This is a genomic window from Ruegeria sp. BB6, from assembly GCF_056539385.1.
This window is the reverse complement of the sequence record NZ_JBQFUW010000011.1, coordinates 54,084-107,071: the sequence shown is the minus strand read 5'-3', so window position 1 is coordinate 107,071 and position 52,988 is coordinate 54,084. Positions and strand designations below refer to the sequence as shown.

The 52,988-nt window shown below is 58.5% G+C and carries 66 protein-coding genes and 1 tRNA gene (2 of these 67 cut by a window edge); 29 read left to right on the top strand and 38 right to left on the bottom strand.

From position 1 onward, the window contains the following. The 4 genes from ACR0B7_RS20250 to ACR0B7_RS20235 all read right to left on the bottom strand — a co-directional run. Positions 1-264, bottom strand: partial view of a hypothetical protein gene (locus ACR0B7_RS20250; protein WP_170486021.1) — the 5' portion only. The gene continues 252 nt to the left of window position 1, outside the view; only the first 264 of its 516 coding nucleotides appear in the window; the start codon lies at positions 262-264; the stop codon falls past the left edge of the window. Further along, on the bottom strand, positions 261-1,478 hold the full coding sequence (locus ACR0B7_RS20245; RefSeq protein ID WP_170554781.1) for an integrase arm-type DNA-binding domain-containing protein: 1,218 nt from the start codon (positions 1,476-1,478) through the stop codon (positions 261-263). The genes ACR0B7_RS20250 and ACR0B7_RS20245 overlap by 4 nt, the downstream gene beginning before the upstream one ends. Positions 1,479-1,630: 152 nt before the next feature. Continuing rightward, positions 1,631-1,706, bottom strand: a tRNA-Ala gene (locus ACR0B7_RS20240). Between the two features lie 142 nt (positions 1,707-1,848). Then, complete coding sequence (locus ACR0B7_RS20235; protein ID WP_170418257.1) at positions 1,849-2,175, bottom strand: TIGR02300 family protein; 327 nt, start codon at positions 2,173-2,175, stop codon at positions 1,849-1,851. Between the two features lie 100 nt (positions 2,176-2,275). Here ACR0B7_RS20235 and ACR0B7_RS20230 point away from each other — a divergent pair, with 100 nt between their 5' ends. The 3 genes from ACR0B7_RS20230 (at position 2,276) to ACR0B7_RS20220 (ending at position 4,888) form a co-directional block, all read left to right on the top strand. After that, the gene (locus ACR0B7_RS20230; RefSeq protein ID WP_170486019.1) at positions 2,276-2,971 is read left to right on the top strand and encodes a YgjP family zinc-dependent metalloprotease; all 696 of its coding nucleotides are present in this window, start codon (positions 2,276-2,278) and stop codon (positions 2,969-2,971) included. Between the two features lie 30 nt (positions 2,972-3,001). Continuing rightward, positions 3,002-3,649, top strand: a complete 648-nt coding sequence (locus ACR0B7_RS20225; protein ID WP_170486018.1) for a GntR family transcriptional regulator — start codon at positions 3,002-3,004, stop codon at positions 3,647-3,649. Positions 3,650-3,760: 111 nt separating this feature from the next. Beyond that, positions 3,761-4,888: a lytic murein transglycosylase gene (locus ACR0B7_RS20220; RefSeq protein ID WP_170486017.1), complete on the top strand. Its 1,128-nt coding sequence runs from the start codon at positions 3,761-3,763 to the stop codon at positions 4,886-4,888. Between the two features lie 5 nt (positions 4,889-4,893). On the opposite strand, the gene ACR0B7_RS20215 is transcribed toward ACR0B7_RS20220, so the two are convergent. Together ACR0B7_RS20215 and ACR0B7_RS20210 are read right to left on the bottom strand one after the other, a co-directional pair. Further along, positions 4,894-5,856, bottom strand: a complete 963-nt coding sequence (locus tag ACR0B7_RS20215) for an acetyl-CoA carboxylase carboxyltransferase subunit alpha (protein ID WP_170486016.1) — start codon at positions 5,854-5,856, stop codon at positions 4,894-4,896. A 112-nt stretch (positions 5,857-5,968) separates the two neighbouring features. Next, positions 5,969-6,565 (bottom strand): LysE family translocator, encoded by a 597-nt coding sequence (locus tag ACR0B7_RS20210; RefSeq protein WP_170486015.1) that lies wholly within the window; start codon positions 6,563-6,565, stop codon positions 5,969-5,971. A 73-nt stretch (positions 6,566-6,638) separates the two neighbouring features. On the opposite strand from ACR0B7_RS20210, the gene ACR0B7_RS20205 reads away from it, so the two are divergent. Together ACR0B7_RS20205 and ACR0B7_RS20200 are read left to right on the top strand one after the other, a co-directional pair. Beyond that, positions 6,639-7,091: an Lrp/AsnC family transcriptional regulator gene (locus ACR0B7_RS20205; protein ID WP_170570443.1), complete on the top strand. Its 453-nt coding sequence runs from the start codon at positions 6,639-6,641 to the stop codon at positions 7,089-7,091. 117 nt (positions 7,092-7,208) lie between these two features. Next, the gene (locus ACR0B7_RS20200) at positions 7,209-7,787 is read left to right on the top strand and encodes a PA14 domain-containing protein (protein ID WP_170486013.1); all 579 of its coding nucleotides are present in this window, start codon (positions 7,209-7,211) and stop codon (positions 7,785-7,787) included. Between the two features lie 33 nt (positions 7,788-7,820). Here the strand turns inward: ACR0B7_RS20200 and ACR0B7_RS20195 are convergent, their stop codons facing one another. Beyond that, positions 7,821-8,783, bottom strand: coding sequence for an L-malyl-CoA/beta-methylmalyl-CoA lyase (locus ACR0B7_RS20195; RefSeq protein ID WP_170418235.1), 963 nt, complete (start codon positions 8,781-8,783; stop codon positions 7,821-7,823). Positions 8,784-9,078: 295 nt separating this feature from the next. Here ACR0B7_RS20195 and dgcN point away from each other — a divergent pair, with 295 nt between their 5' ends. From dgcN to ACR0B7_RS20180, 3 genes are all read left to right on the top strand, one after another. Next, a complete protein-coding gene (dgcN, locus tag ACR0B7_RS20190) occupies positions 9,079-10,080 on the top strand; it encodes an N-acetyltransferase DgcN (RefSeq protein WP_170486012.1) in 1,002 nt (333 codons plus the stop codon). Positions 10,081-10,145: 65 nt separating this feature from the next. After that, positions 10,146-11,111 carry an N-acetyl-D-Glu racemase DgcA gene (gene dgcA / locus ACR0B7_RS20185; RefSeq protein WP_170577024.1) on the top strand — a complete coding sequence of 322 codons (966 nt, stop codon included), beginning with the start codon at positions 10,146-10,148 and terminating at the stop codon, positions 11,109-11,111. A 10-nt stretch (positions 11,112-11,121) separates the two neighbouring features. Continuing rightward, positions 11,122-11,982: a D-amino-acid transaminase gene (locus ACR0B7_RS20180; RefSeq protein ID WP_170486010.1), complete on the top strand. Its 861-nt coding sequence runs from the start codon at positions 11,122-11,124 to the stop codon at positions 11,980-11,982. A gap of 42 nt (positions 11,983-12,024) precedes the next feature. On the opposite strand, the gene ACR0B7_RS20175 is transcribed toward ACR0B7_RS20180, so the two are convergent. The 3 genes from ACR0B7_RS20175 to ACR0B7_RS20165 all read right to left on the bottom strand — a co-directional run bounded on the left by ACR0B7_RS20175 (position 12,025) and on the right by ACR0B7_RS20165 (position 13,449). Then, complete coding sequence (locus tag ACR0B7_RS20175; protein WP_170486009.1) at positions 12,025-12,339, bottom strand: DUF1244 domain-containing protein; 315 nt, start codon at positions 12,337-12,339, stop codon at positions 12,025-12,027. Between the two features lie 73 nt (positions 12,340-12,412). Further along, positions 12,413-12,652 (bottom strand): DUF6868 family protein, encoded by a 240-nt coding sequence (locus ACR0B7_RS20170; RefSeq protein ID WP_170388107.1) that lies wholly within the window; start codon positions 12,650-12,652, stop codon positions 12,413-12,415. A 59-nt stretch (positions 12,653-12,711) separates the two neighbouring features. After that, positions 12,712-13,449 (bottom strand): N-formylglutamate amidohydrolase, encoded by a 738-nt coding sequence (locus tag ACR0B7_RS20165; RefSeq protein WP_170486008.1) that lies wholly within the window; start codon positions 13,447-13,449, stop codon positions 12,712-12,714. A gap of 131 nt (positions 13,450-13,580) precedes the next feature. Between ACR0B7_RS20165 and pyk the strand changes: the two genes are divergently transcribed. The 5 genes from pyk (at position 13,581) to rplT (ending at position 18,025) form a co-directional block, all read left to right on the top strand. Next, complete coding sequence (pyk, locus tag ACR0B7_RS20160; RefSeq protein WP_170418219.1) at positions 13,581-15,026, top strand: pyruvate kinase; 1,446 nt, start codon at positions 13,581-13,583, stop codon at positions 15,024-15,026. 234 nt (positions 15,027-15,260) lie between these two features. Further along, positions 15,261-15,698 (top strand): universal stress protein, encoded by a 438-nt coding sequence (locus ACR0B7_RS20155; RefSeq protein ID WP_170486007.1) that lies wholly within the window; start codon positions 15,261-15,263, stop codon positions 15,696-15,698. A 14-nt stretch (positions 15,699-15,712) separates the two neighbouring features. Beyond that, positions 15,713-17,263, top strand: a complete 1,551-nt coding sequence (locus ACR0B7_RS20150) for an alanine/glycine:cation symporter family protein (RefSeq protein WP_170486006.1) — start codon at positions 15,713-15,715, stop codon at positions 17,261-17,263. A gap of 181 nt (positions 17,264-17,444) precedes the next feature. Then, on the top strand, positions 17,445-17,645 hold the full coding sequence (gene rpmI, locus ACR0B7_RS20145) for a 50S ribosomal protein L35 (RefSeq protein WP_010443552.1): 201 nt from the start codon (positions 17,445-17,447) through the stop codon (positions 17,643-17,645). A gap of 14 nt (positions 17,646-17,659) precedes the next feature. Then, positions 17,660-18,025: a 50S ribosomal protein L20 gene (rplT, locus tag ACR0B7_RS20140; protein ID WP_152457001.1), complete on the top strand. Its 366-nt coding sequence runs from the start codon at positions 17,660-17,662 to the stop codon at positions 18,023-18,025. 86 nt (positions 18,026-18,111) lie between these two features. On the opposite strand, the gene gntH is transcribed toward rplT, so the two are convergent. Both gntH and ACR0B7_RS20130 read right to left on the bottom strand, forming a co-directional pair. Next, complete coding sequence (gene gntH / locus ACR0B7_RS20135) at positions 18,112-19,455, bottom strand: guanitoxin biosynthesis MBL fold metallo-hydrolase GntH (RefSeq protein ID WP_170486005.1); 1,344 nt, start codon at positions 19,453-19,455, stop codon at positions 18,112-18,114. Between the two features lie 251 nt (positions 19,456-19,706). Then, on the bottom strand, positions 19,707-21,098 hold the full coding sequence (locus ACR0B7_RS20130) for an aminotransferase class III-fold pyridoxal phosphate-dependent enzyme (protein WP_170486004.1): 1,392 nt from the start codon (positions 21,096-21,098) through the stop codon (positions 19,707-19,709). 220 nt (positions 21,099-21,318) lie between these two features. Between ACR0B7_RS20130 and ACR0B7_RS20125 the strand changes: the two genes are divergently transcribed. After that, positions 21,319-22,947, top strand: a complete 1,629-nt coding sequence (locus ACR0B7_RS20125; RefSeq protein ID WP_170486003.1) for an acyl-CoA synthetase — start codon at positions 21,319-21,321, stop codon at positions 22,945-22,947. On the opposite strand, the gene ACR0B7_RS20120 is transcribed toward ACR0B7_RS20125, so the two are convergent. The 9 genes from ACR0B7_RS20120 to hmgA form a co-directional block, all read right to left on the bottom strand. Next, on the bottom strand, positions 22,944-23,285 hold the full coding sequence (locus tag ACR0B7_RS20120; protein WP_170486002.1) for a DOPA 4,5-dioxygenase family protein: 342 nt from the start codon (positions 23,283-23,285) through the stop codon (positions 22,944-22,946). The two genes, ACR0B7_RS20125 and ACR0B7_RS20120, sit on opposite strands and share 4 nt — an antisense overlap. 87 nt (positions 23,286-23,372) lie before the next feature. Then, positions 23,373-24,011, bottom strand: coding sequence for a maleylacetoacetate isomerase (gene maiA / locus ACR0B7_RS20115; RefSeq protein ID WP_170570437.1), 639 nt, complete (start codon positions 24,009-24,011; stop codon positions 23,373-23,375). A gap of 18 nt (positions 24,012-24,029) precedes the next feature. Further along, positions 24,030-24,227 carry a DUF2783 domain-containing protein gene (locus tag ACR0B7_RS20110; protein ID WP_170388127.1) on the bottom strand — a complete coding sequence of 66 codons (198 nt, stop codon included), beginning with the start codon at positions 24,225-24,227 and terminating at the stop codon, positions 24,030-24,032. Between the two features lie 5 nt (positions 24,228-24,232). Beyond that, positions 24,233-25,843, bottom strand: a complete 1,611-nt coding sequence (locus tag ACR0B7_RS20105; RefSeq protein ID WP_170577023.1) for an FAD-dependent oxidoreductase — start codon at positions 25,841-25,843, stop codon at positions 24,233-24,235. Positions 25,844-25,980: 137 nt separating this feature from the next. After that, on the bottom strand, positions 25,981-26,931 hold the full coding sequence (locus ACR0B7_RS20100) for an MBL fold metallo-hydrolase (protein WP_170485999.1): 951 nt from the start codon (positions 26,929-26,931) through the stop codon (positions 25,981-25,983). A gap of 3 nt (positions 26,932-26,934) precedes the next feature. After that, positions 26,935-27,471 (bottom strand): dihydrofolate reductase family protein, encoded by a 537-nt coding sequence (locus tag ACR0B7_RS20095; RefSeq protein WP_170485998.1) that lies wholly within the window; start codon positions 27,469-27,471, stop codon positions 26,935-26,937. Positions 27,472-27,474: 3 nt separating this feature from the next. After that, positions 27,475-28,731: a fumarylacetoacetase gene (gene fahA / locus ACR0B7_RS20090; RefSeq protein ID WP_170577022.1), complete on the bottom strand. Its 1,257-nt coding sequence runs from the start codon at positions 28,729-28,731 to the stop codon at positions 27,475-27,477. Positions 28,732-28,811: 80 nt separating this feature from the next. Next, a complete protein-coding gene (locus ACR0B7_RS20085; protein ID WP_170485996.1) occupies positions 28,812-28,979 on the bottom strand; it encodes a hypothetical protein in 168 nt (55 codons plus the stop codon). Further along, positions 28,979-30,334, bottom strand: a complete 1,356-nt coding sequence (gene hmgA / locus ACR0B7_RS20080; RefSeq protein ID WP_170485995.1) for a homogentisate 1,2-dioxygenase — start codon at positions 30,332-30,334, stop codon at positions 28,979-28,981. Before hmgA ends, ACR0B7_RS20085 begins: the two co-directional genes overlap by 1 nt. A 57-nt stretch (positions 30,335-30,391) precedes the next feature. On the opposite strand from hmgA, the gene ACR0B7_RS20075 reads away from it, so the two are divergent. Then, positions 30,392-30,844: a MarR family winged helix-turn-helix transcriptional regulator gene (locus ACR0B7_RS20075; RefSeq protein ID WP_170577021.1), complete on the top strand. Its 453-nt coding sequence runs from the start codon at positions 30,392-30,394 to the stop codon at positions 30,842-30,844. Between the two features lie 61 nt (positions 30,845-30,905). Continuing rightward, on the top strand, positions 30,906-32,135 hold the full coding sequence (locus ACR0B7_RS20070) for an adenylate/guanylate cyclase domain-containing protein (RefSeq protein WP_170577020.1): 1,230 nt from the start codon (positions 30,906-30,908) through the stop codon (positions 32,133-32,135). Here ACR0B7_RS20070 and ACR0B7_RS20065 read toward each other — a convergent pair. Beyond that, the gene (locus ACR0B7_RS20065) at positions 32,132-32,941 is read right to left on the bottom strand and encodes a division plane positioning ATPase MipZ (RefSeq protein WP_170388145.1); all 810 of its coding nucleotides are present in this window, start codon (positions 32,939-32,941) and stop codon (positions 32,132-32,134) included. The genes ACR0B7_RS20070 and ACR0B7_RS20065 overlap by 4 nt on opposite strands. Positions 32,942-33,152: 211 nt before the next feature. On the opposite strand from ACR0B7_RS20065, the gene ACR0B7_RS20060 reads away from it, so the two are divergent. From ACR0B7_RS20060 to ACR0B7_RS20050, 3 genes are all read left to right on the top strand, one after another. Beyond that, a complete protein-coding gene (locus ACR0B7_RS20060; RefSeq protein WP_170570431.1) occupies positions 33,153-34,040 on the top strand; it encodes an AEC family transporter in 888 nt (295 codons plus the stop codon). Between the two features lie 35 nt (positions 34,041-34,075). Continuing rightward, on the top strand, positions 34,076-35,698 hold the full coding sequence (locus ACR0B7_RS20055; protein WP_170485992.1) for an MFS transporter: 1,623 nt from the start codon (positions 34,076-34,078) through the stop codon (positions 35,696-35,698). A gap of 107 nt (positions 35,699-35,805) precedes the next feature. After that, a complete protein-coding gene (locus ACR0B7_RS20050; protein ID WP_170485991.1) occupies positions 35,806-36,234 on the top strand; it encodes a CBS domain-containing protein in 429 nt (142 codons plus the stop codon). Positions 36,235-36,299: 65 nt separating this feature from the next. On the opposite strand, the gene rpmE is transcribed toward ACR0B7_RS20050, so the two are convergent. After that, positions 36,300-36,521 carry a 50S ribosomal protein L31 gene (gene rpmE / locus ACR0B7_RS20045; protein ID WP_170388151.1) on the bottom strand — a complete coding sequence of 74 codons (222 nt, stop codon included), beginning with the start codon at positions 36,519-36,521 and terminating at the stop codon, positions 36,300-36,302. A gap of 11 nt (positions 36,522-36,532) precedes the next feature. Further along, positions 36,533-36,916, bottom strand: a complete 384-nt coding sequence (gene rplS / locus ACR0B7_RS20040) for a 50S ribosomal protein L19 (RefSeq protein WP_039541573.1) — start codon at positions 36,914-36,916, stop codon at positions 36,533-36,535. Between the two features lie 381 nt (positions 36,917-37,297). Between rplS and ACR0B7_RS20035 the strand changes: the two genes are divergently transcribed. Beyond that, complete coding sequence (locus ACR0B7_RS20035; RefSeq protein WP_170485990.1) at positions 37,298-38,095, top strand: glycoside hydrolase family 25 protein; 798 nt, start codon at positions 37,298-37,300, stop codon at positions 38,093-38,095. Here the strand turns inward: ACR0B7_RS20035 and trmD are convergent. The 9 genes from trmD to ffh form a co-directional block, all read right to left on the bottom strand. Further along, the gene (gene trmD, locus ACR0B7_RS20030; RefSeq protein WP_170570428.1) at positions 38,092-38,889 is read right to left on the bottom strand and encodes a tRNA (guanosine(37)-N1)-methyltransferase TrmD; all 798 of its coding nucleotides are present in this window, start codon (positions 38,887-38,889) and stop codon (positions 38,092-38,094) included. The two genes, ACR0B7_RS20035 and trmD, sit on opposite strands and share 4 nt — an antisense overlap. Then, complete coding sequence (locus ACR0B7_RS20025; RefSeq protein ID WP_170485988.1) at positions 38,886-39,701, bottom strand: hypothetical protein; 816 nt, start codon at positions 39,699-39,701, stop codon at positions 38,886-38,888. The genes trmD and ACR0B7_RS20025 overlap by 4 nt, the downstream gene beginning before the upstream one ends. Beyond that, positions 39,701-40,204 (bottom strand): ribosome maturation factor RimM, encoded by a 504-nt coding sequence (gene rimM, locus ACR0B7_RS20020; protein ID WP_170485987.1) that lies wholly within the window; start codon positions 40,202-40,204, stop codon positions 39,701-39,703. The genes ACR0B7_RS20025 and rimM overlap by 1 nt, the downstream gene beginning before the upstream one ends. After that, on the bottom strand, positions 40,197-40,334 hold the full coding sequence (locus ACR0B7_RS20015; protein ID WP_170485934.1) for a hypothetical protein: 138 nt from the start codon (positions 40,332-40,334) through the stop codon (positions 40,197-40,199). The genes rimM and ACR0B7_RS20015 overlap by 8 nt, the downstream gene beginning before the upstream one ends. Positions 40,335-40,347: 13 nt before the next feature. Beyond that, positions 40,348-40,983 carry a 5,6-dimethylbenzimidazole synthase gene (gene bluB, locus ACR0B7_RS20010; protein WP_170418156.1) on the bottom strand — a complete coding sequence of 212 codons (636 nt, stop codon included), beginning with the start codon at positions 40,981-40,983 and terminating at the stop codon, positions 40,348-40,350. A 12-nt stretch (positions 40,984-40,995) separates the two neighbouring features. Beyond that, a complete protein-coding gene (gene rpsP / locus ACR0B7_RS20005) occupies positions 40,996-41,385 on the bottom strand; it encodes a 30S ribosomal protein S16 (protein WP_170388164.1) in 390 nt (129 codons plus the stop codon). A 96-nt stretch (positions 41,386-41,481) separates the two neighbouring features. Beyond that, positions 41,482-41,778, bottom strand: coding sequence for a chorismate mutase (locus tag ACR0B7_RS20000; RefSeq protein ID WP_170388166.1), 297 nt, complete (start codon positions 41,776-41,778; stop codon positions 41,482-41,484). Then, entirely contained in the window at positions 41,775-42,329 is a 555-nt protein-coding gene (locus ACR0B7_RS19995) for a GNAT family N-acetyltransferase (RefSeq protein WP_170485986.1), read from the bottom strand. Before ACR0B7_RS19995 ends, ACR0B7_RS20000 begins: the two co-directional genes overlap by 4 nt. Continuing rightward, complete coding sequence (ffh, locus tag ACR0B7_RS19990; RefSeq protein ID WP_170577019.1) at positions 42,326-43,831, bottom strand: signal recognition particle protein; 1,506 nt, start codon at positions 43,829-43,831, stop codon at positions 42,326-42,328. The genes ACR0B7_RS19995 and ffh overlap by 4 nt, the downstream gene beginning before the upstream one ends. Before the next feature lie 475 nt (positions 43,832-44,306). On the opposite strand from ffh, the gene ACR0B7_RS19985 reads away from it, so the two are divergent. Next, positions 44,307-44,837 (top strand): prolyl-tRNA synthetase associated domain-containing protein, encoded by a 531-nt coding sequence (locus ACR0B7_RS19985; RefSeq protein WP_170577018.1) that lies wholly within the window; start codon positions 44,307-44,309, stop codon positions 44,835-44,837. Here ACR0B7_RS19985 and ACR0B7_RS19980 read toward each other — a convergent pair whose 3' ends face one another. Both ACR0B7_RS19980 and ACR0B7_RS19975 read right to left on the bottom strand, forming a co-directional pair. Beyond that, positions 44,838-45,578 carry an aspartate/glutamate racemase family protein gene (locus ACR0B7_RS19980; protein WP_170485984.1) on the bottom strand — a complete coding sequence of 247 codons (741 nt, stop codon included), beginning with the start codon at positions 45,576-45,578 and terminating at the stop codon, positions 44,838-44,840. It lies immediately after the preceding gene. 73 nt (positions 45,579-45,651) lie between these two features. After that, on the bottom strand, positions 45,652-46,233 hold the full coding sequence (locus tag ACR0B7_RS19975; RefSeq protein WP_170485983.1) for an NAD(P)H-dependent oxidoreductase: 582 nt from the start codon (positions 46,231-46,233) through the stop codon (positions 45,652-45,654). A 121-nt stretch (positions 46,234-46,354) separates the two neighbouring features. Here ACR0B7_RS19975 and ACR0B7_RS19970 point away from each other — a divergent pair, with 121 nt between their 5' ends. From ACR0B7_RS19970 to ACR0B7_RS19960, 3 genes are read left to right on the top strand one after another with little or no spacing between them, the layout of a single operon-like run. Beyond that, positions 46,355-47,233: a LysR family transcriptional regulator gene (locus tag ACR0B7_RS19970; protein WP_170388181.1), complete on the top strand. Its 879-nt coding sequence runs from the start codon at positions 46,355-46,357 to the stop codon at positions 47,231-47,233. After that, positions 47,230-48,150: a DMT family transporter gene (locus ACR0B7_RS19965; RefSeq protein WP_480682300.1), complete on the top strand. Its 921-nt coding sequence runs from the start codon at positions 47,230-47,232 to the stop codon at positions 48,148-48,150. Before ACR0B7_RS19970 ends, ACR0B7_RS19965 begins: the two co-directional genes overlap by 4 nt. A 43-nt stretch (positions 48,151-48,193) precedes the next feature. Continuing rightward, positions 48,194-48,607, top strand: a complete 414-nt coding sequence (locus tag ACR0B7_RS19960) for a universal stress protein (protein ID WP_170388183.1) — start codon at positions 48,194-48,196, stop codon at positions 48,605-48,607. Between the two features lie 5 nt (positions 48,608-48,612). Here the strand turns inward: ACR0B7_RS19960 and ACR0B7_RS19955 are convergent, their stop codons facing one another. Then, on the bottom strand, positions 48,613-48,945 hold the full coding sequence (locus ACR0B7_RS19955) for a metalloregulator ArsR/SmtB family transcription factor (RefSeq protein WP_170577017.1): 333 nt from the start codon (positions 48,943-48,945) through the stop codon (positions 48,613-48,615). Positions 48,946-49,176: 231 nt separating this feature from the next. Here ACR0B7_RS19955 and ACR0B7_RS19950 point away from each other — a divergent pair, with 231 nt between their 5' ends. The 5 genes from ACR0B7_RS19950 to ACR0B7_RS19930 all read left to right on the top strand — a co-directional run bounded on the left by ACR0B7_RS19950 (position 49,177) and on the right by ACR0B7_RS19930 (position 51,747). Further along, the gene (locus ACR0B7_RS19950; protein WP_170388185.1) at positions 49,177-49,509 is read left to right on the top strand and encodes an AtpZ/AtpI family protein; all 333 of its coding nucleotides are present in this window, start codon (positions 49,177-49,179) and stop codon (positions 49,507-49,509) included. A gap of 2 nt (positions 49,510-49,511) precedes the next feature. Further along, the gene (locus ACR0B7_RS19945) at positions 49,512-50,270 is read left to right on the top strand and encodes a F0F1 ATP synthase subunit A (RefSeq protein ID WP_170418137.1); all 759 of its coding nucleotides are present in this window, start codon (positions 49,512-49,514) and stop codon (positions 50,268-50,270) included. A 48-nt stretch (positions 50,271-50,318) separates the two neighbouring features. Continuing rightward, positions 50,319-50,543 (top strand): F0F1 ATP synthase subunit C, encoded by a 225-nt coding sequence (locus ACR0B7_RS19940; RefSeq protein WP_005981269.1) that lies wholly within the window; start codon positions 50,319-50,321, stop codon positions 50,541-50,543. An 86-nt stretch (positions 50,544-50,629) separates the two neighbouring features. Continuing rightward, positions 50,630-51,181: a F0F1 ATP synthase subunit B' gene (locus ACR0B7_RS19935; protein ID WP_170485981.1), complete on the top strand. Its 552-nt coding sequence runs from the start codon at positions 50,630-50,632 to the stop codon at positions 51,179-51,181. A gap of 5 nt (positions 51,182-51,186) precedes the next feature. Continuing rightward, positions 51,187-51,747, top strand: a complete 561-nt coding sequence (locus ACR0B7_RS19930; RefSeq protein WP_170485980.1) for a F0F1 ATP synthase subunit B — start codon at positions 51,187-51,189, stop codon at positions 51,745-51,747. 59 nt (positions 51,748-51,806) lie between these two features. Here the strand turns inward: ACR0B7_RS19930 and ACR0B7_RS19925 are convergent, their stop codons facing one another. Both ACR0B7_RS19925 and ACR0B7_RS19920 read right to left on the bottom strand, forming a co-directional pair. After that, a complete protein-coding gene (locus ACR0B7_RS19925; protein ID WP_170485979.1) occupies positions 51,807-52,499 on the bottom strand; it encodes a hypothetical protein in 693 nt (230 codons plus the stop codon). 166 nt (positions 52,500-52,665) lie between these two features. Further along, positions 52,666-52,988: the 3' portion of an FCD domain-containing protein gene (locus tag ACR0B7_RS19920; protein WP_170388195.1), read on the bottom strand. The gene runs 448 nt beyond the window's last position; 323 of the gene's 771 nt are visible here — the last part of the coding sequence; its start codon lies beyond the right edge, outside the window; the stop codon is at positions 52,666-52,668.

The window sequence follows — 52,988 nt, the reverse complement described above, 5'->3', positions numbered from 1 at the left end:
CAGGTACATGACGCCACCCGCAGCGCCGCCTTGAAAAAGGATTTCCCTCGGGTCTTTCGCGGCATTGCCAGCATTCGCTTTGTGCATTGCAGTTGTGAGATCTGTCAGGTGCTTGTCCAGCGCTGATGACACTATTCCTTCCTGCTCGCGCAAAACATCCAGAATGTCATGCAAGTCAAGAACGTGGGACCATTCGCCAGATTTCACGCGCTCGTTTAAACGTCCACGCAACCAGTCGAAATCTTTTGTTACCGTGTCACTCACACCTTTGCCCCCGCAATCAACGGCACCACGATAGCACCGCCCTCCTGAAGCTGAACCAGAAACTGCGAATAAGCTTCCATCATAACGCGGCGCTGGGCGAGAAACGATGTGCGGTCATATGCGCGGCCATGCTGTTCCTTCGATGCGTGGGATAACTGTGCCTCTGCCAGTTTCTCGTCGAACCCGAGATGCTCGGTCACCAATGTGCGCAGCGTAGCCCGCAGGCCATGTGCGTCGGTCTCTCCATCAAACCCGATCCTGCGGATCATGTTCATTGTGGCCGGTTCAGAAACAGGTCCGTTCTCGCTGGCGAATACATACTCGCGGTGGCCATTGAGCTTGTACATCTCGTTGAGGATTTTGATCACCGGATCCGTCAGGGGTATGGCAAGCGTGATACCTGTCTTGGTGATAGGGTTGTTCCAGACCCGCTCGCCCATGTTGATGTCCGCCCATCGCATTTTGCGCACCTCACCGGCCCTCTGACCTGTATGTGCGATAATCTGCACCAGAGGTTTACCCAAAGTTTGATGCGGCCAAGCGTCCAGCGCCTGCAGAAACAGCGCCAGACGTTCTGGCTCAACGATGGCTGGGTGGTGCTTCTTCGGCTGGGGCTTGAACCTGTCGATCACGTTTGCTCCCGGCACGACAGAGATCAAGCCTTCGGCCTCAGCATAGCCTAGAACCTGCCGCAGGATGCGAATGACCCGGCGTGCAGTCTCATGCGATCCACGATCCGCGATCTTGAGGGCAACGGCCTTGATATCGACTGCCGTGATATCCGCGACCACTACAGTCCCCAACAGAGGGATGGCATCCTTTTCGATCCGGTTGCGGGCGCGGACATAAGTCTTCTCTGCCCAGTGTGGACGCTCCTCTGCCAGCCATGCGCGTGCGACACCGGCGAATGTGGTGTCCGTCAGACCTGACCGAGCCTGTACCCCTGCGCGCATCTCCGCCACGTCGGGGGTGATATTGGTGTCTAGCAGGTTTCTCTGCACCTCGACGCGCTGTCGCGCGTCCTTGAGGCCGACAGAGGGATAGGAGCCCAAGGTCATCTCACGCTGCTTGCCATCGACTCTGTAACGCCAGACCCACGTCTTGCTGCCTTTCGGGTGAACGATTAGAGCGAGGCCACCGCCATCTGCCAGCTTGATCTTCTTATCGCCCGGCTTCGCAGCTTTGATTTGTCTGTCCGTTAGTTTGGTCATCATGCATACTTTCTCACTGGCGAACCCCACACAGACCCCCACAATGGGACTTCTGGCAGAGCCCAAGTTTCCTTGGGGGTGAGAAAGACTGGCACGTCAAAGGCCTTACTTTCAAAGTCGTATGACTGCGAGTGAATTCGAAGTGAGGATAAAGATGGTGGAGCCTAGGGGAGTCGAACCCCTGACCTCTTGCATGCCATGCAAGCGCTCTCCCAACTGAGCTAAGGCCCCATGCAGGTACTGCCGAAGCAGTGGACGGACGTTTATGAGACAGAGGCGGTTAGCGCAAGTCAAAAACAGGCAAATCCGTCAAAAACTTTCCGGCCTAAGACCGGGGTGGTTCGAGGCGGCGCGGGGCCGCCTCTGACCAATATTAGTTTTCGTCCTCGGACGACATGTCAGTGATGTCGTCCAAAGAGACGTTATCATTGCCGTCATCGTCATCGTCCAGCAGATCGTCATCCAGTTCGACGTCGACATTGTCGTCATCATCCAGAACCAGATCTTCACTTGACGCGTTCTCACGCGCTTTGGCCGATGCTGCATCTTCTGCATCCGCGGCGATCATCCGGCTTTTGCCGGTTTCAAGCTCCACGATCTCGCCGGTGTAGGGGCTAACGATCGGGTCCTTGTTCAGGTCATAAAACCGCTTGCCGGTTGTCGGGCAAACGCGCTTTACGCCCCATTCTTCCTTGGGCATGTCAAATCCCCTTGATATCAGGTGAGTCGTATCAACGATTCAGGTCACGTGCCACATGCAGCGGGCACTGTCAAAGCCTTTGAGCAGGAGAAACAGGCATATGGGAGATCACGCACTGCCCGGGACGCCTTCGGTGCCGCTGACGTTGCGCAAATCAGCGCGGGCGCGACGGATCAGCCTGCGAATTTCCCAGTTGGACGGGCGCGTTACACTGACATACCCGCAAGGCGTGCCAGAGGCCGAGGCGCTGAACTTTGCGCGTATGAAAGAAGATTGGATCCGGCAGCACCTAGAAGACCGGCCCGACCCGGCGGTTGTTCAGTTCGGCCAGAGCATCCCGGTTGAGGGCATCGCTCGGCGAATCGTTCCTGCCAGTGGGCGTCGTGTGCAGTTGGCCGATGATGAGATCGCCGTCCCAAAGGGCGCTGAGGCACGACGGCTGGCCAGATTTCTCAAGGAACTGGCGCGGGACCGCCTTACCGGGGCTTGCGATGACTACGCGGCCATTCTGGGGCGCCCTTATTCCAGCCTGACGATCCGGGATACGCGGTCTCGCTGGGGGTCGTGCAGTTCGACCGGTGGCTTGATGTTTTCATGGCGGTTGATTTTGGCCCCGTCCGACATCCTGCATTACGTGGCTGCACATGAGGTGGCGCATCTGGCGGAAATGAACCACTCACCCGCGTTCTGGGCGCAGGTCGAACGTATTTTCGGAGATTACAAAGACCAAAGGCGATGGCTGCGCGACAACGGGGCACAGCTTCATCAGTACAGATTCGACGCCGCCATGAGTTGACCACAGGTCATTTTGTGATCACATGGGGGCATGTTAAGCGCTCGTCCTTCTGAATCGCAGACGGCCACGCATGACCGGGTCTACCGGGCTTTGCGGGCTCGTATCATGCATGGCGAAATTTCCCCGGGGCAGGCACTGACCCTGCGCGGTATCGGCAAAGAATTTGGTGTTTCGATGACTCCGGCGCGCGAGGCTGTGCGACGTCTGGCGGCTGAAGGGGCATTGTTCTTATCCACGTCCGGCCGCGTCTCGACGCCCGAGCTGACAAACGACCGGATCGAGGAACTGGCAGCCCTGCGCGCCTTGCTTGAGGTTGAGCTGGCAAGCCGTGCTTTGCCCCGGGCACATATGGCTTTGATCGACCGGCTTCAAAGCATCAACATGAACGTGGCTGAAATGGTCACCAAGCGCGACGCCGTCGGCTATATCCGAACCAATCTTGAGTTTCACCGAACCCTTTACCTGAGGGCGCAGGCACCTGCGATGCTGGCCATTGCCGAAACCGTATGGCTGCAATTGGGGCCGACCATGCGTGCGTTGTATGGCCGTCTGCGCCGGACCGAGCCGCCGCATTATCACAAGCTGATCATTGCTGCACTCAAGGCCGGGGACGAACCCGGTTTGCGTCTGGCAGTGCGCTCGGATGTTACGCAGGGGCTGAGGATGCTGGTCAGCTAGGCGACTTGTTGCCGAACGTCTTGAGTCTGCTCAGACTGGATTCGTCGTTCTGGTTTGAGGCGACGCTCTGTTGTACTCTGGACCAAATCACAACAAGAGCAGATTTCAGCCATGATCAATCGTCGAGTATTTTCTGTCGGCCTCGGGTCCGCCCTTTTGACTGCGTGTTCCGCCGGGACGCAGACCACCGCGCCTGCGTCGCGTATGCGCGCCGTTCCTAACTCGGGCTGGAATGCCTGGGTTGCCGGTTTCAAAGGTCGCGCTGCCGCGCAGGGCATTTCGCAGTCAACGATCAATCGTGCCTTTCAAGGGGCGGGTTATTTGCCGGACGTGATCGAGCGGGATCGCAATCAGGTTGAATTCAAACGCTCGCTTGAAGACTATTTGGCCATCGCTGCCTCGGACGAGCGGATCGAGACGGGCCAGCAGATGATGGTGCGCCATGCCGGCACCTTGTCAAAGATCGAGGCGCAATACGGTGTCGACAAAGAGGTCATCGTTGCGGTCTGGGGGCTTGAAAGCCGCTATGGTGCTCGCCGCGGTGATGTGCCCGTGGTTTCGGCGGTCTCGACGCTGGCATATGACGGGCGGCGGGGGGCATTTTTTGAAAAGCAACTGATCGCGGCCCTGAAGATCATTCAAGAGGGCGACACGACCCCCGACAAGATGACCGGAAGTTGGGCGGGGGCAATGGGCCACACACAGTTCATTCCGACGTCGTACCTTGCCTATGCGGTGGATTTCACCGGCGATGGTCGCCGCGATATCTGGTCCGACGATCCAACGGATTCGCTGGCTTCAACCGCGGCATATCTGGCCCGCGCAGGTTGGGTGCGCGGACAGCCTTGGGGTGGTGAAGTCGGAACGGTCTCGGGCGCGCCGGTCGCGGTTCTGCAGCCGCAAACGCCGGGACCGCGTATTGCCGTGTTCCGGAATTTTCAGGTGATCAAACGGTACAACAACTCGGACAGCTATGCGATTGGCGTCGGACATTTGTCCGACCGGATCGCGGGTGGCGCACCGTTCCAGGCCTCATTCGGACCGGATGCCACCGGCCTGACGCTGGAGGATCGCAAGGAATTGCAACGCCGACTGACTGCGGCCGGGTATGATACGCAGGGCGCAGACGGCGTGATCGGCAACAACACGAAATCCGCCATCAGCGCCTATCAGGGTGCCAAGGGTTTGCCGGTGACGGGCGAACCCTCGGTGGCGTTGTTGCGGCAGTTGGGGGGCTAGGCGCGTTACGCGGCCAGCCCTTTTGAACCGATATCCAGGAATTTCTGACGGCGGTCGCGGATCAGGGCCGCCGCGTCTTTGCCTTCAAGCTCGTTCAGCATAGCGGCAATCGCTGCGCGAACCGAGTCAACCGCAGCCGCGCGATCGCGGTGTGCGCCACCTTTGGGCTCGGTAATGATACGGTCGCAGACGCCCAATTTGTAGAGGTCTTGCGCGGTCAGGCGCAGGGCTTCGGCCGCTTCGCGCATCTTTTCCGAATCTTTCCACAGAATCGACGCGCAGCCCTCGGGCGAGATCACCGAGTACACAGAATGCTCCAGCATCGCCACGCGGTTTGCCGTGGCAAATGCCACCGCGCCGCCCGAGCCGCCTTCGCCAATGATGACCGAAACCAAGGGCACGCCGATTTTCAGGCACATCTCGGTTGACCGGGCGATCGCCTCGGACTGGCCACGTTCTTCAGCCCCCTTGCCGGGATAGGCACCGGCAGTGTCGATGAGCGTGATGACCGGCAGCCCAAATCGCCCCGCCATTTCCATCAGACGGACGGCTTTGCGGTATCCTTCCGGCCGGGCCATGCCGAAGTTCCGTTCGATCCGCGACTTGGTGTCCGAGCCTTTTTCGTGCCCGATCACCATGACGGGCTGGTCATTGAAACGCGCAAGCCCGCCGATCACGGCCAGGTCGTCGGCAAAGTTTCTGTCCCCCGCCAGCGGCGTGAATTCGGTGAACAGTTCCTTGACGTAGTCCTGACAATGCGGGCGTTCAGGGTGCCGGGCCACCTGACATTTGCGCCACGGAGTCAGGTCCGCGTAAAGCTCGTCCAGCAGCTTGGCGGCCTTGGCGTCAAGTGCGGCGGCTTCCTCGGCCACGTCCATCTCTTCGTTGGCGCGGGCCAAAGCACGCAGTTCCTCGGCCTTGCCTTCAATCTCGGCCAGGGGTTTTTCAAAATCCAGATACTGGGTCATGACGCCTCTCAACGCAGAATTTCCCTGCTATATGACCTGACGTCGCGCCGGATGCAACTCGGGCAATGCGATCGGCGTTTAGTGCAGTCAGATTTCTTCGCCAAGAAACCAGTTATGCTGGCCAGAGAACGGGGTACAGCGAGGTCACCAGCAATATCGCCATGGACCAGTTGAACGCGGACAAGCGTTTGGGATTGGTCAACACGCGCGCCATCTGTTGCCCCAGAACCGTCCACGTACTGACCGAGGGCAGGTTCACGGCACCAAACACAAGCGCAACGATGGCGATGGCGTTCAGAGTCTGCTCGGGCGTGTAGGCAGTTGTGGCTGTCAGGGCCATGACCCATGCTTTGGGATTGACCCATTGAAACGCTGCAGCCTGAAGAAAGGTCATCGGCGTGCCCGAGGTCGCCCCTGCCTTTGCCGGCGCTGCATGTGCGATTTTCCAGGCAAGAAACAGCAGATAAAGGACCGAGGCCGTTTTCAGGATCGTATAGCTGATAGGAAACCGATCAAAGACCTGCACCAAACCGGCCCCGACCAGCAGAACCATCACCGTAAAGCCCAGTCCGATCCCCAACATGTGCGGGACCGTCCGGCGAAAGCCAAAATTCGCGCCCGACGCCATCAGCATCAGGTTGTTTGGTCCGGGTGTAATGGACGAAACAAAGGCAAATGTGATCAGGGCTAGAAGAATCTCGTATGTCATGAACGGCATAATTGCTGTGCACAGGACAAATGAAATTGCGTTTTTGTGCGCGGCTGTCATACTTCTGCAATAAATGACCAAGATTGATCGAATAAATCAGCAAATATTGCACGAGCTTTCGCGCGACGGGCGGATCAGCAATCTGGATCTGGCCGAACGTGTCGGGCTTTCCCCATCCGCCTGCCTGCGCCGTGTGCAAGAGATGGAGCGTTCAGGCGTGATCGCCGGATACCGCGCGGTCTTGAACCCGGCGGCGGTTGGCGTGGGATTCGTGGCCTATATCGGCGTGGGTCTGGGCGAACACACCAAGGCCGCACAGGAAGGGTTTGAGCGTGCCCTTCAGCGTGCCCCTGAAGTGGTCGAGTGTCACAACATCACCGGCACCATAGAATACCTGCTGCGCGTCGAATGCGCAGACCTTCCGGCCTATAAGACCTTCCATACAGACGTGCTGGGAACACTGCCGCATGTCACTTCGATTACGTCTTATGTTGTCATGGATTCTCCCAAAGATATGCGTGCCTAGCGCCGCGATTGTGATGTTTAACCGTCTTGCGGGAGCAAAATTCACACCCTAGTGTCAGTTAATGACCTAATCATATGGGGATCGAGCCCCCGCAGGATGACTCTCAGGGAGGAGATTATGAAACTCTTCAGAACAGGGGCGCTTGTCGCAGTCTTCGCGATGATTGCAGGTGCGGCCATGTCAGCGCCGCTCAAGCTGCAACCTGCCAGCCCTCAGCCCAGCCCAAAAGCTGGTCTGAATGTGAAATACGCATGGGAGGGTAACCCTCCGCGCAAGATCCAGAACCTGTCCAAGGTTGATTTTCTGCTGAAAAAGGCCAAACCGGGTCAGCCGCTGCGTGGATTGGACTACCGCGATACGACCGAAGGCGATCCGGTGATGACATTCAACGAAGCGTACAACGTCGCGGCTGAGATCACCGGTTACATCAAGTTCAACTCACCCGGTGTCTACGAGCTTGAGACTTGGTCCAATGATGGGATCGACGCTTGGGTCGGTGGGCAGCAGATCGGATACTTCAACGGTCGTCAGGGGTGCGATGCGAACCAGAGGACCGAGGTCGAAGTCCCGCAGGCGGGATGGTACCCCCTGAAGATCAAGTATTTTCAGAAATACGGAACGTCTTGCCTGATGATGAAATGGGGCAAGAAGGGCGAACGGTTTACCTGGACGCCAAACGACGTATTTGGCCGTTAAGAAAAAGGCGCCCCGAAGGGCGCCTTTTCAGTCTCAACCGTTTGCGGCGATCAATTCAGCCTGTGCCACGATCACCTCGGCCTGTTTGATCGACGCGATGTCCACCAGACGCCCTTTGTAAACCGTTGCGCCTTCGCCATTGGCCTTTGCCTGTTCCATCGCGGCAAGGATTTCGCGCGCCTCGGATACGGCTTCGTCCGACGGGGTGAAGACCTGGTTGGCCAGTGCGATCTGCTTGGGATGGATCGCCCATTTGCCGACCATGCCCAGCGTGGCCGAGCGTTTGGCCTGCGCGATATATCCTTCGTCATCCGAGAAGTCGCCGAACGGCCCGTCAACCGGCAGCACCCCATGAGTGCGGCAGGCAGCGACGATGGCGGCCTGCGCCCAGTGCCACGGATCGGACCAGTGCTTTTCGCCTTCACGCAGCATGTAGTAGTTCTCCTGCGTGCCGCCGATGCCGGTGGTCTGCATCCCCATCGAGGCCGCAAAGTCCGCAGCACCAAGGCTCATGGCCTGCATGCGGGGCGAGGAGGCCGCAATTTCCTCGACATGGGCGATACCTGCGGCGGATTCGATGATGACCTCAAAGCTGATCGGCTTGGTGCGGCCCTTGGCGCGCTCGATCGCCGTGACCAGCGCGTCGACGGCGTAGACATCTGCCGCACAACCGACTTTCGGGATCATGATTTGGTCCAGACGGTCGCCTGCCTGTTCCAGCAGATCAACCACGTCGCGATACCAATAAGGCGTGTCCAGCCCGTTGATGCGGACGGACATGTACTTGCCGCCCCAGTCGATGGTGTTCAGCGCCTCGATCACATTCGCGCGGGCCACGTCCTTGTCGGTGGGTGCGACCGAGTCCTCAAGGTCCAGATTGATCACATCCGCTGCAGAGGCGGCCATTTTCGGGAACAGTTTGGTATTTGATCCCGGCCCGAACAGTTGGCAACGGTTCGGGCGCGCGGGGGCGGCGGGTTGGATGCGAAAGCTCATCTGGACCTCGTGCGAGAAAGGAAATTACGATTTTCTTGCCTCTTGGGGTATTAAATTGCGCGTTGCTTCGCAAGCGTCTTTGTGCAGATGCGGCAATGCAATCGCAGCATTCACCGCAATACGCTGCGTCGCTGGCGGTTAAAGTTTAATCGCTTTGAAAACTTGGGATGTTTTTGCGCCTTTGATCAAAACTGCGCAAGATTCTCCCTCTCGACCCTGCGTCGCTGCAGGAAAACGCGAAACACTCGTTTGAGTGGTTCAATAATCTGCGTCGGAATCAAAGGAGTGCACCGCAATGATCGAGACACCGTATCTATTGTTTTTGGGCGATGCGCCCGACCAGTTGGCGGCCAAAGTTGCCATCGGAATCCGCGACTGGCGGCCGGAAAACGCCGTGGGTCAGTACCGCATGGATGGCTGCAAGGCCGATTTGGGCATGACGGACATGACCCTTGCCGAAGCCAAAGCCGCTGGAGCAAAGACCTTGGTTATCGGTGTTGCCAACCGGGGCGGTGTGATCAGCGCGGCGTGGAAAAAGGTGCTGATCGAAGCGTTGGAGATGGGCTACGATCTGGCGTCCGGCCTGCACAACCTGCTGCGCGATGAAGGTGATCTGGTTGCCGCAGCTCAGACCCATGGCTGCACGTTGCATGATGTGCGGGTGCCGACTGTTGGGTATCCGATCGCCAATGGCCGAAACCGCGCGGGCAAGCGGTGTCTGGCCGTGGGCACCGACTGTTCGGCGGGCAAGATGTATACTGCCATGTCGATGGACGCTGAGATGCGCAAGCGCGGGTTGAAGTCCACCTTCCGCGCCACCGGCCAGACGGGTATTCTGATCACCGGGCAGGGCGTTCCATTGGACGCGGTCGTCGCCGACTTCATGGCGGGTGCGGTTGAATACCTGACGCCCGAGAATGACGCCGATCACTGGGATCACATCGAAGGGCAGGGCTCGCTTTATCATGTGTCCTATTCCGGCGTGACCATGGCGCTGATCCATGGCGGCCAGCCGGATGCGCTGATCCTGTGTCACGAACCCACCCGGACTCACATGCGTGGCCTGCCGGAATATTCTCTGCCCACGCTGCAAGAATTGCGCGACGCCGCGCTTCCGATGGCACGGATTGCGAACCCGGCCTGTCAGGTTGTCGGGGTGTCGATCAACACTCAGAACCTGAGCGAAGAGGACGCCTTGGCCTATATCGCCGAGGTTGAGGCCGAGATGGGTCTGCCTGCCACCGATCCGTACCGGTTTGGTGCGGGTAAACTGGTGGATGCGCTGGCCGCGCTGTGATCTAAGCGCTGGGCCGGTGGCGTTCGTTGCCGGCCTTTTCGACACTAAACTGAAAGGGTAGGCGCGTGCAGGTAGAAGTCTCTCGTGATGTGTTTCGGCTGGCGCAGGTGTTCACCATTTCGCGCGGGTCGCGGACCGAGGCGAAGGTTCTGACGGTCCGGATTTCGGATGGGGCGCATCAAGGGTGGGGGGAATGCGTTCCTTACGCGCGCTATGACGAGACCCTCGAGTCGGTCGAGGCTGAGATCGCGGACCTGCCGGCCGAATTCACACGTCAGTCGCTGATGGACCTGCTGCCCGCGGGGGCTGCGCGTAATGCGGTGGATTGCGCGCTGTGGGATCTGGAGTGCAAACGCGCAGGTAAACGGGCCTGGGACTTGGCTGGTCTGCCGGTTCCGGGGCCGGAGATCACGGCATATACCCTTTCGCTGGATACGCCCGAGGCAATGCAGGCACAGGCGGCGCAGAACGCGCATCGCCCGCTGCTGAAGATCAAGCTGGGCACACCGGACGACATGCCTCGGCTTGAGGCCGTCCGCGCAGGTGCGCCGAATGCCAAGATCATCGTCGACGCGAATGAGGGCTGGTCAGCCGCCGTTTACGCCGACCTTGCGCCGCATCTGGTGCGTTTGGGGGTGGCTCTGGTCGAACAGCCTCTGCCCGCCGGAGACGACGAGGCATTGATCGGGATGGAGCGTCCGGTGCCAGTCTGCGCCGACGAATCCTGTCATGACCGCGCCAGCCTTCCTGCGCTGAAGGGTAAATATGACGTGGTGAACATCAAGCTCGACAAAACCGGCGGCCTGACCGAGGCGCTGGAACTGCGCAAACAGGCGCTGGCCGAGGGGTATCAAGTGATGGTCGGTTGCATGGTCGGCAGTTCGCTTGCGATGGCTCCTGCGACCTTATTGGCGCAGGGTGCGATGGTAACGGACCTTGACGGCCCGCTTCTTCTGGCCGAAGACCGCAGCAACCCGCTGATTTTTGATGACTCCGGAGTGCATCCGCCTTCAAGCGCGCTCTGGGGCTGAGGAGAACAACATGACCCGCACCGTTTACGTGAACGGAGAGTACCTGCCCGAGACCGAGGCCAAAGTCTCGATCTTTGACCGTGGATTCCTGATGGCCGACGCTGTTTACGAAGTGACCAGCGTTCTGGACGGCAAGCTGATCGACTTTGAAGGTCACGCGGTGCGCCTGAAACGCTCGCTGGACGAGCTGCAGATGGCCGAGCCCTGCAGCAAGGATGAGCTGCTGGAGATTCACCGCAAGCTGGTCGAACTGAACGGGATCGTTGAGGGCTTGATCTATTTGCAGGTCACACGCGGCAGCGATGGTGACCGGGATTTCGTGTTCCCTGCGGCTGACACCAAGCCGACGCTCGTTTTATTCACCCAGAACAAGCCGGGTCTGGCCGACAGTCCCGCGGCGCAGAAGGGGGCCAAGATCATCTCGATCGACGATATCCGCTGGGGGCGTCGCGACATCAAGACCGTGCAGTTGCTGTATCCGTCCTTGGGCAAGATGATGGCCAAGGCCGCCGGTTGCGATGACGCGTGGATGGTCGAGAATGGCTATGTCACCGAAGGCACCAGCAACAACGCCTATTTCGTGAAAGACGGCAAGATCGTCACTCGCCCGCTGTCCAATGACATCCTGCACGGCATCACCCGCAAAGCCGTCCTGCGCATGGCGGCTGAGGCCCAGATGGAAGTCGAGGAACGTCTGTTCACCATCGATGAGGCGAAAGAGGCGGATGAGGCTTTCACCACCTCGGCCAGTGCTTTCGTGATGCCGGTGGTTGAGATCGACGGAGTTGCGCTGGGCGAGGGAACACCGGGTCCGATCGCCAAGCGTCTGCGCGAGATCTATTTGGATGAAAGCCGCAAAGCGGCGATCTGAGCAAAAAGGCCCGCTGAATTGGCGGGCCTTTCATCTACAGCGTCAGTCTTTCTTGCCGACGTTTTCTTCAAACGCGACCTCGAAGGCGGCCTGTTTCTCGGGGCTGGCTTCGGTCTGATAATTGGCTTTCCAGTCGTCCATGGTCATGCCGTAGAAAATCTGACGGGCTTCGTCCTTGCCCATCTCGATGCCTTTTTCATTGGCCGCTTCCTGATACCAGCGCGACAGGCAGTTCCGGCAGAACCCGGCCAGATTCATCATGTCGATGTTCTGTACGTCGGTGCGGTCTTCCATCAGGTGCTTTTGCAGCCGACGGAACGCGGCGGCCTGAAGTTCGATTTCGGTTTGCTTGTCCATGGTCTGGCTCCGGGTGACAGTATCGTTGTATCTGACCTAGCGGTCCGGTGGCGATGTTTCAATAATCGGCCTATCAGGCCAGTTTCAACGCCAGCCACGGTACGATGCAGAAGATCAGCGTCAGAATCTTGTAGTTGGCGAGATACCTGAAATAGGCCCGTTTCACATCCGGGCGTTCCATCTGGAACATCCTGCCGTGGATACCCGCGATCCAGTCCTGCAACAGCAAAACCATTGCTGTCGTGAACAGCAAAACCGCGATGTTGAGAACGGCCATCCAGCCAAAAACGGAGGTTATAAATTCCTGTGTCATAGTCGCCCCCTTTCCCGCAATATATATGGGTTGGCGGCGAACCTCACAATGTCATGCGCTTAAAGGTCGCTGTCCTTCAGAGCATCCTCTAGAATGACCGCCAACCGCTCGGCCCATGCGCGTTGCCCGGCATGATCGGCAATCAGATCGTTGCGTAGTTCGATCAACGCATTGGGGCGGCCAAATGCCGTGCAGTGCTTGTCGATCGCGTCGCCGGGCAGCACGCCGGTATAGGGTTCATTGACGCCGACGCACAGGTCGCCTTCTGCTTCCAGTCGGTTGACCAACGGGCGCGCAAAGCGTTCGTCCGGTGTGTGCAGGACACCCACATGCCACGGGCGCGGGTCGCGGCCACGAAGTTGCCGGGTGAACGAGTGCATCGAAACGATTACCGCATGGGGCAGGGCGGCCAATTCAGCTAGCGCATTGTGATAAGGGCGATAGCACATGTTCAGGCGGCGTTCGCGTTCGGCGGCGTCTGCGTGGCGGTTGCCGGGGATGATCGAGCCGTCATACAGCTTCATCAGCAGGGTCGGGTCATCTTCCCCCCGGTTGGGGTCGATCACGAGGCGTGAGAAATTGGCAGCAATGACGGGCGCGTTCAGAATTTCACCCAGATGCTTGGAAACCTCATAAGCGCCCACGTCATATGCGATGTGACGTTCCATATCCTCGCGCGGCAGGCCGAGGTCTCCACCGTTGATTTCGGGCGGCACGGTGTTGGTTGCATGGTCGCATGTGATCAGCCAGCGGGACGGGCGATCCGCGCCGTGGATAAAAAACGGAGAATACGTCATAAGCCTGTCATCTAGTTTGCCGCAGGTGTAGGACAGTTGCTTCCAAAAGGGAATTGCGCAATAAGCAGCCTAAGCGATGTTTGCGGTAACAAATTCGCGAAACCAGAGAATACCTGAGGAGAGCAAGACCAATGCGACGCCTGAGAAATGTAAAAATCGTGGCGACGCTGGGACCGGCGTCCAATGACTATGACACCATCCGCGCCTTGCACGAGGCCGGGGCAGATGTGTTCCGCCTGAACATGAGCCACGGCAGCCACGACGAAATTCGCGAACGCCACCGTATTATCCGGCAGGTGGAAAAAGACCTCGACAGCCCGATTGCAATCCTTGCCGATCTTCAGGGGCCGAAACTGCGTGTGGGTGTCTTTGCCAATGATGCCGAAGAACTGGTCGAGGGCGCGTCTTTCCGACTGGATCTCGATTCCGAAGCCGGGGACGTCAACCGTGTTTGCCTGCCTCACCCCGAGATTTTCGCGGCGTTGGAACCAGGCGCGCGACTGTTGGTCAATGATGGCAAAATCCGCCTGATCGTTCAGGACTGTGGCCAGGACTACGCCAACTGCACAGTTGAGGTGGGCGGCACGATTTCCAACCGCAAGGGTGTAAACGTGCCGGACGTTGTGCTGCCGCTGGCAGCTCTGTCCGCCAAGGATCGCGACGATCTGGAATTTGTCTGTCAGTTGGGTGTCGATTGGCTGGCGCTGAGCTTTGTGCAGCGCGCCAAGGATGTGTTCGAGGCCCGCGCATTGGCCGATGGCCGTGCGTCGATCTTGTCCAAGATCGAAAAACCGGCGGCGGTTGAGGCATTTGACGACATTCTGGATGCGTCCGACGGGATCATGGTCGCGCGGGGCGATCTGGGCGTGGAACTGCCCGTGTCCGCTGTTCCGCCTATCCAGAAACGCCTTGTTCGGAAATGCCGTGGTGCAGCCAAGCCGGTGATTGTGGCGACGCAGATGTTGGAGAGCATGATCGAAAGCCCCATGCCGACCCGCGCCGAGGTCTCGGATGTGGCCACCGCCATCTACGAAGGCACGGACGCCATCATGCTCAGCGCTGAATCCGCCGCGGGGTCTTACCCGATCGAGGCTGTGCAGACGATGAACAAAGTCGCCATCGAGGTCGAAGCAGACCCGACCTATTCTCAAATCATTGCGTCGTCACGGTCGGCCAAAGGCACGTCTGTGGCAGACGGCATCGTTGCCGCCGCGCGTGAGATCGCCGAAAAAACGGAAATCAAGGCGATCTGCTGCTTTACGCAAAGCGGAACAACTGCCCTGCTGACAGCGCGCGAGCGTCCGGGTGTTCCGATCATCGCGTTGACACCGGCCACCGGTACGGCCCGCCGCCTGTGCCTGACCTGGGGATGCCATTGCGTGATGACGCCCGAGCTTGAACGGTTCAAAGGCGCAGTGGTGAATGCCGCCCGCGCCGCCCGCGCCGGTGGATTTGCCGCCGAAGCCGACCAGATCGTTGTCACCGCGGGTGTGCCCTTCAACGTGCCGGGTACGACCAACATCCTGCGCATCGCGCCCTGCGACGAGCGGTTGATTTACAACACCGACCCGGGTTGAGCTGTAGTGCATCAACTCTCGGACAGTGGTGATAGCTTAAAAAATAAGCACAAAAAGTACATATAAAACAATACAGTATCCAAATAGAGGGCGAATCCTAAAGATTCCCCTCTATTTTTCGGTGTTTTTCTTGGATACTGATCTGCATGGGCGGTCTACTCATTAAGTTCCAGGTTCCGGCTGCCCGGCCGGGGGCACGGGCCTCGGTATAATCAACAAAATCGGAGGAACGTCATGACAACCAAAATTGTCATTGGACTGGACGGGACAGAAACTGGAGAGCGCGCGATCGCCTTCGCCAAGGACTTGGCCGAACGGATCGGAACGTGTGAATTGCTAGTGGTTTATGTTATCGAATGGTCCCCTTTCACTTTCCAAACACCTGAAGAAAACGCGTTGCGACACAAGCGGCGCGAAGAAGAGGTCGAATTGGCGACGTCGCGGATCGTCAAGCCAGCTGTGGAAGCGCTGTCCGCTGCCGGGTTTTCGGCGCATGGTATCGTGCGTCACGGCGACGTGGCCGAGACCCTCAACGCGATTACGGTCGAAAACGGCGGGACGCAGATCATCGTAGGCCGCGCGTCGGCAGATGGGTTCAAGAAACGGCTGTTTGGCAGTTCGACGCAGAACCTTGTGATGCATGCCGATGTGCCTGTCACAGTAGTGAATTGAGAGGGGCGACGATTATGAACATGCCGAAACACTTGGGTCTGGCCTCGGCCGCCTCCTTCTTAGCAAGCCCTGCTCTGGCGCAAGAGGCGGTTGGACTGGACGAGAAAATCAACCAGGCTTTCGCCGATTTCACCGGGCCGTTTGTCAGCTTTATCTTCGCGCCCTTCCCGGGTACTGGGTTCCCCTGGATCGTGGGGTGGCTGGTCGTCGCGGCGACGGTTTTCACGCTGTATTTTGCCTTTGTGCAACTGCGGTTCTTTGGCCATTCGATCAGCTTGGTCAAAGGCGACTATTCCGATCCCAACGACGCGGGTGAGGTCAGTCACTTTCAGGCTCTGGCCACGGCCCTGTCCGGGACGGTTGGTCTTGGCAACATCGCTGGTGTGGCGGTGGCTGTCGGGATCGGTGGGCCGGGCGCCACATTCTGGATGATCGTCGCGGGCCTTCTGGGTATGGCGTCGAAATTCACCGAATGTACGCTGGGCGTCAAATACCGCAATGAGTACGAGGACGGTACGGTCTCGGGTGGTCCGATGTACTATATGTCCAAAGGCTTTGCCGAACTGGGTCTGCCCGGGGGCAAAATCCTTGCGGTTCTGTTCTCGATCTTTTGTATCCTTGGTGCGCTGGGCGGTGGCAACATGTTCCAGGCGAACCAGGCGCATCAGCAGATCGCGGGCATCGTTGGCGACTATCCGGGCTGGATCACCGGTCTGGTTTTTGCGGGCATCGTGTTCGCCGTGATCGTTGGTGGCCTGAAGTCCATCGCGCGTGTCACGGAAAAGGTCGTTCCGTTCATGGGTGTCATGTATGTATTGGCCGCGCTGGTCATCATCCTCATGCACGCAGATCAGATCGGTTGGGCCTTTGGCCAGATCTTCGCGGGTGCCTTTACTGGCCTTGGCGTTGCTGGCGGCATGGTCGGCGCGCTGATTCAGGGCTTCCGTCGTGCGGCGTTCTCGAACGAAGCGGGCGTTGGTTCTGCGGCGATTGCGCACTCGGCGGTGCGGACGAAAGAGCCGATCACCGAGGGCTTTGTATCCCTGCTCGAGCCGTTCATCGACACCGTCGTGATCTGTACCATGACCGCGCTGGTGATCATCATCACTCAGCAGTTGATCGTTGATCCAGAAACCGGCAACTACATGCTGAACGAGGCGGGCAATGCCATTGCCACGGTCGATGGAAACTCGGGCGTCAGCCTGACCTCGGCAGCCTTTGCCAGCGCCTTTGGGTGGTTCCCCTATGTGCTGGCCATCGCGGTGGTTCTGTTTGCCTTCTCGACCATGATCAGCTGGTCCTACTACGGCCTGAAAGCCTGGACCTACCTGTTTGGCGAAGGCCACACCAAAGAGCTGATCTTCAAGATCATCTTCTGCGTCTTCGTGGTGATCGGTGCGGCGGCCAACCTTGGCCCGGTCATCGACTTCTCGGATGCGGCGATCTTTGCGATGGCGGTTGTGAACGTCTTTGCGCTCTACTTCCTGATGAAAGTGGTGCGTGAGGAACTGGCCAGCTACGCAGCCCGACTGAAAAGCGGCGAGATCCGCAAGTTCGGCCACTAAACCACATCACCGGGGCGGCGCGTGTCGCCCCGGTGCCTGACCACCCTGCGAAAAGCGCAGATTCTGGTCAAAACCCCCTTGCCAGTATGATCGAACTTGCGTAAACGGCGCTTCTGATCGCGTGACCGGCCGGATGGCATGCCGAGTCGCGTTTTGTACCGAACCCCGAAAGGAGACGGAAATGCCTAAGATGAAGACCAAGTCGAGCGCCAAGAAGCGCTTTAAGGTGACTGCAACCGGTAAGGTTCTTGCTGGTCAGGCCGGTAAACGGCACGGCATGATCAAGCGGACCAAAAAGTTCATCCGCGATGCCCGTGGCAACACCACCCTGTCCGCCCCCGACGCCAAGATCGTCAAGGGCTACATGCCCTACGACCGCTAAGAGGAGATTAAGAGATGTCCCGCGTTAAAGGTGGAACCGTAACTCACGCCCGTCACAAGAAGGTCATCAAGGCCGCCAAAGGTTACTATGGCCGCCGCAAAAGCACCTTCAAAGTTGCTCGTCAGGCCGTCGACAAGGCCAACCAGTATGCAACCCGCGACCGTAAGAACCGCAAGCGCAACTTCCGCGCGCTGTGGATCCAGCGTATCAACGCTGCTGTCCGTTCGCATGACGAGGCTCTGACATATTCCCGCTTCATCAACGGCCTGAACCTGGCCGGTATTGAAGTGGACCGCAAAGTTCTGGCTGATCTGGCCGTGCACGAACCGGAAGCGTTCGGCGCGATCGTCGCCAAAGCTCAGGCTGCTCTGACGGCCTGATCCTCTTTCGAGAGACAGTGAATGAAAGGGTCGTTCCATCAGGAGCGACCCTTTTTCTTTGCGCGGGTAAGACTGTCAAAGCCGGTTCAGTCACCAGGATATGGGAAGTCGCGTCCCAAAGCCTCGCTAGCTTGTTCGTAGATCGGGCGCAGGGCATCGTCCACGTCCCACTTTCCACCTTCGATAAACTCCGAGAAGCCCACGGACTCCACTGGAATTCCCTGGTTCTCGGCGAAGGTTTGGCGGTCATTTTCACCGGGCGGGATCGGAGGCTCAGACAACGGCGGTGACCAGGTATGTTCTTCGGTAACGGCCATCCGTACAAGGATATCGTCTTTGGTGACGTTCCATACCATGAAGTCTTCAGCCAAACTCAGCGGTCCGTCATAGGTCGTGCGAATACGCTCCTCTACACCTCCGGCGGTGTCGAAATCGTTGAAGAAATGATAGGCAACGGCGATCCGTGGCTTGATTTCGGACATCACTTTCCCGAACGCTTCAGGCGCGGTGTGTATCTGCGTTCCGACTGCAAGCGCGGATTCGGGAGTGAAGCCTAGCTTTCCAACGATGTCAGGAACTGCGATGAAACACTCGTGGATCGCGATGTCAGCGTCCTTGGCATATTCGATAAACCACTTGTTGGGGTATGTGTCAGAGCTATAGACGAATTTCAGGCCGTTCCATTCCAGCGAAAAACTAACCGCACCGTCAATGCCGTGAATCGCAGGGAATGATCGGACGACGACTCCGTTCTCGTCATAGATCACTTGGTTTTCACCTTTGTAGTCAAATTCAGTGACATCCATCTGGTATCCACGGGGGTCGGTCGCCCCGACGCGTGCGCTCAGGTCCCATAGCAGCATATCTTTCATACTGTCCGTAGCGGCCTTTGTCCCAAGCTCTGGGACGGACCCGCTGGGTCCCCAAACGCGCAGCGGCCTGTTGCGGCCCATCAAGGCACCACCGATAAAGAGCTCGTGCAACGCGCCAAAATGGTCGGTGTGCAAGTGACCCACAAAGACCTTGTCGAGGTAATTGTAGGGAATTTGCAGCGACGAAATGCGCTCCGATGACCCCGAGCCGATGTCAAAAAAGAACTTGTCGCCATTTCCAAGCTCTACAAGAAAACATGCTGCGGCCTGTGCTGCGCGGGTCGTTGGCATCCCGGTTCCACACGCGATAACGCGCATCTCGTCAGGCTTCAGGTCTTCGGTGTTCGGATAATACGCATCGCGCGGACGATCACGCACAGCGACGGGCGAGATCTCTGGCTCTGCATCTTGTGCCAAGGCCATTCCGGGACTTAGAGCGTCGACCGCGCCCTGCAGAATAGCGCCCGGAGAAGAATCGTTTCGTTCGATCCACGTTCCGACAGTGACACCGACGCCTAGTAAAACAACGGTGGCTGTCCCTTTCACCAGACCTTTCATCTGCGATCCTCCCTAAACAAAAAACTTTGGCGAAGACGTTTGCGCTATTAAAGAAAATACATATGCAAGCATCCGATAAAGAGAATGTAACATAGCTTCAGGAAAACTTCGACTTTAAGATCAACCTTGTTTGATGGCTTGGTTTGCCATCTGTGCAATGGGGATTGAGCGCAAAAAAACCGGCGCAAAACATGCGCCGGTTTCGGTCAATTCGCTTGCCTGATCTAGGCTATGAAAATCACCGGTTGCCTTTAGCCGAACACACGCCCCAACGCGCCATCAACCGCATCCGTGATCTGGTCAATATCATCCGCCGTCGCGATCAGCGCGGGCGAGAAGCACAGCGTGTTGTTCTTGCCGGGAACCGAGCGGTTGGTCACGCCGATGATCACGCCCTGCGCCATGCAGTCGGCCACAACAGCTTGGGCCAGTTTCTCGTCTACCGGCTCGCGCGTCGAACGGTCGGACACAAGCTCGGCCCCAAGGAACAAGCCCTTGCCGCGCACGTCGCCGATGACTTTGTGTTTTTCCATCAGCTCCTGCAGGTTGCCCATCATGCGATTGCCCATCTCGGTGCAATTCCCCAGCAAGTTTTCATCCTCGATGATGCGCATGTTCTCGATCGCAGCCGCAGGGCCAGCGGTGCAGCCGCCAAATGTTGAGATATCGCGGAAATAGTTCATCGGGTCGTCAGCATTGTCCTTGAACAGGTCAAAGACTTCTTCGGTCGTTACCATGCAAGCAATGGCGGCATAGCCCGAGGCGACCCCCTTTGCCATGGTCACAAAATCGGGTTTCACCCCATATTGCTGATACCCGAACCATGTTCCTGTGCGCCCGACGCCGCAGACAACCTCATCAATGTGCAGAAGGATGTCGTATTTCTTGCAGATTTCCTGCACACGTTGCCAGTAGCCCTCGGGCGCTTCGATCACGCCGCCGCCTGCGGTCAAGGGTTCAAGGCACAACGCGCCCACGGTATCTGGACCTTCGCGCAGAATGACCGCTTCGATCTGGTCGGCTGCCCATTCGCCGAAATTCTCGTCAGGGGCACCGTCCAGTTCGTGCTTGCGGTATTCCATGCAGTGCGGCACGCGCACGAAATCGGGGGCGAAGGGACCATATTGCGCATTGCGCTCGTCCTGTCCTCCGGCAGACATCGCCGCCAGGGTCGAGCCGTGATAGTCGCGGTCGCGATACAGGATCTTGGTCTTTTTGCCGCCGTATTTCTTATGGGCGATCTGCCGGACCATCTTGAAGGCTTTCTCATTCGCCTCGCTGCCAGAGTTGGTGTAGTAGACGCGGCTCATCCCTGGCATCTTGCTGATCAGTTTCTCGGCGAAAATCGACCCCGGAATTGACCCGGCAGAGTTGGCAAAATAGCACAGTTTCATCAACTGGTCGTACACGGCCTTACAGATCGATTCGCGGCCATAGCCCACATTCACCGTCCAGACCCCGCCCGAGACGGCATCCAGATGTTCTTTACCCTTCTGGTCCCAGACACGCATGCCCTTGCCTTCGACAATGATGCGCGGATCGTTGGTTTCAAAGGGTTTATGCTGGATCAGGTGGTGCCAGATATGGGCGCGATCAGCCTCGACCACGCGGGAAAGATCATTTTCGTTGAACGTGCCGTCCATGACATGCCCTTTCAGATTTTTTGGGTGCGCAGGATGCCGGGATAAAGTTCCGGCCCTTGTGATTTCGATGGCTCAGATCACCGCGAAAGCCCATCGGTAGATAGGGCCAGATTGCATCATCCCATATTGCCAGTCTAGTCCTGCGGCGTATTTCTACGGGTTTGTCAGCCGGGCAACTTTGTGATCAAGTCGCGCGATCAGACAAAGGGAGGGTAAACCGATGACCGCAGCCAACATTTATGAACGTCATCTGGATAGATGCCGCGCGAACCATACGCCGTTGTCACCGCTCAGTTTCATCGAGCGGACGGCGCAGGTTTACCCGGACTACCCGTCCGTTGTGTACGGTGAGCGCCGTTATACATGGGTCGAAACCTATGCCCGGTGTCGTCGTTTGGCGGGGGCACTTGCTGCGCGCGGCATTGGAAAAGGCGACACGGTTTCGATCATCGCCGCCAACATCCCCGAGATGTACGAGGCGCATTTTGGTGTCCCGATGACTGGCGCGGTGTTGAACGCGATCAACACTCGGCTGGATGCGCCGATCATCGCCTTCATCCTGAACCATGCGGAATCCAAAGTGCTATTGGTCGACCCAGAGTTCTCGGGGGCAGTGAAAGAGGCACTGAAACAGGTCGATCACGATCTGTTGGTTGTGGATATCGAAGACGCCAGTTTTGAAGGGGGCGAAAAACTGGGCACGCTGACCTATGACGCCCTGCTGGACGATGGTGCCCCCGATTTCGCCTGGTCTTTGCCCGATGACGAATGGGATGCGATTACTCTGAACTACACCTCGGGCACCACAGGCAATCCAAAGGGCGTCGTGTATCACCACCGGGGCGCGGCACTGAATGCCCAGTCGGACCTGCTGGATTGGGACATGCCCAAGCATTCGACCTATTTGTGGACCCTGCCGATGTTCCACTGCAATGGCTGGTGCTTCCCTTGGGCGATGGCGGCAAATGCGGGCGTTTCGGTCTGCCTGCGTGCCGTGCGGGCAGAGCCGATTTATGCCGCCTTCCGCGATGAAAAAGTCACCCATTTCTGTGGCGCACCCATCGTGCTGAACATGCTGGCCAATGCGCCCGACCACCTCAAGGATTTCGATCACCAGATCAAGGTGATGACCGCAGGTGCCCCGCCGCCGGCCGCCGTGATCGCCAATATGGAGGGGATGGGGATCGAGGTCACACATGTCTACGGCCTGACAGAAACCTATGGCCCATCGGTCGTCTGTGCGTGGAAGGACGAATGGAACGACAAACCCTCTGATGAGCGTGCGGCGCTGAAGGTCCGGCAGGGCGTGCGTTATACCGCTCTGTCGGGGTTGATGGTGGCCGACCCCGAAACGCTGGAACCGGTGCCCGCTGATGGTGAGACGATGGGCGAGATATTCATGCAGGGCAATGTGGTGATGAAAGGGTATCTCAAGAACCCGGATGCCACGGACAAGGCGTTCAAGGGCGGGTGGTTCGCCTCTGGCGACCTGGGGGTCATGCACCCGGACGGCTATGTCGCCCTGAAGGATCGGTCAAAGGACATCATCATCTCGGGCGGCGAGAACATCTCATCGGTCGAGGTGGAGGATATCCTTTATAAACACCCCGCCGTGATGGAGGCCGCAGTCGTCGCCCGCCCGGATGAAAAATGGGGCGAAACCCCCTGCGCCTTTGTCGAATTGAAACCCGATGCGCAGGCGACTGAGGCCGAGATTATTGCCTTTTGCCGAGATAACATGGCGCATTTCAAGGCACCCAAGACCGTAGTGTTCGGACCCTTGCCCAAAACATCAACCGGCAAGATTCAGAAGTTCAAATTGCGCGATCATGCAAAGGCGCTTGGCTAACGTGCCATCTTGTCAAAGATAGACAGGTCCAGCTCAAGCATCTCGCCCATCCAGATGGCGCGGTCCCGGTGATCCTCAAGATGCTGGCCGGTTTCGGGGTGGGTGAAGATGGTCAACCCGCTCCGGTTCAGCATCAGCCACGGAATGACCTGATCAAAGGCGTCTGCGGCGAAGGCCAGCTGGCAACTCCAGCGCGGGTGGGGGCCGACATTCCGCGCGTGCATCCGCCCCATTGCAGCCGGGAAAAGCCGGGCGGCTTCTTCACAGACCTGCTTGGCGGTCTCTTGCGTGTCGGCATCGAAATAGACATGGGCGTGATAGCCGGTGATCTCGGGCACTTGCGCCTCCTTCTTCCGTTTCAAAGAAGGTAGGCAAACACGGTGCCAATTCCTATTTGCGCGGACACACAGACTCTGTGCAGCGTATCAGGAAGGTGCGTACTGATCGGGGTGGGCTGCGGCGAATGCCGGGTGTCTTGCGCAGGCTGCCTCGACGCTCAGAATGCGCGGCAAACCAGTCAGATCGACTTCCCAGCGGCGCGCGTTGTACATCTGAGGCATCAGGCACAGATCGGCCAGCCCCGGCTGCGCACCAGTGCAATAGGGGGTCTGCTGGAAATCACCCAGCAGGGATTCAAAAGCCAGCAGGCCCGGGCGGATGAAATGGCGCATCCAGTCGCCGGGCATCTCTTGCGAGCTACCGCTTAACTCGGTGGCGTGACGGGCAACCGACAAGTTGCAGACCGGGTGCAGGTCCACGGCGATAGAGTGCGCCAAGGCCATAGCTTTGGCCCGTACCGCTGCTTCACCCGGCAAAAACCCCAGCCCCCTAGTCTGATCCAGATAATCCATGATCGCCATGGATTGCGTCAGCCGAAGCCCGTCTATTTCAAGGACAGGAACCAATCCCTGCGGGTTGCGGGCCAGATGCGTGTTGGACCTGTGCTCGCCCGCTACCAGATCGATCGAAACCGCCTGAAATGCTATTCCGGCAAGATGCAGCGCGATCCGCACGCGGTAGCTGGCCGAAGATCGCCAGTAGTCGTACAGCACCACGCCGCTCATCCGTGCCTCCTGCGTTTGTCAGTTGCCTTGCAGCTTGGCTGCTTTCAATGCTTGTGACAACACATCCGCATCGCCGATGTGATTTGCCAGCAGTAAGACCAACCGCGCGTTAAACGCATCGCAGTCGGCTTTGTCCAAGCCCTCATGGGCGGCCAGCAACCCGGCGTAGAAGTCGTCGGCGCTGTCCAGATTAGGGGTGAGGATCAGATCGGTCATCTCGATTACTCCTTACCGGTTGCGCGGCGGATGGCCTGCCGGAACGCGTTTTCTTCAAAATTGTCACGACGGGCGGCCACGTGCTGATCCGGTCGGATCAGATAGACTGCGCTGGTCGCGTCGCCCAGATACCGGCGTTTCAACTCCAGCGTCAGATCGTCTTTGACCGAAAGCGCCAACCGCGTCGCTTCGACCCCGCCTTCCTCGAGGCTGTCGGGCGCATCCGCGTCGATCGTCAGAAGGGTGAACTTATCTGCCAGTTTGGGCAGAAGAAATTCGTCGCCCAGCGGCGCGTCCGGACAGGCCGAGCCGGGTCTGGTGATGTCCGGTCCGTTCAGCGCATCAGCCGAGTTCAGGGAAGACCCTTCATACATGCAGGGTGTACTCAACCGTCCGGAATTTACCAGTGGACGGGCAAATTCATAGTGCTCGCTAAGATCCAGAACCGCATCGCGCAACAGGCGCGACATCTCGGACTTGGGTGTGATGAAATCGGTCGAGCGCGTGGACATGCTGATGTTCTCATCTGCCGCTTGCACACGTTCGCGGCTGTAGCTGTCCAGCAGCAATTCCGGGGCTTGCCCGTCGATCACCAGTTTCAGTTTCCAGCACAGGTTGTCCGTGTCCTGAATGCCGGAATTGGCACCACGGGCACCAAATGGGCTGACCTGATGGGCGCTGTCCCCGGCAAAGAGGACGCGACCGTACCGAAAGCGCTCCATCCGGCGGCATTGGAAGGTGTAGATGGACACCCATTCCAGATCGAATACGACATCTTCGCCCAACATGGCCTTGAGGCGCGGGATCACGTTTTCGGGCCTTTTTTCGCGTTCTTTGTCGATATCCCAACCTAATTGCAGGTCAATGCGCCAGACATTGTCGGGCTGTTTGTGCAGCAGGGCGGATTGGCCCCGGTTGAAGGGGGGGTCAAACCAGAACCAACGTTCCGAGGGAAAATCGGCCTCCATCACCACGTCGGCGATCAGGAAGTTGTCCTCGAACACGCGACCGTCGAAATCCAGCCCCAACATCCGGCGGGTTGGAGAATGTGCGCCGTCACAAGCGATCAGCCAGTCGGCTTCGACGTTATAAGGACCTTCGGGAGTTTCGACTTCAAGCTTTACGTGGTCGTCATGGGTGCCGATGGCCTCGACTTTGTTTCGTCCACGGATTTCGATCGGAGCGCCATCCGCCTGAAGTGCCCGCACCCGATCGACCAAGATCCTCTCAAGGTGATATTGTTGCAGGTTGATGAAGGCGGGGTTGGCATAGCCCTTTTCAGGTTGAAGATTGAACTCGTAAACCTTGCGGTTGTCGAAGAAAACTTTACCCGCGTCCCACTGGACGCCTGTCTCGACCATGGGAAGGCCGCTACCTAACCGATCTGCGATGTCCAGTGTGCGTTGAGAAAAGCAAATCGCGCGGCTGCCAAAGCTGACCTTGTCGTTTTCATCCAGCACTACGACCTCGACCCCACGTTGGGCTAGGTCAATCGCGGCCGCCAGACCCACTGGCCCGGCACCGATGACAATCACCTTGTGACGCACCGGAGTGGCAGCATCCTGATCCGGGCTACGGTCATACGCGTAAAGCGGCGTTTCAAAAATCTTGTTCATGGGTTCTCTCCCCGATGCTTTGGCTCCCTGCGACGCAAGTCCTTGGCCTCTGGGCTGGCCAACCCAGTGGTCTTTCCCAATGGTTTCACTGATTTTTCCCGCGCAAAACGATCTGGATCAAATGCGACGCTATGTCCCTAACCTTGCAACGCTTCCCACATCTCAAGATCGCGCTGCGCGGTCCAGATGCGCGGGGTGTCGATGCCGCGCGCCTCGTCATAAGCGCGGGCGACGTTGAACGGCAGGCAGTGTTCGTAGATCGCGTAGTCCGAGAATTTGGGATCGCACTCGGCGCGAACGGCATCCCACGCGTCTTTCAAGGAACCACCGCGCGCGGCAACTCTGGCTGCCGGGCGATAGGTGCTGTCCACAAAGTCGCGTGTGTTCTCGATGGCAGCATTCACCATGCTTTTGCCTACCAGAGCGTCTCCGCGACCCGGCGCAATCGCATCAACATCGAACCATTTGATTTCATCCAGCGTGTCGCCCCAGTCGCCGAAATGCCCGTCGCCGCAGTAGCAGGCCGAGTGATATTCGACGATATCACCGGTAAACATCACGTTCTGATCGGGCACGTGGATCACGATGTCGCCCGCCGTATGCGCGCGGCCCAGATGCATCAGATCAACCCGGCGGTTGCCCAGATAGACGGTCATCGTGTCGCTGAAGGTGGTGGTAGGCCATGTCAGACCGGGGATGCTTTCGTGCCCCTCGAACAGGCGGGGGAAACGCTGGAATTCGCTGTCCCAGTCCTCTTGCCCACGCTCCACGACCATCGCGCGGGCCATGTCGGACATGATGATCTGTTGAGCACCGAAGGCCCTGGCACCCAGCACCCTGACCGCGTGATAGTGGGTCAGTGCGACATGGGTGATGGGTTTGTCCGTGACCGAGCGCACGCATTCGATGACCTTGTTCGCCAGACGCGGCGTCGCCTGCGCCTCGACAATCATGACACTGTCGTCGCCGATGATGACGCCGGAGTTCGGATCACCTTCGGCGGTGAAGGCATACAAACCTTCGCCGACCTCGGTAAACGAGATTTTCTTTTCCGACATGTCCCCTTGGGACGCGAAAGCTTTGGTCATCGTTCAACCTTTTACACTGTAGTCGATTTGCAGAATGCCGCCCGGCTGTTTCGAGACTTCCATGAGCGTCAGATTGTGCTGTTTGCCGGGGGCAAAACAGGGCAATCCCTGACCAAGCAGGGTTGGCATGATGAAGATACGAAGCGTATCGAACATGCCTGCGTCAATCGCTGCGCGTTGCGTTTTGCCGCCGCCAAGAATCCAGACTCTTTTGTGCCCGGCTTTCAAAATGGCAGTTTCCAGGGACTCGATGCTGCCCGAAGCGGCGATATGTTCGCCATTGAGCTTCTTTTGCCGGGTCATCACATAAGCTGGCCGTTCGCCATATGGCCAACCCCAACCAAGAACCTGATCATATGTGGCGCGGCCCATGATCAGGGCGTCAATGGATGCGATAAATTCCCCATAGCCCCCGTCACCCCCGTCCGAGGATAAGGCTTCGTTGAACGGGTTCAGCCAGTCCACACTGCCATCGGTATCAGCGATGAACCCGTCCAGGCTCATCGCGATATATCCGACATATGTGGGGTTCGCCGTCACGGGTTAGCGCCCGTAAGGGTCTTGCAGTGCAGGTAAAACCGTACCCACGCAGTCACCAAACCCGATTGTATACCCTTCGCCCTTGGCCTCACCGGTCAGGGTCAGGGTGTCGCCGTCCTCGATGAAGGTGCGGGTTTCGCCCGTGTCCAGCACAAGCGGTTCTTTCCCTCCCCAGCTCAACTCCAGAAGCGAGCCGCGCTCGGGCTTTGTTGGCCCTGAGATCGTGCCCGACCCCAACAAATCGCCAGTGTTCATTGGGCAGCCCGAAGTCGAATGGTGGGCCAGTTGCTGCGCCGAGGAATAGTACATCTCTTTGTAATTCGTTCTGGCGATTGTTGAGGCGGGCTTCCCCTCGGGTGCCATCGTTACCGACAGATCAATGTCATACAACATCGGGCCGCAGTCTTTCAGGTGATCCAGCAGCTCGAATTCTCGCGCGGGGGTCTCGCACCGGAACGGCTCCAGCGCCGCCTTGGTGACGATCCACGGGCTGATCGAAGTAGCCGTAGCCTTGGCTTGAAACGGCCCAAGAGGCTGGTATTCCCACGCTTGAATATCGCGCGCGGACCAGTCGTTCAGCAGGACATAGCCAAAGATGTTATTGTCGGCTTCCTGCACCGTGATCGGCCCGTCCGAAGGCGTGCCAACAAGCGCGCCCATTTCCAGCTCGATGTCGAAGCGGCGGCTGGGCAGAAAGGCCGGGCGGTCGTGGTCGGGCGATTTCAACTGACCCCAAGGGCGGCGGATGTCGGTGCCGGAAACCACCACCGAAGACGCGCGGCCGTTATAGCCAATCGGAATGTGCAACCAGTTCGGCGGCAGCGCGTTTTCAGGGCCACGGAACATGGTGCCGACATTCTGCGCGTGATGCCGTCCGGCATAGAAATCGGTGTATTCGCTGACGGCGACGGGCATATGCATTTCGGCGTCGCTTTGAGCGACCAGAAGGTGTTCAATGTCGGGCCGTGCCTCGCTGCCCTCGGCCAGAAGGTCTGTTAGCCGGTCTCGCAACGCGGCCCAGACCGCCGGGCCTTGTTCCATCAGCGGGTTCCAGAAGGGCAGGTCGAACAGCGGCTCGTCCGCCAACTGGATCAATCCTTCGGCTTCTGCGGCTGTGACATCAAAGATCATGTCTCCGATCGCCACTCCGCAGCGCGGTTCATCGCCGTCGGTCGAGAACACGCCATAAGGCAGGTTGTTCAGCGGAAAAGGGTGGTGGGCGTAATTGGCCGAGGCCACCCAGGATGTCATTAGAGGCATCTTTGATCCTTGTCGTCTTTGTCGTCTTTGAGGATGTGGCGCTGGGAAATGGTGTACCACATGTTCCTGATTTCCATCTTTCAGTCGCCGCTGGGATTGGTCCCGCCGGAAGAACCCTCTTGGCGATGGCCGGGCATTGGGTTGTGCCTGTAGTGGTCGCGCTTTCCGTTCCAGCGTCCGCGCAATGCCCAAATCGACAACCCGAAAATGCCTGAGAACACGGCTATGACTATGTATCCTCCATCCATCACTTTTTCCCCGGCGTACCGTCGAACTTTTTCTCAAGAGAGGTCCAGCAGTCAATGTAGTCATCCTGCAACGGGGCTTCATTTGCTGCGAATGGGGTTAGATGCTGAGGGAACCGGGTTTCAAACATGAAGGACATGGTGTTGTCCAGCTTGTCCGGCCCAAGGTTGGAATTCGACGCCTTGTCGAACGCCTCGCGGTCTGGTCCGTGAGGCAGCATCATGTTGTGCAGGCTCATGCCGCCGGGAACAAAGCCCTGCGGTTTGGCGTCGTACTGGCCGTAGATGTTGCCCATCAGCTCGGACATGATGTTCTTGTGGTACCACGGCGGGCGGAACGTGTCCTCGGCCACCATCCAGCGCTCGCGGAACAGGACAAAGTCGATATTGGCCGTGCCGGGCTGACCTGACGGGGCCGTCAGTACGGTAAAGATCGACGGATCGGGGTGGTCGAACAGGATTGCTCCGACTGGGCAATACGTGCGCAGGTCATATTTGTAAGGCACGTAGTTGCCATGCCAAGCGACCACGTCCAGCGGGCTTTGACCGATCTGCGTTGTGTGGAACTGTCCGCACCATTTGACGGTGACGGTCGAGGGAACCTCTCGGTCCTCAAAAGCTGCGACGGGGGCCTTGAAGTCGCGCGGATTGGCCATGCAGTTGGCGCCGATTGGACCGCGCCCGGGCAATTCAAACTTTTGCCCGTAGTTTTCGCAGACAAACCCACGCGCGGGCCCTTCCAGAACCTCAACCCGGTACAGCAAGCCACGCGGGATGATGGCGATCTCTTTCGGCTCTAGGTCGATGATCCCCAATTCGGTCGCAAAGCGCAGGCGGCCTTCCTGCGGCACCACCAGAAGCTCGGAATCGGCTGAGAAAAAGTAGTCATCCACCATGGATTCGGTGACCAGATAGATATGGCTGGCCATGCCCACCTGCGTGTTCACGTCGCCAGCCGAGGTCATGGTGCGCATCCCGGTCAGCCACGTCAGCCCTTCGTCTGAATGGGCAACCGCGTCCCAGCGGTACTGGCCCAGACTGATCACATCAGGATCGACGTAAGGTGCGGATTTCCAATAGGGCAGGTCGATCTTTTCGTAGCGATGCGAATGTTTCACCGAAGGCCGGATACGATAGCACCACGTCCTCTCGGGTGGATTGGCTGTAAAGGCGGTGCCGCTGAGTTGCTCGCCATACAGCCCGTAGTTACAGCGCTGCGGACTGTTCATCCCTTGGGGCAAAGCGCCGGGCAGAGCCTCGGTCTCAAAGTCATTGCCAAAGCCGGGCATGTAGCCTTCGTGCGTCCCCACCGGGCTGCTGGCTTGTGTCAGGCTGTGCGGATCCGTCGGACGATTCATCCCGTGTTCCTCCATTTGCTGCTTGTCCGATAATAGTTGATTTTGTAACTAACAAGCATGACGAACACGGATTCCGACAAAAAAGATGAATTTGATCTGCGGGTTTTCCTGCCCTACCTGCTGAACCGGGCGGCCGAGGAAAGCTCGTTAGAGTTTCAGCGGGCCTATAAGGATCGGTACGGAATGTTGCGCACCGAATGGCGCGTTCTGTTTCACTTGGGCAATTACGGTGAGATGACCGCGAAAGAGATCGGAACGCGGGCGCGGATTCACAAGACCAAGATCAGCCGTGCAGTCAGCAAATTAGAGCAGCGCAGATACCTTGCGCGCACTCGGAGCCAATCAGATCGCCGGCTCGAGCAGTTGACGCTAACGGCTACCGGGCAGACGGTTTACCGCGAACTGTGCGAAATCGCGCAGAGATACGACACCAAGTTGGCGGGGATGTTCCAAGAGGATGAGGTTGCCCTGTTGCGCAAAATGCTTGGACGGCTGGCGCATATGGATTGACCACTGGTAATTTACGCTAGGTGACCCCAGATGACACCCTGAGTGGACGCAGGATTTTGACATGACAGCCCCGGACCCCAACGCGGCGAAAACGAACGATCTTATTAATTGGCTGGTATCGCGTGGCCTTGCTGGTGCCGAAAAAGAAGAACTTCTGGACGGGTACTGCACACGGCTTATTGATATGGGTGTGCCCTTGATGCGGTTTCACGCGGCGCAATCTGCGCTGCACCCGGTTTATGGCGGTACGGGGTATAGCTGGTACCAGGGGCGTGGCGGGGATTATCAGAAGTTCGAGTATTCGGAAGATGTCAGCGAGGATTGGCAGAAAAGCCCGCTTTTTGCCATTCTCAACGATGATGTCGAGGTTGTTCACGAACGCATGGTGGATCAGAACGAACCCAGCCGGTTTCCCCTGATCAATGAGCTCAGAGAGAATGGGGCGACCGAGTATTATGCGCGGGGTGTGACGTTCGATGTCCCGACGCACAACGCGCCGCGGGACGCCAAGAAAGCCGTGGATGGTGTGTTGCTGTCCTGGACGTCGAATGCTCCGGACGGGTTTCGTGACGGCGATCTGGAACTGATCAACACTGCGTTGCCCCATTTGGGTTTGGCGCTGAAATCGGCGTCGAACGCGCGGGTCTCCGAGGATCTGATGCGTGTCTATCTGGGCCGCGAAGCCGGTCGCCGTGTTCTTTCGGGCGAAATTCGGCGCGGCTCTCTGCAGCAGATTGATGCTGTGATCTGGAACTTTGATCTGGAGGGGTTCACCAGCCTGTCCGAAGAGTTGCCGGGCAGCGAGATCATCGACATGCTGAATGACTACCTGGCAGTGGCCGTCGGGGTGGTGCACGACAATGACGGAAACATCCTGAAATTTATGGGCGACGGGCTGATGGCCATGTTCGACGTGGGCGAGATTGACGAAGACGCGCGCGCGGCTTTGAAAGCGGTGCCTGTGCTGCAAGAGAGGATCACGCTGCTGAACGAGGAGCGCAGCGCCGCTGGCCTTCCGGTCGCCAATTTCACGCTGGCCCTGCATGCAGGTGAGATTTTGTACGGCAATATCGGGTCGGAAAGTCGGCTTGATTTCACCGTGATCGGACCGGCTGTGAACCAGACTGCAAGGATTGCGGGAATGCACCGGTCACTGGGGCAGCGTATTCTGATTTCAGACGATGTGGCGCAGGCGGCCATGCCGTGCAGTCAGGATTTGATCTCGGTCGGGCGTTACATGCTGCGTGGCGTGCCGGAACCGAAAGAGCTGTTTACCGTGTATAACGGTTAAAAGTCGATCTCGACGCCCGGCAGGTTCAGCTCTTTCATCATGTCGCGCAGTTCCTGACGCGCTGCGATGTTCGAGATATTGAGCTGTTTGACTCCGATATCCTTGAGGTCCAGCAAGGTCAGCCCGCGCGGGAACAACTCGCGGAAGATCACGCGTTCGGAAAAGCCCGAGGCGACGCGGAACCCGATGCGTTGCGACAGCATCTCGATCGCGCGCTGCATCTTTTCCTTGTTGACCATGCGCTGCGTACCCACACGGTTGCGCACAACGACCCAGTCGATCGGTTTCAGACCTGCCTGCGCGCGCAACTGACGGGCGTTCCAGACCATCTCGGAATAAACTGACGGGCCGAGGATTTTTTCGCCCTTTGAGTCAATCCTTGCCAGCAGGTCAAAGTCGATGAAACTGTCGTTCAGCGGGGTGATTAGCGTATCGGCCAGAGAATGCGCCACCTGGCTGAGGCGCGTATGCGAGCCGGGGCAGTCAATCAGGATGAAATCGCTGTCGCTTTCCAGCTCGGCAACTGCGGCAGATAGACGATGGTCATAGATATTCTCGCCCGGTTTCAACTTGGTCGCGTCGATCTCGGGCAGGTCGTGGTGGCGTGGTGTCGGCAGGGTCAGGTCCGAGTTTTTCAGGAAATTGGCGCGATTTTCAAAATAGCGTCCAAGGCTGCGTTGCCGAAGATCAAGGTCCAGCGTGCTGACCTTATGCCCCAGCCGTGCCAGCGCTGTGGCGACGTGCATTGAAACGGTAGACTTGCCTGCGCCGCCCTTCTCGTTCCCCACTACGATGATATGTGCCATACCTGTATTCCCACGTCCCGCCGTGTTTGACCACACGTTGTTGAAAAACACTATATGTTGTGGAAGCTGGGAAGGGAAGAACCCGAAACACAGTCGGTGCTCAATAAAATTCGCTGTCGCGGAAATCTCAGGGTTGGGTTTGGTCGCACGCTTGCCAAACTCAACCACCTGTTTCACTGTCCGAATTACGAAATTGGATCAGGGGCTTGCGGTGGACCATCTGTTTCTAAACGTGCTGAACGTGGTCCTGCCCGTGCTGATCTGCGCTGGGATCGGATACAGTCTGGCGTTGTTCAAAGCCCCGTTCGACAACAAGGTCATCGGTGGGATCGTGTCTCGGGTCGGGTATCCGACGCTGATCATCTCGCACCTTTCAACGACAAAGATCGCGGTGGGGACATTCCTGGATGTGATGGCTGCGGCGGCGCTGGCGATTGCAGGCTTTGGCGTGCTGGGGTTTGTGGCTCTTAGGGCCATGCGCTTGCCGGTCCGTGCGTTCCTGACGCCTTTGATGCACGGCAATGTCGGCAATATCGGCCTGCCGATCACGCTTTTGGCGCTGGGCGATGCCGGGATGGCGTACACGATGGGCTTTGTGGTGGTCGTCCTGATCAGCATCTTCACCGTGGGCATGTGGATACCGGCTGGTGAGTTTTCACCGAAAAAGCTGGCCACGTCCCCGATCATCTACGCGGTAATCGTTTCACTGGTGCTGATGGCGACGGGGTACAGCCTGCCGCAGCCTGTGGCCAAGTCGTTTGACATTCTCGGCGGTCTTTCCATCCCACTGATGCTTTTGACTCTGGGTCACACACTGGCGAGCCTTCAGGTACAACGCCTTGGCCGCGCCATCATCCTGACCGTGCTGCATCTGATTATGGCGATTGCGATTGCGACCACGCTGGTCTGGGCATTCGGCTTTACCGGCGCTGAGCGCGGGGCGGTTATCCTGTGCTGTCTGATGCCGTCATCGGTGGCAACTTACCTGTTCATTGATCAACACATGCCGGAATACGGGCCGGACGTGGCTGGGTTTATTCTGGTGTCAACGCTGACAACAATCGCTGTTTTGCCGCTTGCCCTGTCCTATTGGATCTGAGGTTATGCGATGGGCCAAAACCTGCTAAGGTGTTGATGTGGCGTCCCAAAGGCGCCGGTGGGTTTGAGGGCGGAGCGATGTCACAGGCGATTTCACATCCGGATGGGGCGCGGGTCGTTCTGGCTATGACCGCGATCTGCATGATGGTCGTTGGGTTCAACACAACCGCAGTTGCGACCATCCTGCCCAACCTCAAGGCCGAATTCGATCTGACGCCGTCGGGCCTGCAATGGGTCATGGCGACGTACACCGTCGCCAGCGCCACCTTGGTGACTATCGTCAGTCGGTTGGGGGACATCACGGGCAAGATGGGGGTGTTCTTCTTTGGCATGATCGTCTTTGCCATAGGGTCTTCCCTTGTCCTTTTCGCACAAGATGGCGCGATGCTCTTGATTGGGCGCGGCGCGCAAGGGGCGGGTGCTGCGGCATTGTTTGGCACGTCTCTGTCGCTGTTGACTGCGGCAACGCCCGAGGAACAACGCGCCAGCGTGACAGGCGCCTGGGGCGCGATCGTCGGGCTGGCGATTGGCGTTGGCCCCATAGTCGGCGGTGCATTTGCCCACTACGTCAGTTGGCGCGCGGTGTTCGCTACCGATCTGATCCTTTTGGTGATCGCCTTTGTTATTGGCTTGAAAGTGAGCAAGCAGAAATACGTCCCGGATACGCGTCTTGCCGGGGCACGGTTCGATTACCTCGGGGCCATAGCAATCCTGCTGTTTCTCGGACCACTGTCTTTTGCGCTCAGTAGCGGGGAAAGCAACGGTTGGACAACGCCAATGACGCTGGTGCCGTTGGGCGTCGCAGCACTGGCTACTGTCGGTATCGTTCTCGCCGCGCGGCGCAGCGATGATCCGTTGATCGAGCTGAGGTATTTTCGTCATCCACGCTATTTCATGGCCGCCGCGGGGATGTTTTTCACCGGCTTCACGCTGTTTGGGTTCTTTGTCTATTTCAATACTTTCGTGCAGTCGCCAGACGCCTTTGGGTACTCACCCGTTGGCGCGGGGCTGGCGATCATGCCGCTCAGCCTCAGCATGTTCGTTATTTCGGTCACGGCACCGCGGTTTCTGGCGCCCTACAGTTTCCGTTGGCCGGTCGTAATCGGACTAGGTGCGATGGCCTGCGGGTTCCTGCTGTTGATGGCAACAACGAACACGACGCAATACGGCGAGATTTGGTGGAAACTGATGATGGTCGGGGTCGGGTTGGGTATTTGTTTTTCGCTGCTACCACGCCTTGGCTTGCGGCTGCTTCCAGAAGCGCATGTGGGGCAGGGGTCTGGTGTTATAAACGCCTGCCTCTATTTCGGCGCAACTTTGGGCGCGGTTGTGTGCGGTTTGGCCGAGGCGATCACCATCCGACGAGGCTTGTCCGAAGTGATCGACGCGCTGCCCAGCGGTTCAACCCAGCGCGAGGATCTCGCCCATGCGCTTGCACACGGAACCCCAAGCCAGATCCAGCAGTTGATCTCGGCGATGGAACCTCAGAGCGGAACCGCACTGGCAAAGGCTCTGCGGGACTTGCAGGACAACGCTTTTGACAGTGCAATGATGATCACCGCGATTGCAGCGCTGATCGGCATGGCGCTTGCTCTGGTTCTTTTGCGTGGTCCGGTCCCGCCAGTTCACAGTGCTGCGGAACTGGCAAAACAGCGCTGATCCAAATTCTGTTGCTCCCGGCCTGAAATGAGCATTTTGTGAATGATTTAACCTCGGGTTTCGTAAATCTGTGCTATTCTGAGGCAGTTTTATTTAGGAGTTACATCATGGTTATTCAGTCTGTTGCGCAAATTGTCGAACACCGCGAAATCCCTCAAACATCGCCTGACGAGACCGTTCGCAAAGCGTGTCATGTTCTGGATCGCCTGAACGTGGGTGCGCTTGTGGTTTTGGAGGAAGATACCCTTGTAGGTATCCTGAGCGAGCGCGACGTAATCCGAAAGTGCATTTGCCAAAGCAAGCGTACATCCGACACGATGGTGCGAGAGATCATGACGCCCAATCCCCAGGTTGTGTCCGTAAACAGCGGTCCGGCGGATGCACTTAGGATCATGGTCGATGGCGGGTTCCGACATCTTCCAGTTCTTAGCCGAGGGAAGGTCGTCGGATTGCTTTCAATACGTGACGTGCCGACCGAGTATCGCTTGATGCTGGAGCGGTACAAGGAACACGTTGCGCCGCCTGCCCACGTTTAGCGCATAGGGCGAAACAAAAAAGGCCGCCCAAAGGGGCGGCCTTTCGTTTGAGAACCGGGTCCGGCTTAGAAGCCCAGACCTTCGTATTTCTTTTTGAACTTCGACACACGGCCGCCGGCGTCCATCAGGCGCGCGCCGCCACCGGTCCATGCGGGGTGCACGGAGGGGTCGATTTCCAGGGCCAGCTGGTCGCCCTCGGCGCCCCAGGTGGATTTCATCTGAACCACGGTGCCATCGGTCAGTTTGACGTCGATGATGTGGTAGTCGGGATGGATGTCTTTTTTCATCTTTCCGCTCCTTACGCCTCGGCGCCAGCCTTGGGCTTGTAGTTGGTGACCTCTGCGATACGCGCGGATTTACCGCGACGGGTGCGCAGATAGTACAGTTTGGCGCGACGGACGCGGCCACGGCGGACAACGGTGATGCTGTCGATGTTGGTCGAATGCAGCGGGAATACACGCTCCACGCCTTCGCCGAACGAAATTTTGCGGACGGTGAACGAACCGGCGATGCCGCTGCCACCTTTGCGCGCGATGCAGACGCCTTCGTAGTTCTGCACACGGGTACGCGACCCTTCGGTCACTTTAAAGCCGACACGGATGGTGTCACCGGCTTTGAAATCGGGGATGTCTTTCCCCAGGGCGGCAATCTGTTCCGCCTCAAGCTGTGCGATCAGGTCCATCGCATTCACTCCTATCTGCTCGTGGTTGGTCCACGAAGTTTGGGCACGGGCTGAGAGCTCTTGGTCTTCACCGGGTTCTGCGTACAGCCCGCCAGAGGTCAGATCGAATGTTCCTTTGGTGCGGTTTGTTCCGCCGCGCCGTAGCTGAAGAAAGCCGGGCGTCACGACGAGGACCAAACCAAAACACCGGAGTCGCGCAAGTGCGGCACCGGATTGCGGTCGTTTAAGGGCTTTGATCGCAGGGATCAAGCCCAAATCGTCATATTTTACAGGGCCGGTTGGTGAGTTTTCGCCGCCGAAAAACAACACCGTTGCCTTACGGGGGCGATCAGGCATTCTGGAAGGCAATTATACGAGCAGAAATTTATACAGGAACAGAACATGCGCACAGCTCTGATGCTGGCTTTAATCGCCTTTGCGACCCTGTCCTGCGGTCGCAACAGCCCTCCGCCGCAACAGGTCGAGGCCAAAGCCTTTCTGGACACGACTTCACCATCCGTGGTCTTTCCATCCTTCGGCGATGCCGACCCCCATGACTGGGAGGGGCGGCATCCCGGTCAATACCCGGTGCACGGGCTGGACGTGTCGCGTTGGCAGGGACCCATCGACTGGCGTCGGGCCAAAGCGTCGGGCGTCAGTTTCGTATTCATCAAGGCCACCGAAGGCGGAGATGTCGCAGACCCGATGTTCAATGCGCATAGCGTGGGCGCGCGCGCGGCGGGGGTGCCGTGGGGCGCATATCACTACTATTATTTCTGTCGGCCCGCGCATGAGCAGGCGCGCTGGTTTATCAAGAATGTGCCCCGAGGATCAGACCTGCCGCATGTGCTGGACATGGAGTGGACGCCACATTCCAAGACCTGCACTCTGCGTCCCGATGGCGCAACCGTTCGGGCCGAGGCGCAGCGCTTTCTTGATATTCTGGAGCGTCACTATGGGCGCCGTCCGATCGTCTATACGACCGTGGATTTCTATGGCGATACAGAGATCGGTCGCCTGCCCAAGACCGAGTTCTGGTTGCGGTCTGTCGCGGGGCATCCGCGCACTGTTTACCCCAAGGCCGTCTGGCGGTTCTGGCAATACACCGGAACCGGGCTGGTTCCCGGCGTGGATGGGCCGGTGGACATCAATACGTTCAACGGCCCGCCCGACATCTGGACGCGGTGGAAAGCGGGCTAGTCGCGCGACTTGCGATAGGCGTCCCACAGGTCGGGCCGACGGTCGCGCGTGATCTGTTCTGACATCTCGTGCCGCCAGTCAGCGATGCGACCGTGATGACCGGACATCAGGATATCGGGGATCGGACGCCCCTTCCATTCGGCGGGGCGGGTATATTGCGGGTGTTCCAACAGCCCGGAAGAAAAGCTCTCCTCCTCGGCCGAGGCTTGGTTGCCCAATACGCCCGGGATCAGGCGCACCGTTGCGTCGATCAGCGCCTGAGCAGCAATTTCACCACCCGTCATGACAAAATCGCCCAATGAGACCTCCTGAACGCCGTAGTGCTCAAGCACACGCTCGTCCACGCCCTCAAACCGGCCGCAGAGCAGGGTCATGCCGTCACAACGCGCAAGGTTCTGCATCATGCGCTGGTCCATCCGGCGTCCGCGTGGGCTGAGATAGATCAGGGGCCAGTTCCCATGCACACCCGCCATCGTATGTTCGATCGCTTCGCCCAAGACATCAGCGCGCAGAACCATTCCCGCACCGCCTCCGGCTGGGGTGTCGTCCACATTGCGATGCTTGCCGACGCCGAACTGACGCAGGTCGACCGTCTCTAGCTGCCACAATCCTTCCTGCAACGCTTTGCCGGTCAGGCTTTCGCCCAGCACGCCGGGAAAGGCCGACGGGAACAGCGTGATAATCTTCGCTTTCCAAACGCCGTGTAGGTCCGGTGTCGGGGTCAACAGTTCACGCGGTTTCAGGGTCGGTCGGATCGCCTTGCGGCCGTGGGACTTTGAGGGTTTGTCAGTCATGTCGTGCCAATCAGAGCCTTTTGCGCGCGTTCGACGATGGCCTTCTTTTGCTCGACCAGAGCCGCCTCGTCCAGATGTGAACGGTTCAGGTCCAGCAATTCCGCCAAAACGTCCTCTGGCAGTCGCGGGTTTGAATTGGCGGGCGGGACCAGAAGATTGGCCTTGTTCCGAGGCAGATTCAAAAAATCTGCAAACGGTGTGCCGGGGCCAAAACGCCGTAACTGCAACTCTTCCAACCACTCGGACAAAACCGTCACGGACGGTAATTTTTCTTTGATCCGGTCCACTGTGTCCTGCAACGGCGGGAGGTGGTCCATGTCTGCGCGATAGGTGTCAAAGTCCTGAACCTGCCGCATCCGCTGCAAGTCGTGCGCCCACAGGCTACGCAGCCAGCTTCCACGTTGGCGGAGGGACAGGTAGATCGTGATCTCGACTGCCTGCCCTGCAAATCTGTGGTGGATAGAGTCGACCAGACACGCTGCAAGGTCCGGGGCAGCAGCGTAGCCTTGCTCGAGGTTGCGGCTGGGACGCAAACCAGCGAAGTTTTCCTCGCTGACGAGAAGCCCGCGCTTGCCTCCAAAGTCCAGCGTTTCCAGAAAGTCACGCACTTGGCCGCCGAATTCCGACAGAGTGCCGACCGTGCCGTAGACCGAGTGATTGGTGGCCGCGCGCGACAGGCCGGATTTGCGGGTGCGGTAAGGTAGAACCAGCGCGAAATGCGGCCAGATCAGCTCGCGGTTTTCAAAAAGAAAAGACTGCGCTGCGGTTGTGCCCGTTTTGTGTAGCCCAAGATGCAGCAGGACACGGCGCATCAGATCAGGCCATCCGGGGGATCGGCGACGATGCGACCCTTTTCCAGATCGACGGTCGGAACAGCCGCAAGCGTGAACGGCAGCAGTACAGTGGCTTTCAAGCCCGGCCCGTGCAATTCCAGCAGGTCCGTCGCGCCGTGGTTCTGCACCGATTTGACCCGGCCCAGCAGCGTGCCACCGGTGTCATAGACGTCCAGCCCGATCAGATCGGTATGATAAAATTCGTCGTCGGGCAGTGATGGCAACTGATCACGCCGAGCAAAAAGGCGCAAACCTTTCAACTCGTCGGCCTGTTCCTTGGTTTCCACGCCACCCAGCCGCGCGGCAAAGCCGTTCTTGATCGAGCGGGTCAGGACCAGAGGATAACGCTCGTTCCCGTCTTCGTCTGTCAGGGGCGAATAGGTTTCGATGTCTTCGGGAATCGCGCAATAGCTCTTGAGCCGCACTTCACCGCGCACGCCATACGATCCTGCAATGCTGCCAACGCAGATCAGATCAATCATTTGGCCCATCCGTCACACATAGCCCGTCCTGCCATTGTCCAATCTCGGCGCAAACTTCGCGCTGGTTGGAGCGTTCAAAAAACACGCCCACAATAAAGGCGATCATCATCAGAATGGGAAGTCGTAACAAACCGAACATCGCCTTACCGAACCTCAACAGGCAAAGTGTCGTCGCGGCATTCCCAGCCAACTTGTTCCAGTTCCGGGGTGTCCGACGGTGCCTCGGGCCAGCCGACACAGAAATAGCCGATCAGCCGCCAGTCGTCGGGCACGTTCAGATCGCGCGCCATTTGGTCGGGGTCCAGGATCGAAACCCAGCCCAGCCCCAACCCCTCGGTCCGCAGGGTCAGCCAGAACAGGGTGATGGCCGAGACCACGGAATAGCGCCGCATTTCGGGCATCGTGCCTGCGCCCAGACCCTGCCCTTTGTCGGTAGCGTCGTCGCAGAACACAGCCAGTTGCACCGGTGCTTCGCGCATGCCTGACAGTTTCAGGCGGCTATAAAGCTGCGCCTTCTCGCCGGAATAGCCTTCCAGCGCCTGTGCATTGGCGGTTTGAAAATTTCGCAGCGCCGCGTCGCGCGCGGCCTGACTTTCGACGCGGATCACGCGCCAGGGTTCGCTCAGCCCCACCGAAGGGGCCAGCCGAAACGCGTCGAGGCAGCGCGTCAGCACTGCCTCGTCAATCGCGTCGGTGCGGAACCGACGCACATCGCGCCGGAGCCGCAACAACAGGTCAAACTGCGTGCGAAAATCGTCGGTGAAGGTCTGATCCCGCACGCGCCCGCCTGCTTATTCTTCTGCAGCCGCTTCTTCAGCCGGTGCAGCAGCAGCTTCTGCCGCTTCAGCAGCCTTGGCCGCTTTTTCTTCGGCGCGCTCTTGGGCTTTCTTGCCCGGAGTACCCTTGTTGGGGTTGTTGCGCTCGGCCTTTTCGCGGGTGCCGGCAGCTTCCAGCATACGTGCGATCCGGTCGGTGGGCTGGGCGCCCTGATCCAGCCAGTACTGGATGCGCTCCATGTTCATTTTCACGCGCTCTTCGCTGTCTTTGGGCAGCAGCGGGTTGTAGGTTCCCAGTTTCTCGATGAAACGGCCGTCGCGGGGCATACGGCTGTCGGCCGCTACGATGCGGTAGAAAGGACGCTTTTTCGAGCCGCCGCGGGCGAGACGAATTTTCATTGCCATGGTGGTATCTCCTTTGAATGGCATCACGCCAGAAGCGTGTATTTGTAAAGACCGGGGTCTTGTCCGGCTATTCTTGGTATTCGTGGAAACGGGCGTTTATTCCTGATGTTTCCGGTGGTGTCGGATGACTTCCTGAATGATGAAATTCAGGAAAGCCTTGGCGAAGTCAGGGTCCAGATCGGCCTGTTTCGCCAGGTCTTCTAACCGTGCGATCTGCGCGGCCTCGCGCGTGGGATCGGACGGGGGAAGGTCGTGTTCGGCCTTGAGCTTGCCAACGGCCTGCGTGTGCTTGAACCGCTCGCCCAGCGTATAGACAAGGATGGCGTCCAGCCGGTCGATGCTTTCGCGGTGTTCTTTCAACAGCGCGGCGGCCTGTGTCACGGGGTTGGTCATGCGTAAGCCTCCATGCCGCCATTTACCAGATCGGCGGGGGCAGGGTGCCGCCAGATCTCGGATGTGCCGAATTTCGGGTGTTCATAGTGATAGTCGAACGCAGCCCCCAGCCGTTTGGCCACGGCCTTGCTTGCGTGGTTGTCTGGGTCGATCAGCGAAATCGCTGTATCCCAACCCAGCACATCATAGGCATGAGTACGCGCGGCCATTGCAGCCTCGGTCGCATAGCCATTTCCGGTGGCGCTGGTCATCAGAGTCCAGCCAATCTCGGGCTCGGGCCAGCCATCGGGAAACCACAGGCCAACGCGGCCTACATAGGTGCCGGTGTCTTTTTCCTCGACCCCCCAGAACCCATAGCCACGTAGCGCCCAATGCCCCAGAAACAATGCGATCAAACGCCATGTTTCGCTACGGGTTTTGTGGCCGCCAACGAAGTCCGCCGCCGCGCTGGCGTAGAATTCCGCTTCTGCGTCCAGATCAGCCTCGGACGGCGCGCGCAGGATCAGGCGCTCGGTCTCAAGCCGGGGGATATGTTGCTCGATCAGGTTCACTTCTTCTTGCCAAATCCGCTCAGGCCCGGAGGCAGAGCCATCCCGCCGCCCATTCCGGGCATTCCACCGGGCATCTTGCCCATAGCCTTGGCCGCCTGTTCCAGCGCTTTGGGGTCCATACCCGCAGCCATTTCCTCGGGCGAGGGGCCGCCTTTGCCGAACATGCCTTTCATGGCCTGTTTCAGCATCTTGCCTTTGCCCATCTTGCCCATCTTCTTCATCATGTCCGACATCTGCCGGTGCATCTTGAGCAGCTTGTTGAGGTCGCTGACCTCCATCCCCGAACCGGCGGCGATGCGTTTCTTGCGGCTGGCCTGCAATAGCTGCGGATTGGCGCGTTCGCGTTTGGTCATGGACTGGATCATGGCGATCTGGCGCTTGAGCACCTTGTCGTCCATGCCTGCTTCTTCGACCTGCTTGGCCATCTTGCCCATGCCCGGCATCATGCCCATCATGCCCTGCATGCCGCCCATCTGGATCATCTGTTCCAGCTGCATCTTCAAGTCGTTCATGTTGAACTGACCTTTGACCATGCGCTTCATCATGCGCTCGGTCTGTTCCATCTCCATCGTTTCCTGGGCCTTTTCGACCAGAGCAACGATGTCGCCCATGCCCAGAATACGACCGGCGATCCGGTCCGGCTCGAAGGTTTCGAGCGCGTCCATCTTCTCGCCCAGACCGACAAAGCGGATCGGCTTACCGGTGACCGCGCGCATCGACAGCGCCGCACCACCGCGCCCGTCACCGTCCATCCGGGTCAGGACCACGCCCGAGATGCCGACCTTGGCGTCAAACTCCTCGGCCACCTCAACGGCGACCTGACCGGTCAGGCCATCGACCACCAGCAGGGTTTCGCGCGGGTCGACCGCGTTGCGGACCTGCTCGACCTCGTCCATCAGGACTTCGTCGATGTGCAGACGGCCTGCGGTATCCAGCATATAGACGTCATAGCCGCCCAGCGTCGCCTGTTGCTTGGCGCGTTTGGCGATGTCGACAGGTTTCTGGCCGGGCACGATCGGCAGGGTATCGACGCCGACCTGCGTGCCCAGAACGGCCAACTGATCCATCGCCGCCGGGCGATAGACGTCGAGCGAGGCCATCAGGACCTTTTTGCCCTCTTTCTCTTTCAGACGTTTGGCCAGCTTGCCGGTTGTGGTTGTCTTACCCGAGCCTTGCAGACCGACCATCAGGATCGGCGCAGGTGGGTTGTCGACCTTCAGCTTGCCGGGGTCTTCCTCGCCGCGCAGGGTGTCGACCAGTGCGTCGTGTACGATCTTGACGACCTGCTGGCCGGGGGTGATCGACTTGGTAACGGCCTGACCGGTCGCCTGTTCCTGCACTTTCTTGACGAACTCGCGCGCGACTGGCAGCGAGACGTCGGCCTCAAGCAGCGCAACCCGCACTTCGCGCAGGGCGGTCTTGACGTCTTCCTCGGACAGCGCACCCTGTTTCGTCAGCCGGTCGAAGACGCCGGAAAGGCGTTCGGATAGATTTTCAAACATGCCTTCGGCCTCCTTAGCCGGTTATCTCGTGGCCCTTCCTAGGTAGGAAACGCCGGTTAAATACACAATTGCCCCCACGGGCGAAACTCGCTGGTGGGGGGCGATCCCTGAACGACTCAAGGGACCGGAAGATCAAGAGGCTTCCGGATGTTTGGAGGGGGCTTTAGGCCGATTGATTGTCTGAGTCAACCGTGCGTACCGGAAGCCCGTCATTGACGGCATCAACCAACCGATGCGATCTGGTGCCACTGACAATGAGGTGACGTCCGGCGCTCATGCCTTTGTTGAGGATCAAGAGGCCGGCCCCGACAATTTAAATAGTGAAGAAGACCAGAATAGTGCCAATCAGCCACGGCCAGTTGGTTTGGAGTATTGCGCGTCACTTTCATGGCTGGCTGCTAACGCATTTCCGCGCTGTCGTGGCTTGAAACTGCCGCCACGGTACGCGATGAGCTTAGAAAATCAGGAGAGTACTATGGACGCCTCATCCGCCTTTCAGGATACATTGCCGCTCAGCTCTGACGCGCTGTTGGCCAAATTGGATGAGTGGGGGCTGGCCTACACGCTGCACACGCATGTCCCGCTGCGCACGGTAGAGGAGTCAAAGGCGGTTGAAGATCAGTTCATGGTCCCCGGTGAGAATGCTCTCCGGCTCAAGAACCTCTATCTGCGCGACAAGAAAAAACGGAACTATCTGGTGACGCTGGAACAGAGCCGCGAGATCGACCTCAAGGCGCTGGGCGCAGAGCTGGGCGTTGGGAACCTTTCGTTCGGCTCGGCGGATCGGCTGATGCAGAATCTTGGTATTCGGCCCGGTGCGGTCAGCCCGCTGGCGATGATAAGCGGTTTGGAAAACAACGTCCGGTTCTTTATGGACGCAGCGGGGCAGCAGGCCGACGTGATCTATATGCACCCGCTCGTCAATGATCGCACCGTTGCAATGAAACGCACGGACCTGATGGCGTTTTTCGACCGTATTGGCTGCGACGTGACTTGGCTGCCGTGATCAACCTTCAAGCGCCTCTTTCAACGCTGCTGCGACATGCGCTGCCGAGGGGTTGACGAAAAGATGTCCGTCCGCCTCGAACACGGCGTCGTCCAGATTGTCGGGGAAGGCCAGTGGCAGTTCGGTGCAGGCCAGTAGGATCGCGGTGCCCGGCCTGGCGTGTTTGTTGCAATAGGCTACCAGCCGCGCGCGCGCCGTTTCTGATGCGCCACCGTAGAAATCCGTGTCGATCATGTTTTGCATCTCGGCAATCTCGGACTCCGGAAGGGGCGCATTGGCGTTGATTTGGGCTTTGGCCAACCTGTCAGAATAGTTCGGTGCCTGCATCGTAACAGTTGTGCCCAGAACAAGGGCTTGTGTGGCTCCGGTCGCGGCGGTCGCTTGGGCTGCGGCGTCAAAAATACTGAGGATGGGCATGGAAACGCCCTGTCGGATCGCGTGCAGGCGCATATGCGGCGTGTTAGAGGCGATGATGCCGAAATCGCAGCCCGCGCTTTCCAGCGTCAGCAAGGCTTTGCGAAAGACCGCGTCGAAGGCGGCCCAGCTTTCCTCATCCCCCGCAACGCCTCTCAGCGACCGGGTCTTGGCCTGTGTGACGGATTCGATTGTCATGGGCGGGATCGGCAGAGGGGACCCATGACCACGCTCTGCAAAATATTGCCCGGCGCCCTGCGCGATGGCCCTGTAGTAATCAACGGTCGAGGCCCAGCCCACACCGCCCAAAATTCCGATTTTCTTCATAACGAACGCCCAGCCTGCACAATCCTGTTCAAGTGCAGACTGGACGTTCGGATACGCAAAGGCCAGAGGTCAATCAGGCGGCTAGCTCGGAAACCGCCTGACGCGCGTTGTTCAGCGCGGCTTCGGCGTCCAGTGCCATCCGATCCGCGGCAACAACGTCGACATTGTTTATGCCGATAAAGCCCAGCACGTGTTTGGCGTAGTCTGTGGCAAAGTCGATGTCCGACCCCACGGCTGTTCCGCCCGACGCGATGGCCAGTACTGCACGCTTGCCTTCCAGCAGCCCTTTGGGGCCGTTTTCGGTATAGGAAAAGGTCAGTCCAACCCGGGCAACAAGGTCAATCCATGCCTTGAACGCCGCAGGCACCGAGAAGTTGTAGATCGGCAGGCCGATGACGATCGTGTCCGCCTGCTGCAATTCTGTAACCAGATCGTCGGACAGGGCAAGCTGGTCGCGCTGAACCTCGTCGCGCTGATCGGCGGGGGTAAAGTTCGCGGCAATCCAGTCCTCGGTCAACAGCGGCAGCGGAGTCGCCAGATCACGGCGAATGATGCGCCCGGCGTTCAGGTGCTTGACGATCCGGTCCGACAGTTCGCGCGTGGCAGACCCTTCGCGGCGGGCCGAAGCGTCGATATGCAGGATAGTTTTGGTCATTGGGTTCAGCCCTTATTGAGTGCGGTTTTTGGCTCTGGTCCCAATATGAATGTTGCGCAGGTGAACAAAACTCTGATACTCCAACACTGAGTGTTAAAATTTGCACAATGGAACGGATGCAATGGATAACTGGGATGAAGTGAGAACCGCCTATCAGGTCGCGCGGATGGGCACTGTCAGCGGCGCGGCCGAGGTTCTGGGCGTACATCACGCCACGGTCATTCGGCATATCGACGCAATCGAGGCGCGGTTGGGTGTCAAGCTGTTCCAACGTCATGCGCGCGGTTACACCCCAACCGAGGCCGGAGAAGACCTGCTGCGTGTCGCTCAGGCAACCGAAGATCAGTTCAACCAATTGGTCGGGCGCATGAAGGGGCGCGGGGATGATGTGTCGGGCGAGTTGGTCGTAACGTCCCTGTCCTCTCTGGCGCCATTGGTCGTCCCCGTTCTGAGCGAGTTTCAGCGCCTGCACCCGGAATTGATCGTGCGGTACCTGACCGGGGACAGATTGTTCCGGCTGGAATATGGTGAGGCGCATGTGGCGATCCGTGCAGGTTCAGCCCCTGATCAGCCAGACAATGTTGTGCAGCCCTTCATCACACAGGAAGTCGGGCTTTATGCCAGCGCGGACTACATCGACCGCCACGGCAAACCCTCAAGCGTTGAGGATTTTGCAGAGCATCATTTCGTCAGTACCGATGATGAAAACAGTCGCGCCCCGTTTTCGCGCTGGCTGCGGCAGACAGTTCCGCTGGGACAGATCACGTTCCGCTGCACCAATAACTTTTGCATCCGCGAGGCGGTGCTATCCGGTGCAGGCATCGGTTTCATGGCCCGTTGGGAGGCCGCCCGTGATCCAAATCTGGTCGAGGTCATTGATCCCTTGCCCGAATGGTTTGGCAATTTGTGGTTGGTGACGCATGTCGACCTGCATCGCACGACCAAGGTGCAGGCGTTCCTGACCTATCTGAAAGAACAATCCAAGGATTGGCTGCCGTGAGCGTTCAGGCACGCGGCCATCTGGCCATGCTTGTCTTTTCTGCTTTGGTCGCGGGTAGCTTTTCGCTTGGTGCCATGATCGCCAACCAGATCGCGCCCGAGGCAGTGACGGCCGCACGATTTGCCATTGCTGCGGTGGTGATCGGGGTCGCTGCGCTTTTTACAACCGGTCTGCCGCGCAGCGCCGCACAAGCGCCTTGGCGCTATCTGGTTCTGGGTGGGCTGTTCGCCACATATTTCGTCCTGATGTTCCACGGCCTGAAGACTGCTCCCCCTGTCAGTGCGGCGGCGGTCTTTACCCTGACGCCGGTTTTGTCCGCCTTGGCGGGTTGGGTTTTGCTTCGGCAGGTGACCACACCTCGAATGGCCTTGGCGCTTACCATCGGGGCAGTTGGCGCGCTTTGGGTTATTTTCAGGGCGGATTGGCAGGCTTTCGCGGCCTTCCAGATCGGGACCGGAGAAATCATCTACTTCTGGGGGTGCGTCGCCCACGCGATCTACACGCCCATGGTGCGCAAGCTCAACCACGGAGAGCCGGCGCTCGTGTTCACCTTTGGGACGTTGTTGGCCGGGTGCCTATTGCTGACGCTGTTCGGCTGGGCCGACATTCGCGCAACGGACTGGGCGAACCTGCCGGCAATCGTATGGGTCGGATTGCTGTATGTTTCTATCTTTGCCACAGCCGCCAGCTTTGTGCTGGTTCAGTTCTCGGCATTGCGTCTGCCGTCTGCAAAGGTGATGGCCTACACGTATCTTGTACCCAGTTGGGTGATCCTGTGGGAAATTGCGTTAGGAAACGGTGCGCCGGTTGCGTTGATCCTTGTTGGTGTGGTTCTGACCTGCGTCGCGCTTCTCATGCTGTTGCGGCCAGACGATCAACCTGACCAACGCCCAACCCTTGAGGCAGATCAAAGCTGATAAATGCGGATTTTCCTATGCTTCGGCTTAGGAGGATTGCACCATGTACAACCACATTATGTTCCCGGTGGATTTGCATTTGCCGCCCGAGGTTCGCAAAGCCGCCGACGTCGCCGCCGAAATCGCCAAATGGCAAGGTGCCAAAATCACTGTCGTCAGTGTGACCGGAACCCAACCCGGCGACCCGGTTCAAACCGACGCCACAATCACCGAGAACCTACGGGAATTCGCAGACCATCTGGCCAAAAACAGCGGGACGGAAGTTGGCTTTCGCAATATCCACTCGGTCGACGTCGCGGCCGAGGTGGACGGGGATCTGGCCAAGGCAGCAGACGAGATCGGAGCGGACCTGATCGTAGTCGGCACACATGCGCCCCGGATCATGGACTATATCTTTTCAAGCCATGCCGGGTATCTGGCCAAGCACGCCAGCGTTTCCGTCTTTGTCGTGCGGTGACCGGGTTATTCCTCGGCTGCGGGTAGCTCGATTTCGAGGAACCGTTCAAACGCGTCCAGATTTACCGGCTCGAACTGTCCGAACCCTTGCATCCAGACGGACGCCGCGCGCAGGGCGTCCGGTTCGAGCTTGCACCATTTCACCCGTCCTCGTTTTTCCTGACTGATCAGTCCCGCCTTGGTCAGGATCACCAGATGTTTCGAGATCGCCGCCAAGGACATCTCGAACGGCTCTGCCACGTCGGTCACGGCCATGTCGTCCTCAAGCAGCATGCCGAGGATGGTGCGGCGGGTGGGGTCGGCAAGAGCCGCAAAAACAGTGTCGAGGTCGTTGGACATGCTTCCGCTGAACCACAGCGCCCGGGTTTGGTCAACCATTTGGTTGAATATGCGGATTCAGCGTGTTTGCGCGCAAGTCGCCAGGCACGGCCGGCGCGCTCGGTTGCTGTTACAAAAACATTTACAATAAAAACAGTATCTTAACTTGCGGCAATTCGGGCATTCAACGCCGTTGACTCTGTGCCCCGTCAGCCTTAGCACCCTACCCAAGACTGTGCGAAGGAAACGCCCGTGACCGATGATGACCAAAAGCAGCGTATGGCGCAGCTTGAGGCCAAGATCGTGGCGGCGAAAAAGGCCAAAGCGCCCAAGCCTCGCGCAGATGCTGACGTGTCCGGGGGCGAGCTTGCCTGGAGGATGGTCATCGAAATGGTATCCGGTCTTGGGATCGGATTTGGCATCGGATACGGGCTGGATAGCCTGCTCGGGACGATCCCGATCTTTCTGGTGCTGTTCACATTGCTGGGCCTTGTCGCGGGCGTGAAGGTTATGCTCCGCAGCGCGAAAGAGGCCCAAGAGAAACAAACGGCAGCGACGGCTGCCGAGAAGGACGAGAGGGACTGAACGTGGCAACTGAGACCACCGCAGCAGAAGGCAGCAGCCTGGTTTTCCACCCGATGGACCAGTTCATCGTTAAGCCGTTGTTCGGCGACGGTGCGATTGCGTGGTACACGCCGACGAACGTGACCCTCTGGCTGTTCCTGGCGATTGCCGCGATCTTTGCCCTGCTGGTTCTCAGCACGTCGAAACGTGCCATCGTTCCGACGCGGATGCAGTCGGTCGCTGAGTTGGCTTACGGCTTTATCTACAAGATGCTGGAAGACATCTGCGGCAAGGAAGGCGTCAAGTTCTTCCCCTATGTCATGACCCTGTTCATGTTCATCGTGACCGCAAACTTCCTGGGAATGATCCCCACATCTTTCACCACCACATCGCATTTCGCCGTGACCATCCCGCTGGCGCTGGCCGTATTCCTGACCGTGACCGTTCTGGGTTTCGTCAAGAACGGCACCGCGTTCCTGGGCCTGTTCTGGGTGTCCAGCGCTCCGCTGGCTCTGCGTCCGGTTCTGGCGATCATCGAGCTGATCTCGTACTTCGTGCGCCCGGTCAGCCACTCCATTCGTCTTGCCGGTAACGTCATGGCTGGCCACGCCGTGATCAAGGTGTTCGCAGGCTTTGCCGCGATTGCCGCGATCTCGCCCGTGTCCGTTCTGGCGATCACCGCAATGTATGGCCTTGAGGTCCTTGTGTCCTTTATCCAGGCCTACGTATTCACCATTCTGACCTGTGTTTATCTGAAAGATGCTCTGCATCCGTCGCACTAAGGTCCGAACACCCAACATCGAAACTTCCAATTCGTAAGGAGATACATCATGGAAGGCGATCTCGCACACATCGGCGCAGGCCTGGCAGCAATCGGTTCCGGCGCAGCCGCAATCGGGGTGGGCAACGTTGCAGGCAACTTCCTGGCCGGCGCCCTGCGCAACCCTTCGGCGGCTGCTTCGCAGACCGCAACCCTGTTCATCGGTATCGCATTCGCAGAAGCCCTGGGGATCTTCGCATTCCTCGTCTCGCTGCTGCTGATGTTCGCCGTCTAATCTGCGGAACCTGATCCTTACGCGCAGGTGGGCCCAAGCCATAGCGGCCCACCTGTTGTAAAGACAACGTTCCGACGGAGGACATCATGGCGACTGAACCCATTAGCGAAGAAGTAGTTGGCTCGTGCGTCGACTCGCATGGCTCTGCCATCGGGATGCCGCAGCTCTGCTTCGATTGGTTCCCCAACCAGATTTTCTGGCTGGTCATCACGCTGGTCGTCATCTTTCTGGTCCTGTCCCGCGTGGCTCTGCCCCGCATCGCGGCAATCCTGGCAGAGCGTCAGGGGACCATTACAAATGACCTGGCTGCGGCCGAAGATCTGAAGGCCAAGGCGGTCGAGGCCGAAGAGGCCTATAACAAGGCGCTGGCCGATGCCCGTGCCGAAGCGCAGCGTATCGCTGCCGAAGCCCGTGCCGAAATCCAGGCTGGTCTGGATGACGCGATCGCCAAGGCGGATGCGGAAATCGCTGCAAAGGCGGCTGAATCGGAAAAGGCGATTGCCGACATCCGTGCCGGTGCGCTGGAAAGCATTCAAGTGGTTGCCAAAGACACGGCGGCTGAACTGGTCACTGCGCTGGGCGGCGAGGCGGATGCCAAAGCCATCGACGGTGCTGTTGACACGCAGATGAAAGGATAAGTGACATGCGGAATACTCTTGCCCTTATCCTGACCTTCGGCGCAGCGAGCCCGGCATTTGCAGCCAAAGGCCCGTTCTTCTCGCTTGGCAACACGGATTTTGTAGTCCTTTTGGGCTTCATCGTGTTCATCGCGGTCCTGTTCTACTTCAAGGTTCCCGGCATGATCGGGCGCGCGCTGGACAACCGTGCCGAGGGCATCAAGTCTGAACTGGACGAAGCCCGTGCCCTGCATGAAGAAGCACGCAGCCTGCTTGCCTCGTATGAGCGCAAGCAGCGTGAAGTGCAGACCCAGGCAGACGCCATCGTAGCGGCTGCGAAGGACGACGCGGCTCTGGCGGCAGAACAAGCCAAGGTCGATCTGGAAAAATCCATCGCACGCCGTCTGGCCGCTGCACAGGACCAGATCGCATCGGCTGAGGCTTCGGCTGTGAAAGAGGTTCGCGATCGGGCGATCACGGTCGCTGTTTCTGCAGCGAACGCGGTTCTGGCCAAGCAGATGACTGCAACGCAAGCCAACAAGCTGATCGACGCCGCAATCGCGGACGTTGGTGAAAAGCTGCACTAGGCTTGTAGAGAAATCTAAAAAGAAAACCCGGCCACTGCGCCGGGTTTTTTATTAGCTCACTAGGAAACAGACTGCGTTTTTACAGGCAACCTGTCCAGAACGTCCGAATGTTCCGGCGAGGCAAGGAACAGTTCCGGTAGTTCTGCCACGACTTCATCGATTGGGTCATAGACCTGAGATGCCTTTGCCAGCAAGTCGTCAGGTATGGACTTTCGCGCACGCTCAACACGTTCGGGCAAAGTGAACTTCAAACTCAGAAAATCCTCGACATCTTTCTGCCGCCGCCAGATCGCATCATAGCTTAGGCAAAGAACTGGAACCTCCTGAAACGTGCCCCACTGTTTCAACTGTTCCACTTGATTGAGGACATCATATTTGAACAGGTCGTCAAAGGGACCCTTGGCGTGAAGGTGTTCAAAGTGCTGGTCAACCCAGTCGCGCCCATACCGTTCTACCGCTGAATAAACGGAAAGAGCTGACGCTTTCGTGGGACCGAAACAGAACAGAACCTTGACGTTCTCGCGGCCCCTTAACCCATCTGGAAAATCGTGAGTCTTCACCAGCGAGCCGGCTGCAAGAGGCGCAGAGGCCAGACTTGCCTGAAAACTGGCCGTCGGCCTTCGGAACCAATGTCGGCGTTTGCATGCAACCCACAAAGCATCGAACATCAGCGTGCTGCCCGATCTGCCATTGCTGGCGACGATTATGCATGGGTCAATTTGGGTGCGAAGCCCAAAGGTAAGTTTAGACATGTGCAGTGCCCTTGTCGCCAGTTCGGGACGGGTTCAAGATGTTCTGGCACTAGATGTCCAACTTTCACCGAAAGGTCCAGAGCAAAGGGTGAAACCCATCTGACGCGGGAATACCGGCCGCGATATTGGTTGAAGCCGGAACATGAGGCAATTTACCGGATGTTCTTCACGCCTGTCCGGTTTCGTGATCCAGCCTTTGCTGAGCTATGGCCTCATTGCGAAGCGCCTTCTGGGTGTCCTCCATGCATTGCCGCACAAAACTCAGGTGGCGATGCACGGCATCTCTGGCGCCTTCGGGATCACGGGCCTGTAGCGCGGCGTTGATGGCGCGGTGCTGGTCCAGAATAGCCTCGCGCGTTGTGCGTTGGTTGAACATCATTTGGCGATTGTAGAACACTCCTTGCCGCAGCAAGTCGAACATCGACCGCATCATGTGCAGCATCACGACGTTGTGGCTGGCTTCGATGATGGCCATATGGAACTGGGCGT

Bases quoted from the DNA above. Each gene is read 5' to 3' on its own strand.
- ACR0B7_RS20245 (WP_170554781.1), bottom strand. From the start codon at position 1,478: ATGATGACCAAACTAACGGACAGACAAATCAAAGCTGCGAAGCCGGGC.
- ACR0B7_RS20235 (WP_170418257.1), bottom strand. From the start codon at position 2,175: ATGCCCAAGGAAGAATGGGGCGTAAAGCGCGTTTGCCCGACAACCGGC.
- ACR0B7_RS20230 (WP_170486019.1), top strand. From the start codon at position 2,276: ATGGGAGATCACGCACTGCCCGGGACGCCTTCGGTGCCGCTGACGTTG.
- ACR0B7_RS20225 (WP_170486018.1), top strand. From the start codon at position 3,002: ATGTTAAGCGCTCGTCCTTCTGAATCGCAGACGGCCACGCATGACCGG.
- ACR0B7_RS20220 (WP_170486017.1), top strand. From the start codon at position 3,761: ATGATCAATCGTCGAGTATTTTCTGTCGGCCTCGGGTCCGCCCTTTTG.
- ACR0B7_RS20215 (WP_170486016.1), bottom strand. From the start codon at position 5,856: ATGACCCAGTATCTGGATTTTGAAAAACCCCTGGCCGAGATTGAAGGC.
- ACR0B7_RS20210 (WP_170486015.1), bottom strand. From the start codon at position 6,565: ATGACATACGAGATTCTTCTAGCCCTGATCACATTTGCCTTTGTTTCG.
- ACR0B7_RS20205 (WP_170570443.1), top strand. From the start codon at position 6,639: ATGACCAAGATTGATCGAATAAATCAGCAAATATTGCACGAGCTTTCG.
- ACR0B7_RS20200 (WP_170486013.1), top strand. From the start codon at position 7,209: ATGAAACTCTTCAGAACAGGGGCGCTTGTCGCAGTCTTCGCGATGATT.
- ACR0B7_RS20195 (WP_170418235.1), bottom strand. From the start codon at position 8,783: ATGAGCTTTCGCATCCAACCCGCCGCCCCCGCGCGCCCGAACCGTTGC.
- dgcN (WP_170486012.1), top strand. From the start codon at position 9,079: ATGATCGAGACACCGTATCTATTGTTTTTGGGCGATGCGCCCGACCAG.
- ACR0B7_RS20180 (WP_170486010.1), top strand. From the start codon at position 11,122: ATGACCCGCACCGTTTACGTGAACGGAGAGTACCTGCCCGAGACCGAG.
- ACR0B7_RS20175 (WP_170486009.1), bottom strand. From the start codon at position 12,339: ATGGACAAGCAAACCGAAATCGAACTTCAGGCCGCCGCGTTCCGTCGG.
- ACR0B7_RS20170 (WP_170388107.1), bottom strand. From the start codon at position 12,652: ATGACACAGGAATTTATAACCTCCGTTTTTGGCTGGATGGCCGTTCTC.
- ACR0B7_RS20165 (WP_170486008.1), bottom strand. From the start codon at position 13,449: ATGACGTATTCTCCGTTTTTTATCCACGGCGCGGATCGCCCGTCCCGC.
- pyk (WP_170418219.1), top strand. From the start codon at position 13,581: ATGCGACGCCTGAGAAATGTAAAAATCGTGGCGACGCTGGGACCGGCG.
- ACR0B7_RS20155 (WP_170486007.1), top strand. From the start codon at position 15,261: ATGACAACCAAAATTGTCATTGGACTGGACGGGACAGAAACTGGAGAG.
- ACR0B7_RS20150 (WP_170486006.1), top strand. From the start codon at position 15,713: ATGAACATGCCGAAACACTTGGGTCTGGCCTCGGCCGCCTCCTTCTTA.
- rpmI (WP_010443552.1), top strand. From the start codon at position 17,445: ATGCCTAAGATGAAGACCAAGTCGAGCGCCAAGAAGCGCTTTAAGGTG.
- rplT (WP_152457001.1), top strand. From the start codon at position 17,660: ATGTCCCGCGTTAAAGGTGGAACCGTAACTCACGCCCGTCACAAGAAG.
- gntH (WP_170486005.1), bottom strand. From the start codon at position 19,455: ATGAAAGGTCTGGTGAAAGGGACAGCCACCGTTGTTTTACTAGGCGTC.
- ACR0B7_RS20130 (WP_170486004.1), bottom strand. From the start codon at position 21,098: ATGGACGGCACGTTCAACGAAAATGATCTTTCCCGCGTGGTCGAGGCT.
- ACR0B7_RS20125 (WP_170486003.1), top strand. From the start codon at position 21,319: ATGACCGCAGCCAACATTTATGAACGTCATCTGGATAGATGCCGCGCG.
- maiA (WP_170570437.1), bottom strand. From the start codon at position 24,011: ATGAGCGGCGTGGTGCTGTACGACTACTGGCGATCTTCGGCCAGCTAC.
- ACR0B7_RS20110 (WP_170388127.1), bottom strand. From the start codon at position 24,227: ATGACCGATCTGATCCTCACCCCTAATCTGGACAGCGCCGACGACTTC.
- ACR0B7_RS20105 (WP_170577023.1), bottom strand. From the start codon at position 25,843: ATGAACAAGATTTTTGAAACGCCGCTTTACGCGTATGACCGTAGCCCG.
- ACR0B7_RS20100 (WP_170485999.1), bottom strand. From the start codon at position 26,931: ATGACCAAAGCTTTCGCGTCCCAAGGGGACATGTCGGAAAAGAAAATC.
- fahA (WP_170577022.1), bottom strand. From the start codon at position 28,731: ATGCCTCTAATGACATCCTGGGTGGCCTCGGCCAATTACGCCCACCAC.
- ACR0B7_RS20085 (WP_170485996.1), bottom strand. From the start codon at position 28,979: ATGGATGGAGGATACATAGTCATAGCCGTGTTCTCAGGCATTTTCGGG.
- hmgA (WP_170485995.1), bottom strand. From the start codon at position 30,334: ATGAATCGTCCGACGGATCCGCACAGCCTGACACAAGCCAGCAGCCCG.
- ACR0B7_RS20075 (WP_170577021.1), top strand. From the start codon at position 30,392: ATGACGAACACGGATTCCGACAAAAAAGATGAATTTGATCTGCGGGTT.
- ACR0B7_RS20070 (WP_170577020.1), top strand. From the start codon at position 30,906: ATGACAGCCCCGGACCCCAACGCGGCGAAAACGAACGATCTTATTAAT.
- ACR0B7_RS20065 (WP_170388145.1), bottom strand. From the start codon at position 32,941: ATGGCACATATCATCGTAGTGGGGAACGAGAAGGGCGGCGCAGGCAAG.
- ACR0B7_RS20055 (WP_170485992.1), top strand. From the start codon at position 34,076: ATGTGGCGTCCCAAAGGCGCCGGTGGGTTTGAGGGCGGAGCGATGTCA.
- ACR0B7_RS20050 (WP_170485991.1), top strand. From the start codon at position 35,806: ATGGTTATTCAGTCTGTTGCGCAAATTGTCGAACACCGCGAAATCCCT.
- rpmE (WP_170388151.1), bottom strand. From the start codon at position 36,521: ATGAAAAAAGACATCCATCCCGACTACCACATCATCGACGTCAAACTG.
- rplS (WP_039541573.1), bottom strand. From the start codon at position 36,916: ATGGACCTGATCGCACAGCTTGAGGCGGAACAGATTGCCGCCCTGGGG.
- ACR0B7_RS20035 (WP_170485990.1), top strand. From the start codon at position 37,298: ATGCGCACAGCTCTGATGCTGGCTTTAATCGCCTTTGCGACCCTGTCC.
- trmD (WP_170570428.1), bottom strand. From the start codon at position 38,889: ATGACTGACAAACCCTCAAAGTCCCACGGCCGCAAGGCGATCCGACCG.
- ACR0B7_RS20025 (WP_170485988.1), bottom strand. From the start codon at position 39,701: ATGCGCCGTGTCCTGCTGCATCTTGGGCTACACAAAACGGGCACAACC.
- rimM (WP_170485987.1), bottom strand. From the start codon at position 40,204: ATGATTGATCTGATCTGCGTTGGCAGCATTGCAGGATCGTATGGCGTG.
- rpsP (WP_170388164.1), bottom strand. From the start codon at position 41,385: ATGGCAATGAAAATTCGTCTCGCCCGCGGCGGCTCGAAAAAGCGTCCT.
- ACR0B7_RS20000 (WP_170388166.1), bottom strand. From the start codon at position 41,778: ATGACCAACCCCGTGACACAGGCCGCCGCGCTGTTGAAAGAACACCGC.
- ffh (WP_170577019.1), bottom strand. From the start codon at position 43,831: ATGTTTGAAAATCTATCCGAACGCCTTTCCGGCGTCTTCGACCGGCTG.
- ACR0B7_RS19985 (WP_170577018.1), top strand. From the start codon at position 44,307: ATGGACGCCTCATCCGCCTTTCAGGATACATTGCCGCTCAGCTCTGAC.
- ACR0B7_RS19980 (WP_170485984.1), bottom strand. From the start codon at position 45,578: ATGAAGAAAATCGGAATTTTGGGCGGTGTGGGCTGGGCCTCGACCGTT.
- ACR0B7_RS19975 (WP_170485983.1), bottom strand. From the start codon at position 46,233: ATGACCAAAACTATCCTGCATATCGACGCTTCGGCCCGCCGCGAAGGG.
- ACR0B7_RS19970 (WP_170388181.1), top strand. From the start codon at position 46,355: ATGGATAACTGGGATGAAGTGAGAACCGCCTATCAGGTCGCGCGGATG.
- ACR0B7_RS19960 (WP_170388183.1), top strand. From the start codon at position 48,194: ATGTACAACCACATTATGTTCCCGGTGGATTTGCATTTGCCGCCCGAG.
- ACR0B7_RS19955 (WP_170577017.1), bottom strand. From the start codon at position 48,945: ATGTCCAACGACCTCGACACTGTTTTTGCGGCTCTTGCCGACCCCACC.
- ACR0B7_RS19940 (WP_005981269.1), top strand. From the start codon at position 50,319: ATGGAAGGCGATCTCGCACACATCGGCGCAGGCCTGGCAGCAATCGGT.
- ACR0B7_RS19935 (WP_170485981.1), top strand. From the start codon at position 50,630: ATGGCGACTGAACCCATTAGCGAAGAAGTAGTTGGCTCGTGCGTCGAC.
- ACR0B7_RS19930 (WP_170485980.1), top strand. From the start codon at position 51,187: ATGCGGAATACTCTTGCCCTTATCCTGACCTTCGGCGCAGCGAGCCCG.
- ACR0B7_RS19925 (WP_170485979.1), bottom strand. From the start codon at position 52,499: ATGTCTAAACTTACCTTTGGGCTTCGCACCCAAATTGACCCATGCATA.